Source organism: Prochlorococcus marinus str. MIT 0917 (genome assembly GCF_027359575.1).
GTDB classification, from domain to species: domain Bacteria; phylum Cyanobacteriota; class Cyanobacteriia; order PCC-6307; family Cyanobiaceae; genus Prochlorococcus_B; species Prochlorococcus_B marinus_D.
This window is the reverse complement of sequence record NZ_CP114784.1, coordinates 1-57,671: the sequence shown is the minus strand read 5'-3', so window position 1 is coordinate 57,671 and position 57,671 is coordinate 1. Positions and strand designations below refer to the sequence as shown.

Here is a 57,671-nt window from a genome sequence, read left to right as displayed (position 1 = left end):
AATGATCCTTTCCTGTGAAAGCAGTAAAAGCAGCTGGGATCATTAATAAATCTGCGCCTTTATTGACCAAATCACGATAAAGCTCAGGGAATCGAACGTCATAACATATAGATAATCCTATTTTGCAAAGGCCTGGCACATCAACAACTGGAGGTGATTCACTTCCAGAAACAATTGTTTCAGATTCTCTATAGGTATTACCCTCTGGAAGATCAACGTCAAAAAGATGAATTTTGTCATATCTTGCTAAAGATTGACCATCCTTACCAAACAACTCTGCTCTGTTTAAAGTTCTTACTCCATCGCCAGCAGGAACGGGGAAACCGCCTCCAAGCAAAACGACTTGATATCTCCTTGCCATTGTTACTAAAAAACTATTGCATTTCTCATAAATTGAAGATGCAATTTTTAATTTTTTCTGATCTTCACCCAAAAATGCAAAGTTTTCAGGAAGTCCAACAAGATCAGCCCCTCTTCTTGAGGCCAACTCAATTTGTTCTTCTGCAGCATTTAGATTTGCCTCTATATCTGAGGTACTGGTTAGCTGTAAGGCCGCAGCCAAAAAATCTGACACTGAGTTAAAAAAGAAAAATAATTTAAAAGTTAGTTAGAGCGAAGTACGCCCATCTCAATCTGTTTTGGAATAATAGAAAGGTTGTCCAAAGAAGCGCAACAAGCGAAATCATCATCATGATTACCTATTCCTGCAAGTCTTTGTCCATGACTTGCAATACGTAAACATCCTTCAACATCATGCTCCCAGTTTTTCCATAGTGCTATGGAGGCTATCAATTCATCATTTAATATCTGAACCGAGTCTAGTTGATCCATTAAAAGAGAGGCTAAAGCCCCAGCTGCTAAAGAATCTTCTAAAGAGTAGGAGCCTTCCCATCCACTACCAACAATCCAAACTTCATTTGGATTATCACTTTTTAATCTTTCAGCAATAGCTTTTCTATTTGGGAGTGCCATTGTGTACAAACTTTTAGATTCTCTAACTCGATGCAGTGACCTTGTTCCATTGGTAGTACTCATAAAAACTCTTTTCCCTTTTACTCTCTCAGTTGAGACTCCTAATGGAGAATTCCCCAAGTCAAATCCATCTAATTTTTTACCTCCTCTCTCTCCAACAAGTATTTTGTCTTTATCGTCAAAAGACTTTGATTGATTTTTCAGTTCATCAACATCTGCAAACACTTGTACTGAATCAGCTCCATTTTCAAGAGCCCAGGCAATAGTTGTTGTAGCCCTGAGAACATCAATTACTACTGATGATTCAGGAATAATTCCACTAGGAACATCTCCCGCAACATAAAAATAAGAAAGTTTCATTTCCACAAAGGCTGATAACTTGCGTCACAGTAACTAGATAAATAGAATAATCGTGCAGACCTTCATGAAATTATTTCGTCAAGAACCTCTTACACGGGACATTAGAGATTTTCTTACTCTTCTAGAAAAGAGAGATCAATTAAAAAGAATAAGTGTTCCAGTTGATAGTGACTTAGAAATTGCGGCAATTAGCGACCGAGTCCTTGGAATGGGAGGACCTGCCCTGCTTTTTGAAAATGTAAAAGGATCATCAATCCCTGTAGCAGTCAATTTACTTGGGACTATGGAACGGGTTGTTTGGAGTATGGGCTTAAAGAAGCAAGAAGAATTGGAAGATTTAGGAAAAAAGCTCGCCCTTCTTCAACAACCACGCCCTCCGAAAGGATTTAAAGAGACCAAAGCTTTTGCCTCAGTTGCATGGGATCTGCTTAAAGCACGTCCTGATATTGATCTATTACCTCCGTGCCATCAGAAAGTAATTGGTGAAAGAGATTTGGATCTAAATCATTTACCACTTTTACGTCCCTGGCCAGAGGATGCTGGAGGTGCAATCACATTAGGTCTAGTCATAACAAAAGATCCTGAAACAGGCGTGCCAAATGTGGGTGTTTATCGACTCCAAAGACAATCTGCCAAGAGTATGACAGTTCATTGGTTAAGTGTCAGAGGAGGAGCCAGGCATCTTCGCAAAGCAGCTGCCATGAATAAAAAATTAGAAGTTGCTGTTGCTATTGGAGTTCATCCACTTCTGGTCATGGCAGCTGCAACTCCTATTCCAGTACAGCTCAGTGAATGGCTTTTTGCAGGTTTATATGCAGGTGAAGGTGTTCGATTAACTAAATGCAAAACTATCGATCTTCAGGTACCTAGTCACAGTGAAATTGTTTTAGAAGGATCCATATCTCCTGGAGAAGAGATGACAGATGGTCCTTTTGGAGACCACATGGGGTTCTATGGGGGTGCTGAGTCCTCACCTTTAATTAGATTCCAGTGTATGACTCAAAGGGAAAAGCCAATATTTTTAACAACCTTCAGCGGTAGGCCTCCTAAAGAGGAGGCTATGCTCGCAATAGCATTAAATCGAATTTATACGCCAATACTTAAACAACAAATACCTGAAATTATTGATTTTTTCCTTCCGATGGAGGCTTTGAGTTACAAGTTAGCAGTTATATCTATTGATAAAGCATATCCAGGCCAAGCCAAAAGAGCTGCAATGGCTTTTTGGAGTGCTTTACCCCAATTCACCTATACAAAATTTATCGTCGTCGTCGACTCCACCATTAACGTGAGAGATCCTAGGCAAGTGGTTTGGGTCTTATCCAGTCAAGTTGACCCTCAAAGAGATTTATTTGTACTAGAGAATACTCCTTTTGACACGCTTGACTTCGCGAGTGAGCATATAGGACTAGGAGGGAGATTAGCCATTGATGCAACCACCAAAATTGGCCCAGAGAAAAATCATGACTGGGGAAAACCATTAACAAGGCCTAAAGAACTCGAAGACAAAGTCGATGAAAGATGGGCAGAACTAGGGTTATCAGATCTGGAAAAGAAGCAACCAAGTCCAGAATTATTTGGGTACGTTATCGATGAGCTAATGCGTCAAAAACAAATAAACAATTCATAAATAAGAAATAAAGGTAATCGATAAATAATATATAAATCAATATATTGTTTTTTCATTGAAAGTTCCCAATAAAGATCAGTCTTTAAGAGACCTTCAAAAAGGAGGTGAGCTTTGTGGGAAAGTGAAAGTACCTGGAGATAAATCTATATCACACCGAGCTCTACTGTTTGGGGCTATTGCTAAAGGAAAAACAATAATTGATGGCCTTTTACCTGCGGAAGACCCATTAAGTACAGCGGAATGCCTAAGGTCAATGGGCGTAAAAATTAGCCCCATCAAAAAAGGAAACATTGTTGAAGTTGATGGCGTTGGATTAAATGGTCTAAAAGAGCCTAAAAATATTTTGAATTGCGGAAATTCAGGCACAACCATGAGATTAATAATGGGGTTATTAGCTGGTCAAGAAGATCATCATTTCATCCTCACAGGAGATAAATCACTTCGAAATAGGCCAATGAAAAGAGTAGGACAGCCATTAAAAATAATGGGGGCTAAAGTTTCTGGCAGGTGTGGTGGAGACTTTGCTCCTCTCTCGATTATTGGGAATAAATTAAGAGGCGCCGTAATTGGTACACCTGTCGCAAGTGCTCAGATAAAATCTGCGATCTTACTTGCCGCACTTAATGCAGAAGGTTCAACAACTGTTATTGAACCCGCCAGATCAAGAGACCATAGCGAGAGAATGTTGAAAGCCTTCGGAGCCAATCTAGAAGTAGGTGGTGAAATGGGTAGACATATAACTGTTTTTCCGGGGAAAGATCTAAAAGGTCAATCAATTATTGTTCCGGGTGATATTAGTTCCGCTGCATTTTGGCTGGTTGCAGGTAGCATTATACCAGGATCAGAACTAACCATTGAGAATGTTGGTCTAAATCAAACAAGGACTGGCATACTTGACGTATTGGAAACAATGGAGGCAAATATCAATATAACAAACAAAAGAGATGTGGCCGGTGAGCCTGTTGGAGACATAGAAGTTTTTTACAAAGAAAACTTGAAACCATTCAAGCTTGATGAGGAGATAATGCCTCGCCTAGTAGACGAGATACCTATATTGTCTGTAGCAGCATGTTTTTGTAAAGGTATCAGTTATATAAAAGGAGCTAGTGAATTAAGAGTCAAAGAAACTGATCGTTTAGCGGTAATGGCCAGACAATTAAAAAAAATGGGAGCCAAAGTAGATGAACATCAAGATGGACTAACTATTTATGGAGGAAATAATTTAAAAGGATGCGAGCTTGATAGCGAAGATGATCACCGTATTGCCATGAGTTTAGCTATTGCCTCAATAATGGCTAACTCTGATTCAACATTACGACGTAGCGAAGCTGCAGCAGTCTCATATCCTGATTTTTGGATTGATTTGATAAGACTTCAACAAAAAAATTAGTTTTTCTTAGAATTGAATGATTTTAAAATACATACGACAAAAGATGGGAGTTTAAGTCTTTATAGCTTTAGCTATGAAGAAGGATTTCATGATAAGGACGGAGCACTTAGAGAATCAATTGCTAAATATCTCTTACCAGCTCAATTAGAACAATTTTCTACAACTGAAAAAATAGTTGTTTTAGATGTTTGCATGGGACTGGGGTATAACACAGGATGTATTCTAGAGAAGTTATTTCAAAGCAATATAAAAATTGAATGGCATGGGCTTGAGATTGACAAAAGGCCTCTAAATCTTGCTCTGAATGAAAAAATATTTCAGAAAATTTGGTCTCCAAAAGTATTACATTTTTTTAATTGCATAAATAAATTAGGGAAATGGACTGAAGGTTTTAACGAAGGAAATATTCATTGGGGAGATGCAAGACAAAAGATTCATGAAATACAAGATTCTCTAAGTTTTGATTTAATTCTTCTTGATCCTTTCTCTCCACAAAAGTGTCCCGAACTTTGGAGTGAAGAATTCATCTCTTTATTAACCAAAAGGCTATCGGTCGAAGGCCGCTTGATTACATATTCAACTGCTTCCTCCATTAGAGCAAGTTTAAAAAGAGCTGGTTTAAAAATCTATTCAGTAGTTCCCTCGACCAATAAACAAAACAAATGGAGTGCAGGGACAGTTGCTATGAAAAAGAAAATAGAACAACGGTATATTTCAGAAAATCTTCAGTTCAAAGACTTAAGCACCAAGGAAATAGAACACCTTGCCACGCGTTCATCAATTCCTTACAGAGATCCAACAGGGAAAGGAAACTCTAAAGAAATTATTTCAACAAGAAAAATAGAGCAATCTAAAAGTCAATTAACAAACACTTCATCATGGAGAAAGCGATGGAATAGTGCGCAATAGCGATAAAGCAATTAGATTTCTTCAAAAAAGTACTCTAATGCTTGCCATCGCAATTTTAGCGGCTGGAAAAGGTACGCGAATGAAAAGCAAGCTGCCAAAGGTTCTTCATCCTTTGGCAGGGAAATCACTTATTGATAGGGTTTTGTCTTGTACTCAGGCGCTCAAGCCAAACCGTAGATTAATAGTCGTAGGACATCAAGCTAAGTTAGTTGAGGACTCTCTGAAGAATCACAAAGACTTAGATTTTGTTCTTCAGCAACCTCAAAATGGGACAGGACATGCTATCCAGCAACTAAGTCCTAGATTAAAAGGATTTGATGGAGAACTTTTAGTATTAAATGGCGATGTACCACTCTTAAAAAAGGAAACTCTAAGATCACTTTTAAAATTTCACAAAGAATCCAATGCGAGTGTAACTTTTTTATCTGCAAGTTTAGACTCTCCAAAGGGATATGGGCGAGTATTCACAGATAAATCGGGACTAGTGAAAAATATCATAGAAGAAAGAGATTGCACTAATGAACAGCGCAAAAATAAATTAATAAATGCTGGTATATACTGTTTTAATTGGCAACAATTGTCAGATGTTCTAAACTTATTATCTAACCAAAATAGTCAAAATGAAATCTATCTAACAGATACTATAAGTTTACTCAAAAAAGCATTACATTACGAAGTGGGTAATCCATTCGAGATCAAGGGCATTAATGATAGATTTCAACTATCTGAATGCGAGCATTACATCCAAGAAAAGCTTAAATCCTTATGGATGAGAAAGGGAGTTTCATTTATTGATCCTATTAGTTGTTCGCTGAGTGAGGATTCGAACTTTGGTACAGACGTAATCATTGAGCCACAAACTCATCTTCGTGGTAAATGCAATATTGGCAATGGATGTCATTTAGGGCCAGGTAGTGTCATAACAAATTCAACACTTGCGGAAAATGTATTAGCCATTCATTCATTTATAAATGAAGCAACGGTTGGGAATAATACATCAATTGGTCCATTTGCTCACATAAGGCCGGAGTCAAACATAAGTGAAAATTCAAAAATAGGGAACTTTGTAGAAATAAAAAAAAGTTTTATTGGTGAAGGGACCAAAATCAATCATTTAAGCTATGTAGGTGATTCAGATTTAGGGAAAAATATTAATATTGGAGCAGGGACTATTACAGCTAATTTTGATGGCAAAAATAAACATAGAACAATTATTGATGATTATTCAAAAACCGGTGCAAATTCAGTCCTAGTTGCACCAATTAAGATTGGATCACATGTAACCATTGGTGCAGGTTCAACAATAAGTAAAGATATTCCTGATAAAAGTTTAGTTGTTGAACGATCAAAGGCAATTATTAGAACTAAGACTGATTAGCTACAAAAGCAAAGCTATTGTTTTATAAAGGGTAATACTTTTTCCAATTCCAACTTACGACTACCTTTAATTAAAATATTATCTCCTGGTGAAAGCCATGATAATAGTGTTATAGCAGCTTCTCTTGGTGTTCTAACTACATCATGATTCGGTAATACTTTGATTGTTTTTTTTATTATATTAGACTCCTCCCCACAAGAGACAAAAACAATTCCATTAAGACCTAATTCAACGGCTCTTTGAAGAACTTTCTGATGCAGTGAAATACTCTCAGAACCCAACTCAAGCATCGTACCTAAAACCGCAAAATGCCTGCCAGGCTTACTTACCAATAACTCTAAAGATGCAATAACAGATTCTGGTGATGCATTGTAAGTCTCATCTAAAACTAAATATTGTCCACAAGTAACTAATCTATTTCTTCCAATTGGCATATTTATTTTTAATTTATCAAGATTCTTTATTGATAGTCCTAATTCTTTTGCAACGGTTAATGCAATAAGAAAATTCATAGCATTATGTCTTCCTTCAAGAGGCAGTTTAAATTTACTTTCCTCAAAAGATATGAAATTATTTTGCATGTCAACTTGAGAAATATAATCTGGTTGAATATCTTGAAAAGCAAAATGCTCATTATTGGAACCTAAGCAATTCAGTGAAAAATCCTTTATTGCTACCCGAACAATACGTCCTGACCATTTTTCTAATAAAGCTTTTTCTAAGAGGATGTCACCAAAAGGAATAATCACAACCCCATCAGATCTTAGGTTTGAGGTGATTTCTGACTTAGCTTTTGCAATATTTTCTCTACTACCAAGAATACCAATATGAGCTTGACCCACATTTGTAATAACAGCAATATCAGGTTCAGCAACGCGAGAGAGACGTTCAATTTGACCGAAGCCACGCATACCCATTTCAATAACAAAAGCAGCATCTGTTTCCGAACCGCTAAGCAAGGTTTTAGGAACACCGACATCATTATTTTCATTGTCTTTGCTTGAAACAATTTCACCTAGAGGAGACAATATTGCCCGAATCAATTCTCTTGTGGTTGTTTTACCAACAGAACCAGTAACAGCAACTACAGGTAGATTTAAATTTCTCCGATGAAGCAATGCGATCTGTTGATAGGCGTACAAAGTATCTGGAACCACCCAGTGAAGCAGGTCAGTTGGGACCAAGCCATTAAATTGTTCAGAAACTATTGCTGCCTGTATACCAATATCAAAAGCCAAATCTAAGTAATCATGACCATCAAATTTATTTCCTACTAAAGGGACAAAGAAATCACCTTGTTCAATTGTCCTCGAATCAGTAGATATACGACCAACAGGTAAATTAAGGTCAATTTCCTTTTGATTCGCTGGCTTCCCCCATAGTTTAATTAAGTCCTTAAAATTAATATACATACAAATATAAGAACAGAAGCAAAGTAATCTAAATACTCAAAAACCTATAATTTTATTTTTTACCTTTCCTTGAAGGGTCTGCTTCTTGACCGTAAGAAAACTTTTCAACCTCTGCCGCATCAGGAGAAGGCTCCTTAATTCCACAAACATCTTTGTACATTAATTCATATTCGTTCGCAGATCTATCCCAACTATATTTATTTGACATCGCTCTTACTTGTAACTCCTTCCAACTTTTTTGATGTCTATATGCCTCCCAAGATCGAACTAAGGCTGTATAGAAGTCAATTGGTTCATACCGATCAAAGCAGAATCCAGAACCTGTTTCATTTATAGGATTATAAGGCTCTACTGTATCAACCAAACCTCCTACTTTTCTGACTATCGGAATAGCACCGTAACGCATAGCCAATAATTGACTGATTCCACATGGCTCAAAACGACTAGGCATTAGGAATGCATCAACGCCTCCATAAATGAGCCTAGACAATGCATCATCGTAAGTAAGAAAGACAGAGAAACGACCAGGATACTCAATAGCAAGTTGCCATAAGGATGACTCTAAATAGCGATCTCCAGTACCAAGAACAACGACTTGAGAGTCAGTATAAGAAAGAAGCCTATTAGCTACTTGCAGCAAAAGATCAATACCTTTTTGATCAACAAGCCTACCAACCATACCCATTAGATATTTATCTGGATTCACTTCAAGTCCCATTCTTTCTTGAAGGACTCTTTTATTAACTGCTCTTCCAGAAATATTATCTACACTAAATTTAGATGGCAATGAATTATCCGTTGCTGGATTCCACGCATCTAAATCAACTCCATTTAATATTCCACGTAATTTCCCTGAAATATAATTCAAAAGTCCTTCTAATTTTTCTCCATACTCAGATGTTCGAATTTCCCTTGAATAAGTAGGAGATACTGCATTCACTCTATCGGCATACAACATTGCTGATGCCATTGTGTGATCACCATGCATATACCATGGGCACCAAGTCATTTGATCAAGCTTCCATCTCCATGGGCCTTGATACTTGAGGTTATGAATAGTAAATACTGTACTGATTTCGGGGTCTTGATGCATCCAAACTGGGATCATTCCAGTATGCCAATCATGGCAATGGAGGACTTGTGGCTTCCATGAGTTCCATGCAAATTCAGAGACTGCGCTAGCAAAAAAAGTAAATCTCCAATCTTCATCTTCTCCTCCATAAATACGCTCAGGATCAAAACATGGATGTCCAACCAAATAAATTGGCAACCCATTAGAGGGATGCCTTGTTTCAAAAACAGCGAAGTCAACACCCATTGTGTTGGCTCGAAAAATCGGTTCAGGTGCAATATCCATCAAGGCCCATAATTTTCCATACCCTGGAATTATTAATCGAACGTCATGTCCAAGTTTTTTAAGCGCAGGAGGCAATGAACCAACAACATCACCCATACCTCCAACCTTTATCATTGGGGCACATTCAGCAGCAGCAAAAAGTATTCGCATTTAATTCATGAAAAAGAAAGCTTTATTTTTTTGGATAAACCAAATAAAATCATGGAAGCCATTTTGATTCGGAGAAATCAGGATCCCTTTTCTCCATGAAAGCATTTCTTCCCTCCTTTGACTCATCAGTCGTATAAAAAAGATGTGTTGCCTGGCCAGCAAGCTCTTGGATACCTGCTAATCCATCTGTATCAGCATTAAAAGAAAATTTCAAACACTTTATGGCGGTTGGACTGTTTTGAAGTATTTCCCTAGCCCATTTAACACCTTCTGACTCGAGCAAATTAATGGGTGAGATGGCATTTATTAGCCCCATATCCAATGCTTCCTTCGCTCCATATTTCCTGCATAGGAACCAAATTTCTCTAGCCTTTTTTTGACCTACAACCCTTGCTAAATAACTGGAACCAAACCCTGCATCAAAGCTCCCAACTTTAGGTCCTGTTTGACCGAACATTGCATTATCTGCCGCCAAACTCAGATCACAAATCAAATGTAAAACATGTCCTCCCCCTATAGCGAAACCAGGGACAAGCGCAATGACTACTTTAGGAAGGCTCCTAATTATACGTTGCAAATCAAGGACATTTAAACGCGGGATGCCATCATCTCCAAGGTATCCTCCACTTCCACGTATAGCCTGATCTCCGCCAGAACAAAAAGCGAACTTTCCATCTTTGGAAGGTCCTACCCCTGTAAATAAAACAACTCCAATTTTTGGATCTTCTCTTATTCTAATAAATGCATCACAAAGTTCTGAAATTGTTTGAGGTCGAAAAGCATTTCTTTTCTCAGGACGATTTATCGCAACACGAGCAATTCCTTCAGGACTTATATCAAGCAAGATATCTTTGTATTCACCAATAGAAACCCATGAGGTAATAATTTCCCCCGGGAGAACTCTTCTAGACATATTGTTAGGAGTAATAGGTTTTAAAGTCATTTTTTTAAATTAAATTTAGTCAAAAGTTGATAAATTCTCAGATAATGTTTTTTTCAGGTCATCAATTAAACTTACTCTCAATCTATGATCTTCAAGAGAGTTAGTACAAACTCTTATTAATACATTTGTTGACAAAGAGAAACTCCATTCAATTGCTTGTTCTAAATCATCCAAGCAAGAAACTTGCTTATATTTCAATCCATAGGCTTTAGCAAGTGTAAGATGACAAACTTGCTGAGGCATAAGAAAAATTTCTTCAAAATCTCCTTCTTCAATTCTATCTATATTTAATTGATTAAATATCCCTCCTCCACCATTATCAATCATGATTACAATTAGACTAGTATTCTTATCCTTTGAAAATAGCCAACCATTTGTATCATGAAGAAGTGCTAAATCACCAGTGACCAATATCATTCTACCCATAATCATTGATAATCCCATGCCCATTGAGAGTGTCCCATCAATTCCTGAAGCCCCTCTAAAGCCGAAACATCTTCTTAAGAAAGCCCCCTCTCCCGAATAACTCAACCAATCTCTTATGGGGCTACTTGAAGCAAGCATCACAGGGATAGAATCTGGTAACAAGCGAGGAAGCAATCTAGCTAAAGCAGGTTCAGTAATTAACCCATTTCTGAATAACCTTTTATCAAGCCAATCATGGATAAATAAATCATACTTTATAAGCTCTTTAGTCAACTTTTGACTAACAATTTTTTTATCTATTGCCGGCTTTACAGGAATACCCTCAAGCAATTTATCAACCCAACAAGAAAAACCTTCACTAAATTGTGTTGAGCCACCTATTGGATCAAGATTTCGACTATCTCCCTCAGTAATAAGTAATTGAACTTTTCCAGTTTTTTTAAGCCAAGTTTGTAATTCTCTACTTGGAGGTATTGGACCCAAACGTAAAACCTGAATCTCTTTGATTTTTTCAAATAAACCTATTGAGAAAAAAATATCCCAGTGATTTATTAAACCCTCTTGATCATTTTCAAGCCCAGAGAGTGGATCAGCAAGAATTGGCCATCCAGTTAATTTTTGCCATTTCTTTAATGCGCCCCTAAAAGAAACAAGTTGTTTTGATTTTCCTCTCCATGGCCCAACAATAATTATTCCTGAAGAAAATGGATCTAATTTTGGTATTTTTAAACATGGAAAATTTTTAACGACCTCAACCTTATTTAAAGTGATGTTTTCCTTTAAAAATCCTTCAATGCCCCATCCATCAAGAACTTTATTCTGGTCAATTTCGCAAGGATGCAAAGGCTCTTCATAAGCAAGGTTAATATGAACTGGTCCAGGAATATTAGAAGCCATTTCGAATGATTTCCTAACTAAGGATGTCAGCCTCTCTTTTGAAATCAAATGAATTCCTTCTTTTGGAGATTCATCAAAATGTCTACAAACAGACTTAAGAAAATCCTGCTGATTAACTGCTTGATTAGCTCCACATTCTTTTAATCGCAAAGGTCTATCTGCAGTTAAAAACAAGAGAGGATGGCATGACCTATCTGCTTCAACAGCAGCCGGCAAAAGATTTGCGACAGCACTTCCAGAAGTTGTAATGACACAACTTACTTGCCCACTAGCTGCACTTATTCCCAAAGCAAGGAATGCAGCCGACCTTTCGTCAATTGAGGTGATGAGATTTAATTCTTTTCTTCTAGAGAGACTTGCTGCTGCTAAAGCAAGAGGGCCTGATCTGCTACCTGGACAAAGAACAAAATATTTCACTCCCTTAGCTACTAGAGTTTTAAGAAGCTCTAAGCTGATAAAAAAATTGTAACGAGCTAGTGAAATTGCCAAAAGAAAAACTACTTCAATTTTTGTAAAAAACTTTCCAACAAGTAAATAAAACAAAGAAAATTCATGACATCTACTGGATCAAAAAAGAATCAAAACCAAAATAGCTGGAAAGGATTGTTGGTTTGGATATTAATTGCGCTTTTATTAAGATGGCAAGCAGTTGAGCCTAGATGGATTCCATCTGGATCAATGATTCCAACTTTGCAAATTCAAGACAGAATATTGATAGAAAAAATAACCCCAAGACTTAATAATAAACTAAATAAACATTTAAATTTAAATACGATTGTTATTTTCAAACCTCCAAAAATCCTTACAGAAGCAGGCTACAGTGATGGTTCAGCGCTAATAAAAAGAGTCGTTGGATTACCTGGAGACAAAATAGAAGTTACTAATGGGAAATTATATAGAAATGAAAAAGAAATAAAAGAACCTTGGATTAAAGAACCTATCCAATATGAAATGGACGCAATAAATGTACCTGACTATTCACTTTGGGTCTTAGGAGACAACCGAAATAACAGTTTAGACTCTCATATTTGGGGAGCTCTCCCAGAAAAAAATCTTATAGGTACTGCGCTTGCAAGGTACTGGCCATTAAAAAAAATAGGACCTATTCGGTTCCCATAACCTAAATTAAATTTTATTGGAGTACGTTTTGCGATATTGTGTAATTACATGGAAAAAACTGGATGTTTAATCCTGAATTTTTAGCTACAGACAATAATGAGGGCCACGAGGCAAATGCTCTAATTCAGTACTTACAAGATCAACCTGCTGATGTTTTGCAAAGAGTCGCAAAATCTGCCAGTCCCGAAATTCAAGAAATAATCCGACACAATGTTCAAGGTTTACTTGGAATGCTTCCTGGAGAGCAGTTTGAGGTAAAAGTAACTTCTAGCAAGGATAATTTGGCTAGTTTATTAGCCTCTGCGATGATGACAGGTTACTTTCTCAGACAAATGGAGCAAAGGAAACAATTAGAGGAAACCCTTTTGTCCGACGAGGAAATGTCAGTCGACCCAGATAAAATTTAATCACTTTAATCACTAAATTTTTTCAGAGGGTCTCTGGGTACTACGCCGATTTTTATTAATTTTTTATCTAACCAACTTAAGAATCCAAAATCACCTTTACTGGTAGCCCAATCTGACTTTTTGATCTTATTTTTTAACTCTTTTACAGCATTTTTTGAAAATCTAACTTTCCCACTGTAATGAGCAGATATTAACCAAGAAAGACCATGCAAAGATTCAACTTTATTAAACCAAGTTATTAAAGCTTTTTGTCCTCTAGGGAAAACCAGCCTTTCTATTACAGGAGCTATTTGTACTAATGGTGTATTTTTTCCAACAAGTTTTTTAGCAGACATCTCCCAGCCTTTCTGCCAAGAAAAAGGATATATGCCAAAATGTGCTCTTTTATTTCTTAAATTTGGTTTAAAAGCGTTTCCAAAAATTTCTTTTATTTTTGGTATCTCCAACTTTTCAGGTCTTAAGTACGAAGCAAAAAGAACCAAACGAAGCCATCCTTTTCTTCTTGCAATTGGCGTATCAATAAGCTCTTCATCCCCCTTCTCTCTTGAATGAAACAATAAAGGGGTAGGGTCTAAATCAAATAGCTCTGGAGGCGTATCTTCAATCCCTACAAGCGCATCAGTAACTAATAAAGATTTTGATGGTTTATGAAAACAAGATATTTCTTGGAAGCGTCCTAATCCAATATCAATTGGTCCCAATGAAATCCAGTCACAATAATCACTATGAGGGAATCCATCAGCCAATAAAATATTTGTTCTTTTAGAGGGAATTCCCAACCAATCAAAAGGCAGCTGAAATGGGAAACTCCATTGCCCTGGGCAAACCCATATTTTTGAATCAGGAAAGGCTCTAGCCAAAGCAGGAAGAGCAATTTTATGTTCCAAACCAGAGGCCGTTGGTAAAACAATTGTTTTTACGGGACCGATTTTTTTCACAATCACATCAATGTCTCTTAGCAATTCTTCGGTAGGAGGGAGAGGGTTAATTATCATTAATCCATTCTTTACTCTTACAACCAAAAGCCTCACTGGGACAGCTACATAATAAATACCCTGAAGTTGTTCAAAACTCCAAATCTGATCAGGAACTAGTTCCCTGAATATTGTTCTTTTTCTTCCATAAGGATAGAGCGGTAAAAGTGGCCACCAACTCCATTTTTGTTCAGTAGAAAGGTTGCTCATTGTTTGCTTAATTTAATTATTATTTATAAAAGTTTGGTTTTTAAATATTCCATATCTTGGAGCGAATAAAAATGCTATTAAAAATATTAATGTTTGAACTAAAACGATAGATCCACCTGTTTCAATATCGGACCAATAACTTATATAAACACCTAGAATACTTGAGAATGAGCTACTAATAACTGCTAATAAAGTCATTTGATCAAAACGATCAGTCAGCAAGTATGCTGTGGCACCAGGCGTAATAAGCATTGCCACTACTAGAATAATACCAACAGTTTGCAAACCAACTACTGCTGATAGAGATAATAAAGTTAATAATAAATAATGAAGTATACCTGTATTAATTCCTATAGATCTAGCATGCTTAGCATCAAAACAATAAAGCATTAAATCTTTTCTAAATATAAGCAATATAGATATAACAATAAACGAAATTATTAAAGTCTGGTTAACATCTGAACGAGAAATCCCTAGAGGACTTCCAAAAAGTATTTGCATTAGATCAATATTACTTTTAATTTTTGAAACCAATACAAGTCCTAATGCAAAAAAACCAGTAAAAACAAGTCCTATTACTGTATCTTCTTTAATTCTAGATTTCTGTTTAACAAATCCAATCAAAGCAACTGAACCAACTCCAAAAACAAAAGCACCTAAGGAAAAAGGGAGCCCTAATGCATAAGCAACAACAACCCCTGGCATAACCGCATGGGAAACCGCGTCACCCATCAAGGCCCAACCTTTTAAGGTCATATAACAAGATAAAAGGCCACAAACACCTCCCACTAAAGCGCTAACCATTAAAGCTCTTCTCATAAAGTCATGAGTTAATGGATCCAATAACCAATCAATTGGCGTAATGGAAATTAGAAATTCACTCATTTATAAAATCTTTACTTGAAGTCGGCCCTGATAAAGGATTTGGTGGAATACCTCCAAATGTTTTATTTAGATTTTCCGAAGTGAAAACTTCCGAGGTTTCACCATAAGCAAGAACAGTCTTATTGATTAGGACAACAAAATCACAAAAATCTCTCACATGATTCAAATCATGAGTAGATATCAAAATAGTATGACCTTCTTGTCGAAACTGAAGAAATAGCTCAGCCATAAGCTTTTCAGTAGGCACATCAACGCCCGAAAAAGGCTCGTCTAAAAGAAGTACGGATGCCCGCTGAGCAATTGCTCTTGCAAGAAAAGCTCTTTTGCGTTGCCCTCCTGATAAAGATCCTATTGGTCTTTCTCTGAGATCCAAAAGATCAACTCTTTCAAGAGCATGAACAACGGCTCTCCTATCAGATTCTCTTGGTATTCGGAAAATATTCATAGCGCCATATCTCCCCATCATCACAACATCCCAAACGCTCACGGGAAATGAATAATCTATACCTTCATTTTGTGGAACATATGCAACCGATTGCTCCTTCTGGGCATCATTAACCTTTATACCATTGATCCTAATTTTTCCCCTTGAAGGTCTAACAAAACCCATTAGAGCCTTGAAAAAAGTTGATTTTCCTGCACCATTCATACCCACAAGACCACATATTGATCCCGCTTTTAAATTCAAACTTGCGTCATAGAGAGCAACTGTACCGTTGTAGTCAACACAAACTTGCTCTGCCTCAATACGCATAAAATCTTTCTCATGGCTTTTAAAAATTGGGTTCATTATTTTTTAACTTCTGAAATAGATAGGCCCTTTGTAATTAATCGAACATTGTGCCTTAGTAAATCTATATAGGTAGGAGCAGGACCATTTAGATCTGAGAGTGAATCAACGTAGAAGGTCCCACCAAAAACAGCTCCGCTTGATTTCGCGACTTCCATTTGTGCTTCTGCACTGACAGTACTTTCGCAAAAAATTGTTGGGACTTCATTTTCTTTGATTTTTTTTATTAGATTCACCATTCTCCTAGGGGTTACTTGACTTTCAGCATTAACTGGCCACAAATATGCCTCTTTCATTCCGTAATCACGGGCCAGATAAGTAAAGGCTCCTTCACATGTCACCAAAAATCTTCTTTCTTTAGGAATAGAGGATAAAGAATCTCTTAGCTCTTTATCAAGCGTTTCAAGTTTAGCTTTATAGGTTGAAGCGTTAGATGAGTATTCAAGAGCTCCATTAGGATCGATTTTAATAAAAGCATCAACTATTTTATCTACATATTTCATAGCTCTTTTGGGTGACATCCAGGCATGAGGATTTGGCTTCCCTGAATAAGCATCTCCCTCTATCAATAATGGCTTCATCCCCTCGGTTAATTTCACATTGGGAATATCACCCGTGCTAATCATAAATTTCGAAAACCATGCTTCAAGGCCTAAACCATTTTCAATAATCAGTTTTGCTCCTTTAGTTTTTACAATATCACTAGGTGTAAATTGATAACTATGGATTTCTGCTCCTGGTTTCGTTATTGATTTAACTAGAAGTCTATCCCCAGCAACATTTCTAGCAAGATCGGCCAAAATTGTAAAAGTAGTCAAAACGAAAGGCTTATCATTACTTGGTCTATAGGTATTTTTATTTACACATCCTGTCAGTAATAAAATATTTAAAGCAAGGAAAATAGATAAACTAAGTATCTTGTTTTTCTTATAAATATAATCAGAAATAACCTTTTTATTAAACATATATTTGAATTTAGAAAATATTTATATTTTATCTAAATATAAGTCAAAGAGATACCAGAATAAAAGTTATAAACTTAAACCGATTTAACTTTGTAATTAATAGATTGAGACTGAATCCATTCTTTTGATTGCTTTAAAAAAGCCACCCAATCAACTCTTTCTAGCTCAGCAGCTTTTGATACTAGTTGAGGAGCTTGTTGCTTAATAAGTTCTAAATCAGGTTGAGTTACTCCATTATTGAGAGCCATCCAATCAGCCATCGATCTCCCAACCACTCTTGTTAAATAAGCAGCACTCAAGGCCTGAATTGTTCCAGCAGCAACCCAAGAGGAGCCATCAAGCTTTGCCAAGCTCAACAAGGACTGTCCACTCCATTCGACCACTCCTTGAGCAATTGCAGCCATTGCTAGTTGTCGTGAGACTGCCTCAAGTAATTCTGGCTTCATTTTGGAAGACCATATTTTCGACATTTCTTTGATCATCAAGCCATTAACCACTGCAACTGCAAGCAAATCAGTTGAGGCTACAGGGGAGGCGAAAACGATACCAGCAACTATCCACTGAGATCTTGTTTGAATAACCTTGAATTTTTCTCTTCTTAATTTTTCTAAATCTTTTTGCCAAGAAGTATGCAATCGAGACAAAAGTCTTTGCTTAGTAATGTCTGTATTCTTCTTTGGATTTTCAAGAAGTTTCTTAATTGGAGAAAGAACCGTTCCCATTTCTGTTTGAGATCCATCCCATTTCAATACTCTGTTAGTCCATCTATCTGGCAATTGAGCCTCTAATGCATTTCGCTCATCAGACCAATCTGTAGATTCTTTACTTGCAACCATTAGCCAGGCTGGTTGATCTGTAGGGATATTTTTAATCCACAAAAGATCAGCTGCGCTCATTGGAAGTGCTAAAGAATAAACAATAAAATCTTGCTCTTGGATTAAATCTGGCAAAATCCAATTTCGATCTCTTACAGGAAGAGCTGGTGGAAAAGAAACTTTTATTTGATTATTTATTCGTAAAACTTTTTCCAATTGCTCTTTTTCAGGTAATTTTACGCCTTTTGTTTTCAAGAAACCAATGCTTTGATCTTCGCTTCTATCAATAATTTTTTGCAAGGAATTAATTCTTTCTTTTTTCCTTTCACTTTGCTCTCCATCCTCAAGTAAGTACTCAAAATTCTCTAAAACGTCATGACATCTTCTTACCCATCCTTGAACAGTAGAGGGAGCATCAAATGAAACCTTTCCTGGTTTTAAAAAATAAAAAATACAACCAAGTCCTAATAGCAATCCAAGTCCACCCCCAGGTATATGGGCCACATCACTTAAAACCCATTGACCTGTAATAGTTAGCCCAATAAAAAGACTAATTTTCGGAATCGAAAAAGAAGGCAAGGAGAGAGGAGATTTTGTTAATGAATGATTTTCCACGATTTCAATAAATACAGTTTCTTCTTAGCTAACTTTCATTTTAAAGCAAATTTTCCCTTAATAACCGCAAAGAAAGAAGGTTTTACGTTTTTAAGAAGAAAAATTTATGCCTAAAGAAATCAAATCATTCCGCTGGGATCAATATCATTAGATGTGAAAGTGCTAATCAAGATATTCAAATATGTCGCAAAAGTACCGGCTATGCGTCACACTTGCCCCTATTGGCAAATATGTTCATGGGTGACTCTTACACCAATAATCAGTCAGGTGGTGGCGATTTCCAAAACCAAAGACAAAATGGTCGTAATAATTTCAGAGGTGGCCGAGGTCCTAACAATAGAGAGGGAGGCTTTCGTATTCGCTTAAGTGATAATGAAATGCGAGCAGCCAGATCATTACAAGAAGCCTTTAATCTTCGTTCTACTGTTGCTGTTTTAGGTTTCGCAGTAAGAACTCTTGCCCAAATGCTTGAAGATGGAAGTCTTGAAAATTTAGTCAACGAATATAGGTCTCAAGCGCCCGCCAATGACCAAAGAAGAGGCAGGGGTAACAGGGGAAACTATAACGGTGAAAATAATAACCCCGCCAACACAAAGCCAAACCCTTTTGCAAGACCAGAAAAGCCAGTTAAAGAACAAGAGGTGGCTGATACTGATCAGGCAAACAATGTTGCTCAAGATCCTGTAGAAAAAGATAATGATCAAGAAACAGACGCAAGTTCAAATGAAGATGATTCCACAAATACAAGCGAGCAAGGATAAGTGAATCAGAAGCGAGTCTTATCTGGTGTTCAACCCACAGGAGATGTTCATATTGGTAATTGGCTTGGAGCAATAAGAAATTGGGTTGAATTACAAGAAAATTATGAAACATTTGTCTGCGTTGTTGATCTTCATGCGATAACTACTCCGCACGACCCAAAATCTCTTCATCAAAATTCTTTATCTACAGCGGCTTTGTATATCGCTTGTGGGATGAATCCTGATAAATGCTCAATATTCATTCAAAGTCATATAAGCGCACATAGCGAGCTTTGCTGGATATTAAATTGCTTAACTCCTTTAAACTGGATGGAGAGAATGATTCAGTTCAAGGAAAAGTCAATTAAACAAGGCGACAATGTATCTATTGGATTATTAGATTATCCAGTCCTTATGGCAGCGGATATTCTTCTCTATGACGCTGATTTGGTTCCTGTTGGAGAAGATCAAAAGCAGCATCTAGAGCTTGCGAGAGATATTGCTTCTCAACGAATTAATTCAAAATTCGGATCAAAAGAGAATCCAATACTTAAAGTTCCAAATCCCTTAATTTTGAAAGAGTGTTCCAAAGTCATGAGTCTGACAGACGGAACAAAGAAAATGAGTAAAAGCGACCCAAATGAAAATAGTAGGATTACTTTATTAGACAATCCAGATGTAATTACTAAAAAAATAAAACGTGCAAAAACCGACTCAGAATTAGGGTTAGAATTCGGAAATCCTTCAAGACCTGAAGCTGATAATCTTTTAACAATTTATTCTATAATTTCCGGCCTAGGCAGAGAAAAAGCATCTGAGTATTGCGCCGAAATGGGCTGGGGTAAATTCAAACCAGAATTTACAGAGGCAATGATTAACGTTCTTAAACCTATTCAAGAAAAATATAAAGAACTAATGAATGATCCAGAAGAGTTAAAAAGAATACTAAATAGAGGCAAACTTACTGCCGAGGAGGTTTCTAAGTTAACCTTAAAGAGAGTTAAAGATGCTCTTGGATTTTATTCAACTCTATAGACGATTATGCCAATAATTACTTTACCTGATGGTAGTGAAAAGAACTATGAATCATCTGTAACGATTGAAAAAATAGCTGCAGATATTGGTCCTGGTTTAGCAAAAGCTGCACTAGCGGGAAGGGTCAACGGTAATCTTTTGGATACATGTATTCCAATAACAAATGATGCCGAGATACAAATAATCACATCAAAGGATAATGAAGGTTTAGAAATTATTAGACATTCATTCGCTCACCTTCTCGGTCACGCAGTAAAGCAGCTATATCCTGAGGCCAAAATGGCAATAGGGCCAGTAATTGAAGATGGTTTTTATTATGATATTTCATACAAAGATACATTTACTCCAGTAGATTTGGAGAAGATTGAAAAAAGAATAAAAGAACTTATAAATAAAGATTATGATGTAGATGTAGAAGTCGTTTCTCCTGAAAAAGCAACACAAGTTTTCTCAGAAAGAGGTGAAATATTCAAGCTAGATATAATTAAAAATATACCGAAAGACGAAATTATAAAACTATATAAACATGAAGAGTATATTGATATGTGCAGAGGACCTCATGTCCCAAACACAAGGCATCTAAGAGCTTTTAAATTAATGAAAGTTTCTGGTGCATATTGGCGAGGAGATTCTAACAATGAAATGCTTCAAAGAATATATGGAACAGCTTGGAAGAATTCTAAAGATTTAAAAGAATACATTAATAGAATTGAAGAAGCAGAAAAAAGAGATCATAGGAAGTTAGGTAAAAAACTATCACTTTTCCACTTTCAAGAAGAAGCACCTGGAATGATTTTCTGGCATCCAAATGGTTGGACTATTTATAGAGTTTTGCAAGATTTTATTCGGGAATCGATTTCAAAATATGATTATCAAGAATTAAAATCACCTCAGATCGTTTGTAGAAGTTTATGGGAAAAATCTGGACATTGGGATAAATTTAAGGAGGACATGTTTACCACTACATCTGAGAATAAAGAATATGCTATAAAACCAATGAATTGTCCATGTCATGTACAAGTATTTAATCAAGGTTTAAAAAGCTATCGTGATCTTCCAATAAGACTTTCAGAGTTTGGATCTTGTCATAGGAATGAACCATCTGGAGCTCTACATGGATTAATGAGAGTAAGAAACTTTGTACAAGATGATGGACATATTTTCTGCACTAATGAACAAATACAAGAAGAAGTTCAAAGCTTTATTGATCTTGTTTTTGAAGTCTATAAAGCCTTTGGTTTTAATTCAATTCTGATTAAACTCTCAACAAGACCAGAGAAAAGAGTTGGAAGTGATGAGGTATGGGACAAATCAGAAAAAGCTCTTTCAGATGCTCTTGATTCAAAAGGATTAGATTGGTCTTTACTACCTGGAGAAGGGGCTTTTTATGGTCCAAAAATTGAATTCTCCCTCAAAGATTGTCTTAACAGAGTCTGGCAATGTGGAACAATTCAAGTAGATTTCTCAATGCCTGAAAGGCTAAATTCAAGCTACATAGATGTTGACGGGAAGAAACAACCCCCTGTCATGTTGCATAGAGCAATTCTAGGTTCATTTGAGAGATTTATTGGTATTTTAATTGAGAACTATTCTGGGAACTTGCCAATATGGTTATGCCCACTTCAAATCGTAGTAATGGGGATAACTGACAGAAATAATGATGCATGCTTGGATACTAAATCTAAATTAATAAAATATGGTTTTAGAGCTTCTGTTGATACAAGGAATGAAAAAGTGGGCTTTAAGATAAGAGAGCACACAATGCAAAGAATACCTTTCTTGATAATTATTGGAGATAAAGAAGAAGAGAATAATGAAATCTCGGTGAGAACACGTGAGGGAAAAGATCTCGGCAAAATGACTTTGGATAAGTTCAAACTTATAATGGATAAATCAATCAGCCAAAAGAGTTTAGTGGAGAGTAAATCATAATTAAATAAATTTCATAAAAAATGAATTTACTTGCTGGAGACCTTGGAGGTACAAAAACAATATTAGCTATTTATTCAAACGATATCTATCCAAAAAAATTATTTGAAAAGTACTATATTTCTTCAGACTGGAAATCTTTTTATTCAATATTTGAAGATTTTATTAAACATTTACCAGATCATATATCACTCCCTGAATATGTTTGTATTGGAGTAGCAGGTCCAATAAGAGGCCAGAAAGTTAAGATTACAAATCTAGGCTGGGAAATAGAAGCAGAAGAATTATCTCAGCTTTCAAAAATAAATAATATTGAATTAATAAATGATTTCTCAGTTTTAATATATGGGATTCCATTTTTCAAAAATGACCAATATGAAGTAATCCAAGGAACATTAAATTCTGAGACCAAAACCAACCAAGAATTAGTTGCAATTATCGGAGCTGGTACTGGCTTAGGAATGTCCAGAGGATTAATTACACCTAAAAGCATTTTTATATTTCCAAGTGAAGGAGGTCATCGGGAATTTTCCCCAAGAACAGAAAACGAATGGGAATTAGTCAAATGGCTAAAAAAGAAGCTAAATATTCAAAGAGTATCGATTGAAAGAATAGTCAGTGGGAAAGGCCTTGGAATGATTGCGAGATGGAAATTGGATGATCCATCAAATGAAAACCACCCACTTCAGGAAACTTTAAAAAAAATGGATAGTGACAAATCAGCTTTCACAGATTTGCCCGAACTTGTCTGGGAAAAAGCAAATAACGGAGACAAATTAATGTCTGAAGCTTTGAGAATGTGGCTAAATGCTTATGGATCTGCAGTTGGAGACCTTGCTTTACAAGAACTTTGCACTTCAGGGTTATGGATTTCAGGTGGAACAGCCGCAAAAAACCTCGATGGAATAAACTCTTCTAACTTCCTAAATGCATTTAGTAATAAGGGTCGCTTTCAATCTTATTTAAAGGAAATCCCATTGATTGTTCTTAAAGATCCAGAAGCGACATTATTCAGTTCAGCTTGCAGAGCACGCTTAAGTGCCGAATCAAATGGGAGACTTAGCTAAAGGATAAAAACATGGGGCCGCCAAAAATAGGACAAACTGTCGTAGTAGAAGTTCCTTCTACTACAGCCAATATTGGTCCAGGGTTTGATTGCCTTGGTGCAGCATTAGATCTTTCCAATCAGTTCACTATTAAAAGGATTGAGGGTAATGCCGAAAGGTTTGAATTAATAATGGAAAGTACTGAAGGTAATCATTTAAGAGGCGGCCCTGAGAATCTTTTTTATCGAGCCGCGCAAAGAGTTTGGAGAACTGCAGGTGTTGAGCCTGTCGCTCTTGAAGCAAGAGTAAAATTAGCTGTGCCTCCTGCAAGAGGGCTTGGAAGCAGTGCTACAGCAATTGTGGCAGGATTAGTTGGAGCAAATGCACTTGCTGGATATCCTTTGCCTAAGGAAAAATTATTGGAGCTGGCAATAGATATAGAAGGTCATCCAGACAATGTTGTTCCGTCTTTAATAGGAGGTCTTTGCGTAACAGCTAAAACTGCAAATGACAGATGGCGCGTAGTCCGCTGTGATTGGGATCAATCAATAAAAGCAGTAGTTGCAATCCCATCTATTCGCCTTAGCACCAGCGAAGCAAGACGTGTAATGCCAGAAAACATTCCAGTAAATGATGCAGTAATCAATCTAGGTGCCCTTACTCTTCTGCTTCAAGGACTAAGGACTGGGAATGAGGCTCTAATTGCAGATGGTATGCATGACAAGCTTCATGAACCCTATAGATGGGGATTAATCAAAGGTGGGTTAGAGGTGAGAGAAGCGGCAAAGGCTGCCGGAGCTTTAGGATGTGCGATTAGTGGAGCAGGTCCAAGTATTCTTGCCTTGTGCAAAGCGACTAAAGGCCGAGAAGTCAGTGTCGCAATGGTCAAAGCCTGGGAAGCTGCTGGTGTAGCAAGTAGTGCTCCTTTAATGAGCCTCCAACTCAGAGGAAGCGAATGTATTTCAAACACCTTTGGGTAGTTCTACTCATGAAAACGAACAAAAACTGATAGCTTATGGCTGACTTGCCCCAAATCATGGATGCCAATCTGCCTATGAGTATTGATTCTCAGACAGTATTTCCTTGGCTTTCACTCATTGTGCTCCTACCTATAGTTGGAGCATTGATAATGCCTTTCCTCCCAACGCAAGAAAGTAAAAACTCTAATCTGCCAAGAAATATAGCCCTAGTTGTTTTATTAGCCGATTTTCTAATAATTGTATTAGCTTTTGCCAATTTGTTTGATCCAAGTAGCGAAAGTCTGCAGTTAGTTGAAAGACTTCAGTGGCTTCCTTCCATAGGACTCGAATGGTCATTAGGTGTAGATGGGATATCTGCTCCGCTAGTAGTTCTAAGCGGGCTAATAACTTTTTTGTCTGCAGCTGCAAGTTGGAAAGTAAAACAAAAAACAAGACTTTACTTTGCTTTATTATTGATTCAAGCTTCAGCCCAAGCTTTAGTTTTCCTATCCCAAGATTTCTTACTATTCTTTTTAGCTTGGGAACTTGAACTTGTTCCAGTCTATCTATTGATTGCTATTTGGGGAGGAAAAAGAAAACTATATGCAGCAACAAAATTCATCCTTTATACAGCTCTAGCTTCCCTTTTAATATTAATTAGTGGGCTTGCTTTAGCTCTTTCTGGTGATCAATTTACCTTTAATTTAAGTGAAATCGCAGCCAAATCTTTTACTGGTAATTTTGGGATATTTTGTTATTTAGGTTTTTTAATTGGTTTTGGAGTAAAGCTTCCTATCTTTCCACTTCATACCTGGCTTCCAGATGCTCATGGGGAGGCAAATGCACCGGTTTCAATGTTATTAGCGGGTATTTTATTAAAAATGGGAGGTTACGCTCTCATAAGATTTAACGTCCAAATTTTACCCGATACTCATTTAATACTCGCCCCAGCTTTAATCATCATAGGGATAGTAAATATTATTTATGGCGCTCTAAATGCTTTTGCTCAAGACAATGTAAAAAGGCGCATAGCCTGCAGTTCTGTAAGTCACATGGGTTTTGTTCTTGTTGGAATTGGTGCAGTTAATGCACTTGGAATCAGTGGAGCGATGCTCCAAATGATTAGCCATGGACTTATTGCTGCCGCAATGTTTTTTGTTACTGGAAGTTTTTATGAAAGAACCAATACTCTTTCAATACCGAATATGGGCGGTCTTGCAAAGGCTTTGCCCATTACTTTTGCATTCTTCTTGGCCAGTTCTTTAGCATCACTTGCCTTACCAGGGATGAGTGGGTTTATAAGTGAAATCACAGTTTTTCTAGGCATAACTAGTCAAGAAGGATTCACTTCGTTATTTAGAGCAATAACAATCCTTTTAGCAGCTATTGGACTGGTCTTAACTCCTATCTACCTACTTTCAATGTGTAGAAGAGTATTCTTTGGTCCTAGGATACCTGCTTTATCGATAGTAAAAGAAATGGATGCGAGAGAGCTTTCAATAGGTTTAAGCCTCTTAGTTCCTACATTAGTAATAGGTTTTTGGCCAAGAATAGCCATTGATTTATATGAGGTATCAACAAATGCTCTCGCACAATCATTAATTACCAATAACCTTGTACCAATCAGTTAGTTTTTGAATCTAAAAAATGACTTCAATCAAGCCAACAGCACTATTAAAAGGTGAAGGTCTACCTGATTACGATAAAATCACCCCTAACGAGATTACTGAAAACATACCCAAACTGATAAAAGAACTAAATGAAGAATTAAATAAACTAGAGGAACAACTCCAAAAACAATTACTAACCAAAAGCTCTCTAAGTTGGGAAGATGTAATGCCTCAGCTTTATGATATTGGTGAAAAGCTCAGGTGGAGCTGGGGAGTTGTAAGCCATCTGAATGCTGTATGTAATTCCACTGAATTACGTGAGGTTCATTCAAATCAGCAACCTGTAATCGTTAGATTTAGTAATCAGCTTGCTCAAAACGAAGTCATTTTTAAGGCACTCTCAAATTTGAAAGAGAATGGAAACATAAAGGATGAAACACAAATCAGAATAATTGAGACAGAACTAATAACGATGAAAAATAAAGGAATTGGTCTAGAAGCCAATGAAAAAGCACTATTTAATTCTCGCAGTGAGCGATTAGCTAAATTATCAACTACTTTTAGTAATAATGTATTAGATGCGACTAAGAATTGGAGTCTTTTATTAAAAAACAAGTCAGAAGTCGAGGGTCTTCCTGAAAGAACACTTGAGACATTGGCTCTAGCGGCAAAGGAGTCTGGCGACAAAGATCAAGAAGGCAATGATCCATCGGCATCAAATGGGCCATGGAGAGTTGGCTTAGATATGCCTAGGTACATTCCTTTTCAAACTTTTGCAAAAGATAGACGTCTCAGAGAGAAAGTTTATAGAGCCTTTGTAAGCAGAGCTAGCGATGGAAAGATTAGTAACAAAAAAATAATTGAAGAAATTTTAGATCTCAGAAACAAACAGGCAAAACTATTGGGATATAAAAACTGGTGTGAAATTAGTTTAGCCACAAAGATGGCGGATAATGAAAATGCTGTTGAGATGTTACTCGAAGAATTACGATTGGCGGCAATGCCTCATGCTGAGAAAGAAGTTATACATCTTCGTGAGTGTGCTATAAGAAATGGAGAAAACGAAGATTTTGAGCTATCTCCATGGGATGTAAGTTTTTGGGCTGAAATTCTACGCAAAGAGAAATACGATCTTGACCAAGAGAAACTCAGGCCATGGTTTCCTTTAGATCAAGTTCTTAATGGTCTATTCAATTTGTGCAAAAGACTTTTTGAAATTGACATTGAAGAAGCAAGTAATACAGCTCCTTTATGGCATAAAGATGTCCGTTTCTTCAATGTCAAAAATTTAGATGGCCAGAAAATTGCTTCTTTCTATCTAGATGCCTTCAGTCGTCCTGCGACAAAAAGAGGAGGTGCCTGGATGGATGAATGTTTGTGCCGAAATCAAAAGACGAAAGATGATATTGTTCTCCCAGTAGCCTATTTAGTCTGCAATCAAACAACTCCTATTGCGGACAAACCCAGTCTGATGAGTTTCGAAGAAGTAGAAACTCTCTTCCATGAATTTGGTCATGGACTACAACATATGTTGACAATTGTAAATTACCCTCAAGCAGCCGGTATTAATAACGTTGAATGGGATGCTGTCGAATTAGCAAGCCAATTTATGGAAAATTGGTGCTTAGAGGATCAAACAATTTCTGATATAGCAATACATTGGAAAACGAAAGAGCCATTACCAGAATCGGAAATAAATAAATTGAGGCTAAGCAGAACATTTAATTCTGGGCTTGCGACTTTAAGGCAAATACATTTTGCTCTTACTGATCTAAAACTCCATAGTCAATGGAATAAAGATTTAAAAATTTCCCCAGATGAGTTACGACGAGAAATCGCAAAAAACACGACAGTGATGGATCCTATTCCAGAAGATCAATTTCTCTGTGCCTTCAGTCATATTTTTGCTGGTGGCTATGCAGCGGGATACTACTCTTATAAATGGGCTGAGGTACTCAGTGCTGATGCCTTTGCCGCATTTGAAGAAGCAGGTCTTGCCAATCAGGATGAAGTTCGAAAGATTGGTAAAAAATATCGCGATTCAATTCTTAGTCTTGGCGGTAGTCGTTCACCCAATAAGGTTTTCAAACAATTTAGAGGAAGACATCCCTCTACTGATGCCCTTATAAGACATAGTGGACTTAATTAGCTACAGTTAAAAATCTTCTTGGCCAAAATATCTAGAGACCTAGAATTTGTTATCAATTCTTTATGTGTCAACACAGGTAAGTGATAAGAATCACCAACAGAAAGTTTTGCTTGCCAGCCTGGGAATGACATCAAATCCCATTTTGTGAAAAAGCTAGTACATTGAACCTTTTTTAAAGAAGTCAAGTCATTATTTAATTGAGATAATAAACTACTTCCTCTTTTCATCTCAGCGATACCTGGCATCAAAAATGAAGGGATCATTTGAGCTGTGTAAGTACCAAAATGAGGCGTACCAATACTAAAAAAACGTTTAGTTCTTAAAAAGCCATCATAATTTTGCAACCAAAACCTGCTAATTAACCCACCCATTGAAAAACCAACAATATCAATTTCGATTTCAGGACCCACCAATTCTTCAATCTTAGAATCAAGATCTCGAGCTAAACGCTTAAGAGAGGTTTTCCCATATTTGTGTGGCAAATGTGGTCTATACAATTCATAATCATCTTCGTTTATTTTTTTAATTAATTTTTCAAATAATTTAGGATTGTTCCACAAACCATGAACAAGAAAAATTGGTCTTTTATTTATATTCAATTAATTAATAGGAAATAAGAAATTCCTTTTTTTTTCGATTAGAACACTTCCAGAAAATCCATCTATTGGTGGCGAGCATTTTGTCAGCAGAATATGAATTGGAACTGGACCATATAGAGACTCAAGAAGATTCAAAATTTGATCGCTAAAATATTCAATCGTTAAGCATTTGATTTCATATGAAAGTTTTTTAACTGCTTTAATTGCTTCGCTATAGTCTATCGATTTATTTAATTGATCAAGCTTGGAAGACTCATCCAAATCCAACCAAAAACTGATATCAAGAAGAAAGCTTTGACCATGTATTCGCTCACTTTCTAAAACACCTACATGTGCCCATAAATTTATATCTTTTATATGAATTGGGCTTAAATTATTAAATTGACTCATAATGGTAGATCAACATGAGAAAAACTTCTATCTCCAGAAGCGAAATCCCTAACAAGATCACCATCACCTCTGAGATAATAGCGATAGGTAACTAAGCCTTCCAATCCAACTGGTCCTCTTGGAGGAAGAGTCTGAGTGCTTATACCAACTTCAGCTCCAAACCCATATCGGAAACCATCAGCAAAACGAGTAGAGCAATTATGGTAAACACCTGCACTATCAATCGAACTTAAAAACTTTTCAGCAACCACCTTGTCATCAGTAACTATCGCCTCCGTATGACGAGAGCTGTATTTACGAATATGTTCAATAGCTTCGCCTACATTACGAACAATTTTTATTGAAAGAATTAAATCAAGATATTCCGTAGACCAATCTGCCTCATCAGCCTTGTTTTTTACCCCTAAAGCTTGACTCTTTGCATCTCCCTTAAGAGTAACTCCTGCACTAGAAAAAATTGGCAACCCTTTTTTCAAAAACATCTCGGCAACATCTTGGTGAAGTAATAATGTCTCAATGGCATTACAAGCGGCAGGATATTGAATCTTGCTATCTAAAGCTATGCTAATAGCTTTATCAATATCTACAGAGTCATCTACATATAAATGACAAATTCCATCAGCATGCCCTAAGACAGGGATACGTGTATTTTCTTGAATAAATTGGACTAACTCATTACTACCTCTAGGTATTATCAAATTCACAAACCGATCTAAACGAAGTAAGCCTAAGCTTTCTTGACGTGTAGTGAGCAAAGACAACGCACCTGAACCCACGCTTGATTGGCTTAACCCCTTATCAAGCGAATCCATTATTGCTTGGTTTGTGGCTTTTGCTTCACTTCCTCCTTTTAATAAAGCTCCATTACCAGAACGAACAGCAAGAGATGCTATTTGTATTAATGCATCTGGTCTTGATTCAAATATCACTCCTAAGACTCCTAATGGAACCGTCACCCTCTCAAGAATAAGGTTTTCATCCAATTCCCTATGAAGTTGTCTATTACCTATTGGATCTGCAAGATTTGAAACTTTTAGAACCCCGTCAATGCACCCTTTGAGTTTACTTTTAGTTAACTGAAGTCTTGATAAAAGTGATTTATTCAACCCTTCTTTTTCTGATCTTTCAAGATCTTGAATATTTGCTTTCAATATCTTATCGGCATTATCATTCAAAGCATTTGCCATTTTAGTCAAAGCCTCACACCTTTGTTCATTAGTGGATTGACCAAGTAAGATAGAAGATTCTTTTGCGCTCGCTGCTACTTTTATTAGCTGAGGCGTAGGATCAGGAACTGAAAAGTTTGTACTCATTTGCTTAGATCAACTATTTAATTAAAGATAATTTTTCACTATCTTTAAAATATTCCTTTAATGGCGAATCAAGCAATAAAAAAAGATAAAAATCTATCTAACTGAGAATTTTTTAATTAAGTCATTTTTATCCAATTATTCATTTAATTAATATCTAAAATAGAGTTGGAGCTGACTTTGCCAATTCCCATTCTTATCAAATGAGCCTAGTAAACCTACGTTGGGATTCATTTGAAAAGTAATATTCCCTTTCGGTGGAATATCTTGTCTGTTAGGAGCAGCCTGAACTGAGAAATTAATTTTATCGTTCAGGTCAACACCTATTTCTGTCACCCATGCCTGTTGACCTGGAAAATTCGTATCTTCCTGATCAGTACTTGAAGAACTGCTATCACTACTATCATCCTCTGAATCTGCTCCATTTATATATGCAGGATACAAAGAAATTTGAAGTCTATCACTTAAAAAACCATTGATATTGCCTTGAAGATACGAAGCAAAAGATCTATTCAAAAAGCTAGCAAGCACATCACCATTACCTCCACTACTTATTAGATTTGCAAGAGAATTACCTCCTATAAGTCCTAGCAACTCGCTTCTTCCCAAAGATGGAGTACTTCTCAATTGAAAATTTTCACTAATACGATCTGCAGGCCCAGAGGCCGTCACTTCGACATTTACGAAACGAGATCCTCCAATACCAAATGATGCCATACCATTAGAGGAAAAATTGCTAACGTCTCTAACATTATCTGGAACACGACTTTTCAAAGTCACGTCAACATATGGAACCAAGCCCATAGACGGAACGAATACGGCTACATTAGGTTCACTTTGATCTAGATTAAAAGTAGTCGTAAAGAGATTAACGTAGCCACTAACAAGTTTAATAACTCCACTAACATCAAGTGTCTCGTCAAAAGCACCATTTAAGAGAAGGAATCCATTTGTTTCGAAGCTTGCCAAAGGTTGAGCAACCAATCGTAATGAAGGACCCAATACGAGCTTTAAATTATCAAAGAGTATTGTTTCAAACCCACTAGGCAAACCTGCACTGACCATTCGACTTGCAGGTGCATCTTCATCTTGAATAAACAAAACCAGGGGTTCCCTACGGTTCCAGTTTTGTTCTGGTAATCTATGAATTATTTTGACCTTAGAATGGTCCGATTTTTTAGATGTAGTCTGATCTGAATTATTAGCTCTTTTAGCAAAAATCGAACCTTCTGAAATAAAGACTTCACCTGCTAATTGAGGTTTCAAAATAGATCCCTTAACGACAATGTTAGATGAGGCGCTGACGTCAGTGAATGCTGTTTTAATACGTGTTTTTTCTATAGAAAGAGCCAATGGCTCACTTTCACTTAATTGTGAATCAAATAAAGATATTCCACCTTGACTTTTAATGATACCTGCTGCTCCTATATTCGCTTTGAGATTACGGACTTCAAGTCGATTGAAATCAAAAACTATTGTGCTATTCAAATTATTAATTTCTTTATCTTGAAAAAGTAGCTCACTGTTTTTTAAAACAAAAAAACCATTCGCAAGCGGTTTTGCAGGAGTTCCCCTAATCAACAAACTTAGATCAGCTGTCCCAGAGGTCCAAGATACATTCCCTTTCGTTAGCCCAGTCAAAAACGCCAACCCATCTCCATGACTTTCAACCTTTATATCAATAGGGTAGGAACTAATTAATGGGTAGGTTCCACCTAAATTAACAGAATTTGCCGAAGTTTTATCCCTTAGAGCGATATCAAACTCTAGATAATTATCTTTAAGTAAAATATTTCCATTATCTAAAATAATATTTCTGTTATAAATCACTGTATCTTTAATAATTAAATCCGCTGTAACTCTTGGGGTAAAATTACCTAAACTATAATTGCCCTTTAAACCAAAATACCCATTAATTGCCGAAGGTATTGGCGCAAATAAAGATAATAATGAAAAATTCAGATTAAGCAAAGAGAAATCTCCAAAACCTGAAGCTAGATTTCCATTAAAAGTTGCGTTAAAAGGTTTTATTTCATTAGAATTAATACTCTTCAATTTGTTTGTCCAAACCTTACCAAAGGCTTTAGCTTCTAAATTTAAATTAGATAGGTTTCGGCCACTTAATTTAATATCAGCATTAATATTGCCATTAAGATCATAAGGATTAATAATGTTCTGGTTATTTATTTTAGAGATCTCTTCTCTATATGAATCTTGGGACCTTTTTAAAAATTTGAACTTACTATCTATAGAACTATTTGGATAACCAATTATAAATTTTTCTAAATCTTCAGCCTTACCAATTGCATCTGAATACTTCAATCCTAATTTAGGAAACTCTAAAGCTGTAGCAGCAATCCAACTAGAACTTACCTCCTTGACTTGTGCTAACAATGAAAATTCGGACCCATTATTAATATCAAATTTAATCTTTCCATTTTCAGATGGTATTAATACACCTTTTAAATTAGTTTCTGAATTCTTAATTTGACCTTTAATGCTTGCCTTTTTTAATTTAAAACCTAATAATCTAAAATAATCTAAATTCAAATCACCATTAAGAAATAATGGATCAAGAGAAAATATTCCATTACCTGACACTTCCCCAAAGATTCGTTTAAAACTTTTCTCAGGTGGGAAAGCCACCTCTACTCTATCTAATCTGAATTTATAGGCATCCCATTCAAAAACATTTGATTTAGGATTTAGACTTATTTTACCTCCTAATCTATTGAGATTTAAATCATTAAAATTACCATCCTTTTTAAAGTTAATTTGAAGATCTCCAGGAATAGAAGCACCTTCTGATTCCATGTTCAAACTACCCCATTTTTTTTCACTTGGAATTCGAATAAAAGAACCTGTCCATTTTTCCCTTAATCGAATACCATTAACTTGTGGATTTTCTAAAGAAAGGTTAATAGTAGAGTTCAGAGAAGATAAGGGACCCTGAAAATCACCTTTTGTATTTATTTTTCCCGATAATGATGTATTTAGTATTGGATTTAAAGCACCTAAAGGAAAAGATTCTAAATTAAAATTAGCATTTATTTCTCCAGGAATAAATTGTCTATCAACGAACGAAATCGGTAATTTTGATTTCAAAGTAAGTGGTTTATGATCGAAATCTTTAATTTTAATAGAAGTTACAGAATTTATATAAGTTTTATCTTTTTTATAAAATGGTATTTCAGATGAATTAGATATATCCCAATATCCATAATTCCATTTAGATTCAATTAACTTAAACTTCTTATTATCACATTGTATTTTTGAATTATTTGTAGACAAGGTATCTCTTAAAGGTCCTCCTCTTAAAGTTAAATTATTAAACAATAAATCACCCTTACAACTTATTAAGCCTTTCTTTACTCCCAACTTTATACTTCCATTTATATTTCCTCTAGAAATAATATTAGAATTACTTCCTAAAACTCCCTCAAAGATTCCAAGACTAAGTTTATTGATTTTTACTTTAGTTTGAAATTCTATGCCATCCCAATACCCCTTTCCTGCGAGAAAGAGGCTTCCTTGTTTTTTGGAGTCTAGATTAATCGCACCATAAATCTTTTTCTTACCAAGATTGAGAGATAGATTACCTTTAGCTAATAATGTCGTATCCCCAGGATTAAATACAATTTTAGTTGGTTCTTTTAAATTAAATCTTAGCTGAAGGTTAATTTTTTTAGGATTATCATTCTGGGGAACAACCCAAAACGAACCAGTATCATTTTTACTTAATATAATTTCCGTTCCTTTTGGATTAAATATTGCAACTGGTTGCCAATTCAATAAACTCGCAAAAGGAGCAAATTTAATTGTTAAATTTGCAATGCTAACTGAGGAAGAATCTTTAATAACTGGAAGTATCCTTGTTAGCCCCAACTCAATTCCCCATGGCCTAAGCCCCCTGTATGAACCTATTTTTAAAGGATGACCTAATGAATTAGATAATGTTTTTTCTATTTGTGGAGAAAAGCGGCTTATAGTCCTATCTACTAGTAGATCTGCACCACTCCAAATCAAAACGCCACCCAACGCCGCAAAGGTTCCAGCAAGTCCCCATCGCTTTAATCTTTTAGAACTCCACTCATCTCCCATGAAACATTATTCTCAAACTTAGGGGAGCCAACAAACTATAAAGAATGAATTCAGGAGAAACCAGCCTATGTCTATGAGTGAACTTATCCAAGATATTACGAAATGGCTCGCCTGGGGAGGCTCAGGACTTGGTGTCTTGACTGTTTTGGGTTATCTATTTAACTGGGGAATTAAATTCCGACTAACTGGGACAACAATTTTCACACTTTTACTATCTGCCAGTTGTTGGGCGTTTGAGCAAAGTTATACTCCTCCTTTTAATGTCGAAGGTTACAAATATGCTCCTATTGTTTATGACAATGGATTTGATTTAGTTGTTGCTCAAGCATCAAATGATTTCCCAAAAGAAGCTATCAAACCAACATTGTTACAAATAGCTGGTAATTTGAAAGGAGGAGGAAGAAATGGCGCTCAGGTCAAAGTCAGGCTCAGAAAAATAGAATCAGCTGGTGATGGAATAAGTAAACCAATTATTCTAGGTGAATTAATAAATGATTTAAAAGAATCTAAGATAATAGAATTACCAGACAGAAATTACTCTGCAAGTGAATCTTTCTCGAATAATGCTCATATTGAAGAAATTACCTCATTAGAGACTGATGAATAATAAATCATTGTTGAAAGATCTTCCTAAAACCTTTTATCAAGAAGAAAAAATACTCTTATCAAATAATATAAAAACATGGGATTCTTTATTATCTATTAGTGATGAACAAATAAATCATCTAATAGATGGAAGTCTGGGTAGTGTTCGAAATGTAAAAAGACTTAAATGCATAGCGTATTTTATATGTACTTTAGATATTCAACTTAACGAAGCAGCCTTGTTGATGCACTCAGGATTAATTTCTAACAAGGCCATTTCACGACTTTCTCCTCAAGAGCTAGTTCAAAAGACTGGTCGCTTTGAGAGAATTCTTCGAACAGGAAGAATTCCAATAATAGATCTAAAAAAAGCTCACTTTTTAATAGAGAAAGCAAAAAAAACATTATTTAATTTACCCAAGAACAATTAGAGAATAGAATATAAATAATTCAAAATAAACTAGGTAAACTAAGGAAATGAATGGTTTACTAATCACTTTAATATTTACATCATTTGGAATCAGTCAAGGTGTAATGGCTCAATCGAGACTTCTTGAGAGTGTAAAAAGGAATTCTGATGAAGCAAAGTCTATTTGTGAAAGTTTCAGAGATCTAAATAAAAAAAACATTTCAGCTGGTTCACAAAAATCTATTCAGAAAATCTCAACTCAAAAGAATATCAGTGAAGTTGATGCTGAGATCCTTTCCATGTATGTAAGGGGTCTTTATTGCCCAGAAACTTTTTAAAACAAATAATGCACTCAATAAGATACAGAGACGAAGACTTACAACTTAGAGACGGAACATTATTAAAATCTCGAATTTGGTCTCCTCATGGTAATGGGCCATGGCCTGTCTTACTTATGCGCCAGCCATATGGACGAGAAATTGCATCCACAATTACATATGCTCATCCATCTTGGTGGGCTAGTAAGGGCTATCTAGTTGTCATACAAGATGTACGAGGTCAAGGTGGGTCTGAAGGAGTATTTTCGGGATTCAGTCAAGAAGCTTCAGACACTAGTCAAACTCATAATTGGGTGCGTTCCTTGCCCGAATGCAACGGCCTGCTAGGCACATACGGTTTTTCATATCAAGGGTTAACACAACTCATTGCGGAGGAAGGCACTCCTCCGCCTGATTGCATTATCCCTGCAATGACTGGACTTTCAGAGAATGAACATTGGAGTTGTGAAGGAGGAGCGTTTTGGTGGCACTTGGGAATTGGATGGGGTTTGCAATTAGCCGCCCAAAAAGCACAAAGAGAGAGTAATTGGGCAGCTTGGCACGAAATCCGTGAAAATCTTGAATCGAAAAAATATTTATGCAACGGTCATGATTTACTCAAAAAGCATGACCCAGAAGGGATGGCATATAAATGGCTCAATCTTTCGACAAGCAAAACTCCTCTATGGAAAACCCATGAACCATTAGATAGCTGGTTAAAAAAACCTTTGCTTCTGATTGGGGGCTGGTGGGATCCTCATTTGAAAGGGGTTTTAGATATTTTTGAGAAATCTAAGAAAGCAGGAGGGAATCCTAAATTACTAATTGGTCCAGCTACTCATCTTCAATGGTGGGATGGTGCACAACGCACCCAGTTAGATTTTTTTGATTCTCATTTAAAAGAAAAAACCAAAGAGATTCATTTCCCTCAAATCAATATTTGGAATCTAACCACTAAAAATTGGGAGATTTCGCTTCAACATAAAACTCCTACATGGAATCTTAGTAGCGAAGGTTTAGCTTCAGTAAGTCATCTAGAAGGATGCCTAGTACCTAATTCTGATTTAAAAGCAGATAGTGAAGTGAATTTAGTTCATGACCCATGGAGACCCATACCATCAATCGGAGGACATCTCAGTGATACAGCTGGTGAAGCGAACAGATTTAAGCTTGATATTCGACCTGATGTCGCAGTATTTACATCTAACCCTATTTTGAAAGATCTTAGGCTGGAGGGTATTCCAACTCTTTTTTTAGAAACCAAGTGTGACAGGGAAAGTTTTGATCTTTTCGTTGCATTATCAATAATCCCTAGTGGGGTCAAGAACACTGCGACTCAACTTTCGACTGGTGTACTCAGAATTGCTAATTGTGATAGAGGTAAAAAAAGCGCCAGAAAAATCAGACTTCAACCAATTCTCGCCACATTTAAGGCAGGGGATCGTTTAAGAATTTCAATCTCAGGATCTGGATGGCCAGCAATTGGAATAAATCCTGGTCAAAAACAATATTTGTGCCAAGGTCCCAGCCCTCACTGCTTAGTGACTACAATTTCTTTATTGCTTTCAAATTCAAAACTTAAATTTGAGTCACTTATTTCCATTTAGGGGTTCAATATTTACTTACATAGGATTAAGCTAACCTGCTATTTCAGCAATAAGTCATGCCCGTCTCTATCCTTCTAGATTCTTTGAGAGATGACGGACAAAGACTTTCTGAATGCCGACATGAAAGTCCCTTTTCTATTCTTGGTCCTCAACCGTTTAAAGATAAATGGATAACTCGAATATGGATGCCTGAAGCAAGTGCAGTTGAACTAATAACACAAGGAACAAAAATTCAGCTTCAAAATCCAAACCATGAATGGATATTTGAAGGGGTTTTAGATAAAGATCCTGGCACTGATTATCAAATAAAAGTAAATAGAGGAGGAATTGAACATGTGCAACATGATCCCTGGAGCTTTCGAAAAGAGTGGATGGGTGAAATTGATAGACATCTTTTCGCGGAGGGAAATCACCATCACATATGGCGGAAAATGGGTGCTCACATTACTGAAATAGATAAAAAGCAAGGAGTTATGTTTTGCTTATGGGCGCCTCATGCAAAAAGCGTTTCCGTTATTGGTGATCTCAATTCATGGGATGGCCGACATCACCCTATGCAAAAACGTCTAGGAGGAATTTGGGAACTATTCATTCCTGGTCTAAATGAGGGAGATTTATACAAATATGAAATCAGGACTGAGAAAGGACATTGTTACGAAAAAGCCGACCCTTATGGTTTTCAACATGAAGTCAGACCTGCAAAAAGCTCAGTCATATCAAAAATCGATTCATTTCAATGGAGCGATCAGTCTTGGATATCAAAGCGTGACAATAGGGATCCTTTAGATCAACCGATATCGGTTTATGAAATGCATTTAGGAAGCTGGATGCATGCTTCCTCAGACGAACCATTTATTAACTCAAACGGAGAGAATAGAGCTCCCGTTCCAGCAGCAGATATGAAGCCTGGCTCAAGATTGCTTACTTACAAAGAGCTGGCAAATAAAGTCATTCCCTATGTCAAAGAGAGAGGCTTCACTCATATCGAGCTTATGCCGATTTCAGAGCACCCTTTTGATGGCTCATGGGGGTATCAAGTTACTGGTTGGTATGCGCCTACAAGTAGATATGGATCACCAGATGAGTTTCGTGCCTTCGTTGATTCATGCCATAAAGAGGGAATAGGAATCATTCTAGATTGGGTTCCAGGCCACTTCCCTAAAGATCAGCATGGACTTGCTTATTTTGATGGCAGCCATCTATACGAGCATTCAGATCCCAAAATTGGAGAGCACAAAGAATGGGGCACATTAATTTTCAATTACAGTCGAAATGAAGTTCGTAATTTTCTAGTTGCAAATCTAATTTTCTGGTTTGATCAATTTCATATAGATGGAATACGTGTTGATGCAGTTGCCTCAATGCTTTACAAAGACTATCTTCGTCCTGAGGGTGAATGGATACCTAATGCAGACGGAGGAAATGAAAATTTTGAAGCAGTTAGATTCCTACAACAGGCTAATCACGTTCTTTTTCAACATTTTCCAGGTTCACTTTCTATTGCGGAAGAATCAACCACATGGACTGGTGTAACCAAACCAACTGACATGGATGGACTCGGTTTCAACCTAAAATGGAACATGGGTTGGATGCACGATATGCTCGATTATTTTGAAATTGACCCATGGTTTAGACAATTCAATCAAAACAATATTACTTTCTCCATTTGTTATAACTTTACCGAAAACTTCATGCTTGCTTTAAGCCACGATGAAGTTGTTCACGGGAAAAGTCATCTCTTACACAAAATGCCAGGAGATGACTGGCAGAAGTATGCTAACACTCGAGCATTGCTTGCATATATGTGGACACATCCAGGTAAAAAAACAATATTTATGGGGATGGAGTTTGGGCAGCGCCAAGAATGGAATGTTTGGGATGATTTACAATGGGATCTTCTAAATTTTGAACCTCACAAAGGAATTCAGAAATTAGTAGATGATTTGAATACTTTATATAAAAAAGAACCTGCTTTATGGAGAAATGATTTTGACGAATACGGTTTCCAGTGGATTGATTGCGATGATAATAAAAATTCCGTAATTAGTTTTATGAGAAGAGAAAAAACTGATGGCGAATGGTTAGTAATAGTGGCAAACTTTACCCCTCAAAACCATGATAATTACAGAATAGGTGTGCCTATTGATGGATTCTATGAAGAAATTTTCAACACAGATGCGAGTCAATATGGAGGCTCAAATATAGGAAATATGGGAGGAAAATCAACAGATTCATACAACATACATGGCTATGAAAATTCTATAGATCTTTGCCTTCCTCCTCTTAGCGTTCTGGTTCTAAAGCATAAATCCAAGAAAAATTAACCTTCCTCGAATAGAAATGTTTCAACCTTGCCTCATAAACTAATTTCAACTGTCGGCTGGATGTAAAAATTCAAAAGGTATGACGAACTTTTGCAGAGAACGTATTTCATGATTTTCAAGTTACTGCTTCATGTAAGTTTTTCGATTAAACGGACAAAATAATGACCGAAACTACTCCTTTACTACTTCGTGCAGCTCGCGGAGAAAATGTTGAAAGGCCTCCGGTTTGGATGATGCGACAAGCGGGGAGATACATGAAGGTATATCGCGACCTACGTGACAATCATCCAAGTTTCAGGGAAAGATCCGAAAACCCCGATCTTTCTTATGAAATTTCAATGCAACCTTTTAAAGCTTTTCAACCAGATGGAGTAATACTTTTTTCAGATATCTTGACTCCTCTTCCTGGAATGGGAATCAACTTTGACATCGTTGAAAGTAAAGGACCCTTGATAAATGACCCAATAAGAAGCCTCAAGCAGGTAAAAAACTTAAAGCCTCTTCAACCAGAAGAGAGCATGTCTTTTGTTGGTGAAGTCCTTGGAAGGCTAAGAGAAAGCGTTGGGAACAAGGCTGCAGTTCTTGGGTTTGTAGGTGCTCCATGGACTCTTGCTGCATATGTTGTAGAAGGGAAAAGCAGCAAAAATTATGCAGTTATAAAGGCGATGGCATTCCAAGAGCCAGAACTACTGCATCAACTTTTAAATCACTTTGCAGAATCAATTGCGAACTATTTGTCCTATCAAATTGAATCTGGGGCCCAAGTAGTTCAAATGTTTGATTCATGGGCAGGACAATTAAGTCCACAAGACTATGACGAGTTTGCTGCACCTTATCAACAAAAAGTAGTCAATTTAGTAAAAGATAAACATCCAGATACACCCATGATTTTATATATCTCTGGCAGTGCCGGAGTTCTTGAAAGGATGGGACAAACCGGAGTAGATATAGTCTCTTTAGATTGGACTGTTGATATGGCGGATGGACTAAAAAGGCTGCCTCAAACAGTAGGAGTACAAGGAAATGTTGATCCAGGACTTTTGTTTGGTACTCCTAATGCGATCAGATCAAGAATTGTTGATGTCGTCAAAAAAGCCAAAGGTAGAAAACATATTCTTAACCTTGGTCATGGAATACTTCCTGGGACCCCAGAGGAAAATGCAAGAGTATTTTTCGAGGCTGGCAAAAACGTCAATGAACTTATAAAAGTTTCATCTTGAAAAACGAAATAATTCTGATTACTGGTGCAAGTGGATGTGTTGGACAATACATAACAAATTGGCTAATCGAAAATTCAAGTTCAGAATTATTTTTATGGGTTAGAGATCCAAAAAAAATAACTTCAATAAATTTAGAAAATCCAAGGATTAAAATTTTAGTCGGAGATTTGAGACAATCAAATAAGTTCAAGAAAGAAATTTCAGAAGTCAACAGAGTTATTCATACTGCAACTGCTTGGGGTGATCCTAAAAGAGCGAAAGAAGTAAATATTGATGCCGTAAAAAATTTGCTCAATTTACTAAATCCTTCCAATATCAAGCAAATAATTTATTTCTCAACTGCAAGTGTTCTTGATAGAAACTTAAATTTGTTACCGGAAGCTTTTACCTATGGAACAGAGTATATACAAACGAAAGCACAATGCCTCCGAGAGCTTGAATCACATGAGCTTGCAACTAAGATCATAACTGTATTTCCAACACTGGTTTTTGGTGGTCGTTTAGACGGAAAAAGTAATTTTCCAACTAGTTATCTGACCAAAGGCCTTAGAGATGCATTGAAATGGATCTGGCTGGCAAGATGGATAAAATTATTTTCAAGGTTTCATTTTATTCACGCGGCAGATATTGCTTTCATTTGCGGGCATTTAGCCACCTCTAATTTCAAACCTGCGCAAGCTATTACTGGCACTAAAATAAAAAAATTGGTTTTAGGGCAACCCTATATAAGTATTGATGTAGTAATTCAGACGCTTCTAAAATGGAAAGGAATGAGTAAAGTCCCTCAAATCCCTCTTTGGACTTGGCTTGTTGAGCTCCTCATTATATTACTTCCCATTCAAATTACAAACTGGGATAGATTTAGTCTTAGACAAAAACACTTTATACATGAGCCCGTAACCTCTCCTGAAACCTTTGGGGGTATCAGCTATGCCAAAACTCTAAGTCAAGTTTTACATAATTCTGGTCTAACTAAACACTAAAATGTCAAACAGAAGCTAACGTAGTAAAATTATAAAAAGAGAAGAATTAATTTCATGATTCGTTCTATTTCAACAGCGTTATTTGCTTTTTTTGCATTTCTAGTAATTGGCGTATCCAATGTGAATGCTTCAACTGTTGAAGTTAAGCTTGGCACCGATGCAGGAATGCTTGCTTTTGAACCAAGCACCCTAAACATAAGCGCTGGCGACACCGTAAAGTTTGTAAACAACAAACTTGCTCCTCATAATGCCGTTTTTGACGGAAATGATGATCTAAGTCATCCAGATTTAGCTTTTGCTCCAGGAGAGTCTTGGGAGAGAACTTTTAGCACAGCTGGAACATACGACTTTTACTGCGAGCCTCATAGGGGTGCAGGAATGGTTGGAAAAATCGTAGTAAACTAAATCTCCAAAAGAATTTATTAAAGATGGGGCCTCCCCCATCTTTTTTTTTGAAAAAATATATTTAGAAATTCAATAAAAAGAACGAAGCATAATTTTTTTTAGATGAGAAACTATTGCGAATTAAAACATCAAATGGTTTATTTTAGTTTAGAAAAAATGTTAATTCGCCATCAAATGGGAGAGTTTTAATTTCATTAAAAAGGCTAATCAATATGAATCATATGCCTAAATTAGCTAAAATTAAGATTTTAAGAATTCAACTAATTAGTTCCAAAAGCTTAAAGTGATCTCACAAATTTATTTTGACAAATCAAAATAGGACGGTTTTCTTATATTTATACAATCAATAGACTTGATATAGTATCTAACTGAAAAAATTAAGTTAAAGGATGAAGGTAAATCCTGATGATTTTACTAACAGTGCTTGGCAAGGGATCATTGATGCAAAAGATTTAGCATTAACTGAAAAACATCAGACTTTAGAAACAGAACATCTTCTTTGGTCTCTTCTAAAGAAAAATGAAATCGCAATAAAAACAATAGAAAGGTCGGGCGGGATAATAAGAAAGCTAATTACAGAAATAGAAGAATTTATAAAGAACCAACCAAAAATGCTTAAAGCTCAAGAATCAATTTTCTTTGGCAAAAATATATCTTTTTCAATTTCAAGAGCAAAAAACATTAAACAATCATTCGAAGATGATTTTATTTCAAGCGAACATTTAGTGATTTCCCTATTTGATGACGAGAGAGTTTGTCATAGGTTATTTGAGCAAAATCAAATCAACAAAAACAGCCTTATTAAGGCTATAAATTCAATTAGAGGGGACAAAAAAGTGACCCAGAAAAATGCCGAAAATAGCTACGAAGCTCTTCAGAAGTACGGCCTAGACCTAACTTCTGCAGCCAGAGATGGAAAATTAGATCCTGTAATTGGAAGAGATGAGGAAATCCGAAGAACGATTCAAATCCTTAGCCGTAGAACTAAAAATAATCCCGTATTGATTGGGGAAGCTGGAGTGGGTAAAACAGCAATCATTGAAGGTTTAGCACAAAGAATTATCAATGGAGATGTTCCTAAAGCCCTTGAAGACCGTCAATTAATTTCCTTAGACATGGGAGCTCTAATAGCAGGTGCAAAATTCCGTGGTGAATTTGAAGAGAGACTTAAGTCAGTTCTTAAAAACGTCACAGATTCAGAAGGAAAAATAATTTTGTTCATCGATGAAATTCATACTGTCGTCGGAGCAGGAGCGAGTGGTGGAGCAATGGACGCAAGTAATCTCCTAAAACCAATGCTTGCTAGAGGTGAACTGAGATGTATTGGAGCAACAACCATCAATGAACATAGAGAACATTTTGAGAAAGACCCTGCGCTGGAAAGAAGATTTCAGCAAATACTTGTAAAACAACCCTCAGTCCAAGATACGATTTCGATCTTACGAGGACTAAAAGAAAGATATGAAGTCCATCATGGTGTTCGTATCTCTGATAACGCTCTCATAGCTGCGGCGATTTTGAGTGATAGGTATATACCCGAGAGGTTTTTACCTGATAAAGCTATCGATCTAATAGATGAATCAGCCTCACGTTTAAAGATGGAAATAACATCAAAACCAGAAGAAATTGATGAGATTGATAGAAAAATCATCCAACTTGAGATGGAGAAATTATCTTTGCAAGGTGAGTCAGATTCTTCTAGTAAAGAGAGACTCGAATTAATTACTACGGAACTAGCATTATTAACAAAAAATCAAATTGAAGTTAACAAGAAATGGGAACAAGAGAAAGAGTCAATCGAAGAAATTTCAACACTTAAAGAAGAAATAGAGAAAGTACAATTAGAAATAGAAAAAGCAAAGAGGAATTATGACCTCAACAGGGCGGCTGAACTTGAATACGGCACCCTTGTGAATTATCAACAAAATTTAAAATCTAAAGAACTTAATTTAAAAAATTCATCTCACAATGCTGAGAAATCACTTTTGAGAGAGGAGGTTGTCGCTGATGATGTAGCTGAAATTATTGCAAAGTGGACATCTATCCCAGTTAAAAGACTTGCGCAAACTGAAATTGAAAAATTACTCAATCTTGAATCTGAGCTGCATAAAAAAGTTATTGGTCAAAATAAAGCCGTCCAATCCATATCATCTGCCATACAAAGATCAAGGACAGGACTTAGTGATCCAAATAAACCAATAGCAAGTTTTCTATTTTTAGGACCGACAGGCGTCGGTAAAACTGAATTATCTAAGGCTTTGGCTTCTCAACTTTTTGATAGTGAAAATGCTCTAATTAGAATAGACATGTCTGAATATATGGAAAAACACTCTATAAGTCGTTTAATTGGTGCTCCTCCTGGTTACGTTGGTTACGAAGCAGGTGGACAATTAACAGAAGCAATCAGAAGAAAACCTTATTGCGTTTTGCTTTTCGATGAAATTGAGAAAGCACATAAAGATGTTTTCAATGTATTGCTACAGATACTTGATGAGGGCCGAGTAACGGATGGGCAAGGAAGAACAACTAATTTCAAAAACACTATTATTATTCTCACTAGTAATTTAGGCAGCGAATTAATCTCTGATAAGGATATAACTAATAATTCGTCGACAAATATAGATGAACTTATTAATCAAGAACTGAAATCAAACTTCAGGCCTGAATTTCTAAATAGACTTGATGAAATAATTAATTTTGAACCACTTAAAAAAGAAACTCTACTTAAAGTAGTCGATTTGCAATTAAATCGTTTAAGAGAAAGGCTAGAAGCAAAAGGAATCGAGCTTGATATTGATGATGATGTCCTATCTTTGATTACTGAAATTGGATACAACCCAAGCTATGGTGCTAGGCCCTTAAAAAGAGTTATTCAAAAAGAATTAGAAAGTGAAATAGCAAAATATATTCTTAAAGGCAAATATAAAGAAGGAAGCACTATAAAGATAGAGAATAAAGAATCAAAATTAATTTTCAACTAAAAACTTAAAATATTAATTTCATTTCAACAAGAACTCTTACTTTATTAAGGTTTAAACCACTTTGGGAAGAGGGTATAACTAGCGGAATTAACTTCATTTTCGTGAGCTATTGCTTTCCAACAACAAGATCTACCTTTCTCTCTTGAAAATAATAAATCATTAGCCCATCCCCAAACTAATTCAGCAGTTGATTCCATACCAACATTCTTCATAACTCTAAGATCTAGTACTTCTCTAGAGTGAAGGTTCTTCCATGTTTCAAGAAGAGGATCATCAAAATTGACTAAAAAAGTATGATCAAAATGATCTTTCAACTGCTCTTCTAAAGGTCTCAGACTTGAGAAATCTACAACGAAGCCATTTTCATCAAGTTCATTTGAAGCAAAACAAAAGGTAAAGCTTCGACTGTATCCATGAACATAACGACAGTGTCCTTTATGTTTCCATTGACGGTGAGAGCATGGATAGTCTTTAAAATGCTTTGAGCAATTAAATGGAATATCTTTAATCGTCATAAAAAGATGAATAAAAAACCAATAGAGGATTAAATTTAAATAATTAGAGTTAAAAAGCCTAATTGGCTTAATTTAAAATGCTTTTTATAGATAATCTTCACTTTGATAAAAATGGCTTGATTCCAGCCATAGCGCAAGATTGGATCGATGGCTCAATTTTAATGATGGCATGGATGAACAAAGAATCCATTACGAAAACATTAGAATCTGGTGAGGTTCACTATTGGAGTCGTTCAAGGAAAGAGCTTTGGCACAAAGGAAAAACGAGCGGTCATTTTCAAAAATTGAAAGGGATTAGGACTGATTGCGATTCAGATACGATACTTTTATCAATTGAGCAAATTGGTTCAATCGCATGCCATACAGGGAAAAGAAGTTGTTTCTTTAAAGATTTAGAAACAAATGAAGACGTTCTTTACCCTCCTTCTGATGCTTGTAGTGAATTATTCAAAGTCATAGAGAGTCGTAAGAGTAATCCTGAGGAGGGAAGCTATACAAATAGTCTTCTGAAGGAAGGCGATAATAAAATCCTAAAAAAGATAGGTGAAGAGACAGCCGAATTCATCATGGCTTGTAAAGATAAAAATCCTATTTCAGTTGCTAATGAGGCTGCAGATCTACTTTTCCATATGCAAGTTTCTTTAGCCCATCAAAACGTTTCATGGGAAGAAGTTCTGAAAGTTTTAGTTAAAAGAAGAGGTGCTCCAAGAAGAAATCAGTAGAAAAAGAACCAACTCTTATATTATTTTTTTTACTTTTAAATAAGTTTCTTTGGTAGAAAGACAATGGATTGTATTCATAAAAAAGTCTTGAAAGAGAAAAAAAAACAATCAACATTTTTCTTATATCTTTGGTAAATTATCCTTTACATAAAATCCGGTGTAGCGTTTAAAAATAATTATTCGAGACTAAAAAATCTTTAAAGAGTTTTATAGATCAAAAAACTACTTTAAGAAACTCATTGATACTAGTATGTTTTGAGATATATTAATTAAAAAAAATAATTTATTTAAACGCTTTTTAAAGGATCCAAGTGAAAAATATCAAAAAATTCTTTTAGCTTAATTGACCTACTGAAGGCGTTAAGAATATATAAAGGACAACTAATAAATTCCGAACACTTTATTACGCCTATTGAAAGTAAACCATTTCTCTCTAGGTTATAAATACAAGGAGGAATAAATCGTGAGTTCATTAAGCGACTTTCTTGGAGAAATAGGAAGACACCAATTGCTCACACCAGAGCAAGAGCTCACAATGGGTAGAGAAGTGCAAGCAATGGTTGCACTTAATGAACGCTGCCAACAAGCTGGAGGCAATGGGCCAGAGTGCGAATACTCAAGCGCAGAAAAGAAAAAACTTAAAGCAGGTGAGCGTGCTAAGAATCAAATGATCACAGCAAATTTGAGGCTTGTTGTGAACTTGGCCAAACGCTATCAAGGTAAAGGTCTTGACCTTCTTGATTTGATTCAAGAAGGTACCTTAGGCTTAACAAGAGCTGTAGAGAAATATGATCCCAAAAGAGGTCATAGGTTTTCAACTTACGCATACTGGTGGATTAGGCAAGGATTAAATAGAGCGCTGTCAACACAAAGTAGAACCATAAGAATCCCTGTAAACATAAATGAAAAACTAACAAAACTTCGTGCTGCCAAGTCTCGACTAATGCAAGAACTTGGAGTTCATCCCTCAACTAGCCAAATAGCAATACAAATGAAAATTCCTTTAGAGGAAGTAGAAGAATTGCTTGCATGCGAATTGAGAAGCATCACAGTAAGTTTGCAAGGTGCAGTCAAATCAAAAGCAGATCCATCAGAGCTTGTCGATATTCTTCCGAGTGAGGAAGTTCCTCCTATGGAACTAGCAGAATTAGCGGAAAGAAGTGCTTCTGCTTGGTCATTATTGGACAAATCAAATCTCACACCTAAGGAGAGAACGATACTAAGTCTTCGATTTGGCCTAGATGGATCTAATGAATGGAGGACGTTAGCAGAAGTAGCACGACAAATGAATTGCAGCAGGGAATATTGCAGACAAGTTGTACAACGTGCATTAAGGAAATTGAGAAAGACAGGGATTCAAAGTGGTCTTTTAGAGACAAGTATTTAATTGTGGTTAGTTCAAGAAACTCAAATAAAGAAGTATTTGAAGCAGAAGTAATTGAAAGTTCTGTTATCGACGAGGGCTTACTTAAAAAGATCTTATTAAGAGCAGGCAGAGTTATTGCACAGCCAGCATTAGAGGGATTTGAACTCATCATTGACAACTCAACTCCTCCCCAAGTGAGAATATCGATAATGGGAGCACTTACTTATTTAATTGTTCCTGTTGATTTAATTCCCGACTTCATTCCTGCCTCAGGTTTTAGCGATGATCTTGTGGCTCTAACCGCTGTAATAAGCCTTTGGCAACATCACATCACTCCAGAGATAAAGTTCAGAGCAAAGTCTAAGTTAGATAAATGGTTTCCACTATGAGCAAAGAGCGCTGGTCAAAAGATATGGAAGAAGATCTTATTCTTCTTATCAAAGATTGGTTGAAGCAGACTGGTAGAACACAATCAGAACTTTGCAAAACTCTTAATCTCCCTTCAGCAAGAATGCCAACTTTAATTGAATCTTTAAAAAAAGATTATAACTCTGGTGGAATCCCAAAAATTGCTAATCGACTTTGTGAAGTTGAAGAGTTATGGACAAACGGTGGAGAAGGGAAAACAAAGAAAAACATTGAATTAAATTCTTCTGGACAACTTGATCTTCTTGACGAGATTTGTGAGGATCTTTCAAAAATTAATTTCAAAAAATAAGATTTACAAGACTATGAAAAAAAACTTGTATTTTTTTTTCATAAAATTAATAGGTTTTTTTCTAATCAGTTTTTGTTGCACATTTTTTTATTTAAGTTTGCCGAAAGAGCTCAATGCTATTGAGGCAGATTTAGGGGAAAATCTTTTTAAACATAACTGTGCTGGATGTCACATTAATGGCGGGAACATAATCAGAAGATCAAAGAATTTGAAGATTTCATCATTAAAGCGTAATGGAATTGACAATCCAGAAGCTATAGCGAAGATAGCTAGACAAGGGACAGGAATAATGGGTGGATACGAAGACAAGCTAGGAGACAATGGTGATCAAATTGTAGCCAACTGGGTCTGGGAACAAGCTCAAAAGGCTTGGGTCCAAGAGTAAATTTCGAAATCAGTCCATATTCCCTCTCTCCAGTAAACGTCCTCTTTGATAAGACTTCTTAGATGCTCAATATCATCAGATTTAAAGATCCCAAAAACATATCTATTACATTTTGTCGGTCCTAATGTTATTAAAATACCTTCTTTCTTAAATAATGAGAGTCTGTGTAAATGCTCTTCCCTAAAAGGTGTTCTCTTTTTTAGAGCATCTTCACAGTAAGACCCCCAAAGTACAAATTGATCCATAGTTTTCAAGTTAAGTAATGACAATATCTCTCAAGATAAAACATAGAAAAGAATTCAATATTCAGATTGATCTGTTTCTATTTAAAAAAATATTAGTTAGTCGCAGCTCTTAGTTCCTTACAAAAAGAACCGGCTTCTTCGACTTTCATTCCGATAGAAGCATTAGCAATTCTTTTGACTAAGGCACTACCAACAATTGCACCATCAGCTCCCCATTCTCTAACTTGTTGAATATGTTTTACCTCCGAGATTCCAAAGCCTACAGCAATTGGACTAGATGAAGAGTGTTTTAGTTGTTTAACAAGAGTCTCAACATTATCTTCTAGTGAAGACCTTTCACCTGTTACCCCAGTAACACTAACAAGATAAGTAAATCCATTAGAAGTCGCTGCAATTTTTTTCATACGGTCCTTGGGTGTTGTGGGGGCAACAAGTAAAACCAAATCAATTTCTTCAGATTCAGCTATCTTAGAGAGCTTTTCTGCTTCTTCCAAAGGGAGATCGGGAACGACAAGTCCTGAAACACCTACTTTTGAAGCTTGTAAGCAAAATTCTTCCAGACCTTTATTAATAAGTGGATTTGAGTAAGTAAATAAAATTATTGGTATTGTCAATTGATCTCTCAATTCAGACAACATTTTAAAAACCCTGTCAGGAGAAGTTCCCGCAGAGAGAGCTCGAGAAGCTGCTAATTGAATAATCGGTCCATCTGCCAAAGGATCACTGTATGGAATGCCTAGCTCAATCATGTCAGCACCATTTGCCTGAAGTTCTAACAAAATCTTTGCTGTAGTTTCCAAATCAGGGTCACCTGCCATAAGGAAAGGCATTAATGCAATTCTTTTCTCCTTTTTTATTTTGGAAAAAGACCTACTAATATTTGTACTTTTCAATGTTCTAAGCCTTAGGTATCTCTCTTTTTTATCATTTTTGTATCCCTAAGAGTAAAAAATTATTGAGATTTAGTAATTAAAACTTAAGTTTGTTCAATACTTTCTTCCTGAACAGTTTTTAGTAATTCAATTTTTTCTTCTTCTGTCATGGACTCAAACTTTTCTCTAATTTTTTCATCAGTCAATTTTTCATAAGCCTCTCTGTATCTTTTACGTTGCTCCATAAAAGTCATATTCCCAGAAAAAACCCTGAATAGATAAGAAGCGGTCCATGCAAAAATAATTAAAATTAATATTGACTGTGCTGCAATACCAGCTGATATTGATTCAAATCCAAGTAACTGAAAGACTTCATATCCCAAGCCGCCTAAAACAAAAACAAGCAAACCTATTTGAAAAACCTGTGCTCTTGTCAAAGTTCAAGACTCCGCTTTTCCATTCATTCTTAAATTAAGAAACGGTGCAAACAAAACCATTCCAGGAAAGAAAAGAAACACAAGTCCATATATAAAAAGTCGTTCTAACTTTCCCATAACATTCCAACGATTATTCATCCAATAAAAAAGAAATAAAGGAACTACCAATAAATACACCCCTCCCAATACCGCATAAGCAGATAATGTAATTATCGGATTAACAGCTCCCATTAAGCCAAAAGGGACTAAACACACAATCGAGATAGAAAAGATCATGGGAGTGGGGGGACTTGAACCCCCACGGCCAAAAAGCGGCCAACAGATTTTAAGTCTGGTGCGTCTACCAATTCCGCCACACTCCCCAGTAATAGCAAGGGTTATCACAATGCTAGAGATTAAACTCTAAGCCATTCACATATTAGCGTAAACGTATGTGCTTAAATCAGTACTCTTAAGAATATCTAGAGTTAAATAATTATGGGAAGACTCATTCACCAATCTCACTAAACATGCTCAATTGCCCAGCGAAGAGTTTCTCCTGAATGAAATGGTTTTACAAAATCATTGGGATCACCATCTAATCCAACGTCAATCATTTGAGGTACGGAAATATTTTTTTTAACTAATGTTATTCTCTCTGTGTTTAAAGGTAATCCATAAAAAGTTGCTCCATTGATACTTGAAAAAGCTTCAAACCTATCTAGGGCATTTTCTTCTTCGAAAACTTTCAAATAGCTTTCCAAAGCAAAAGGGGCATTAAAGATTCCCGCACATCCACATGAGCTTTCCTTAAATCTACGGGTATGAGGTGCTGAATCAGTTCCTAGGAAAAAGCAAGGTTTACCGCTGGTAGCCGCTTGTCTTAAAGCAATACGATGAATTTCACGTTTAGCTGTGGGTAAGCAATAAAAATCACTCCTTAACCCACCATTGAACATTGCGTTTCGATTGATATGTAGATGATGAGGTGTGATTGTAGCGGCTATATCAAACTCACTGTTTTCTACAAAATCAACTGCATCAATGGTCGTGATGTGTTCTAAAACCACTTTAAGTGATGAAAATCTTCGTAATAATGGTTTAAGGTGACGGTCAATAAAAACAGCTTCTCTATCAAATACATCAACATTGAAATCGGTCACTTCTCCATGAATCAATAATGGCATACCAATTCTTTCCATCGTCTCAAATAAATTGTCGACTTTATTTATATCTGTAACCCCATACGAGGAATTAGTTGTCACGTTAGCTGGATAGAGCTTTGCTCCATGGAAGACACCTTCTCTAAAGCCTCTCTCTAAGACCTCCGCAGGCATATCATCTGTAAGATACGCTGTCATTAATGGGGTAAAAGAAACACCTACAGGGATAGACTGGATAATTCTTTTTTTATACTCTTGTGCTTGGCTTAAAGTAGTTATTGGCGGATCAAGATTAGGCATGATGATTGCACGACAAAACACATTTGCTGTATGACTTAAAACACCTTTAAGTATCTTTCCATCTCTCAAATGCAGATGCCAATCATCCGGCTTTAATAATGAGATTTGATTAACAGAAGCAATCACAGGATTAAAGCTTTTTCAATGTATATCTTATGCAAACTTGATCTATAAGTCTTCAAGTATCAATAAAGGGCTAAGATATTAGGATAATACCAAAAGAAAATAATATAAATTAATTCACTAATTTAGTTTCTCAATAAATTAATCGATTATGCCATCAATATTATTGTCATTTTTAGAGCTTATTACTGGGATACTTTTACTTTTTAGCGGAGGAGAGTTCTTTATTCAAGGATCTGTCGCTTTAGCCTTAATCCTTGGGATCCCTCAACTAGTAATTGGCTTAACAATAGTATCTCTCGGGACAAGTGCACCTGAACTATTTGTGAGTGTTAACTCCTCCCTCACTGGATCAGATAGTCTGGCTTTGAGCAACATTGTTGGCAGCAATATTTTCAATGTGATGGTAGTTCTAGGAGGAAGTGCACTTTTACGACCTTTAAGAGTTGAAAGTCGTCTTGTAAGGAGAGACATTCCTCTTCTTTTAGCAGTCTCAACTGCTGTTTGGGGGATGGCCGCTTCAGAGCTGATAACTTGGCAATTTGGATTAGCTTTGATAGTTGCGCTGATAATAAATACCACTTGGGAAATTCGCACAGCAAGAGAGGAGCCTCAAAAAACCCAAGAAGCAGAGCCAAAAATCAATATAGAAAAAGACTCAACAAGTTTATTAAATGCAGGCGTAAAATTATTAGGTGGTATTTTCTTGCTAACTCTTGGATCACGGCTGTTAATAGAAGGCGCATCTACAATTGCAGGATTACTAGGTGTAAGCGAGGCCATAATTGGGTTAACGATAGTTTCGCTGGGCACCTCTTTACCTGAGTTGATTACGTCATTAGTGGCCGCTATTCGTGGTCAAACTGATCTAGCAATAGGCAACGTAATTGGAAGTTGTTTATTAAATCAATTACTAGTTTTAGGTAGCTGTTCTGTATTATCTGGAGGCAGTGGTTTAGTGGTTGAGAATTTACTTATAACTAAGGATCTTCCTATCATGGTAATTACTACATTTGCGTGCATGCCAATTTTTTGGACAAAAGGAATAATAAGTAGAGGAGAAGGTGGCGTTTTATTAGGATTATATATACTTTACATTGCAGACAAAATAATACCTCTCACCCTACCAACTTTACATTCAGCATTCAAAGAATTAGTTTTTATAGCCATATCATTATCAATAATAATAATTATATATAAGACAATTGCTTACTGGTTAAGGCTAAGAAAAAGTTCTAATAACTAATACCTTTACATAAATCATCTCATTGTCACGAATTCCTCGGCTATTGTAGGATGCAATGCCATTGTATTATCAAAATCAGATTTTTTAGCTCCTAGCATTAGTGAGATTGATGCCATCTGAATAATCTCGGATGCATTTTCACCAATCATATGACATCCCAAAACTTTATTATTATTCTTATCAACTATTAGCTTTAAAATACATTTAGGGCCAGTCTTTGGCAATGATTTGGATAAGGGTCTAAATATTGATCTATATACTTCAATTTTATCTTTTCCCAACGACTGGATTGCCTTCTCTTCAGTTATGCCCACAGAAGCTATTTCAGGCTGACTAAATACAGCATAAGGAACAAAATCATAGTTAACCTTTTGAGCTGATTTACCATAATTTCTATCAGCAAACTTTCTACCCTCATCAATTGCGACAGGTGTCAAGTTGATCCTGTCAGTTACATCTCCAATAGCAAAGATATTAGAAATATTTGTTTTACTTTCACTATCAACTTTAATTTTATTTTCAAGAGTTTCTATACCCGCTTGTTCTAACTTCAACCCCTCTAAAAATGGCTTTCTACCAGTAGCGAAAAGCAATCCATTCGAATCAAGCTCTTTACCTGTATTTGTTTTTATAATTAAAGCTCCAGGAGTTCCTTTTAGTGAAGAAATATTCTCACCAAAGTTTATGTTAACTCCTTTATTTTTCATTGCCTCGGTTAGTGCTGAAGAAAGTTCAAAGTCAAATCCTCTTAAAATCCGATCACCTCGAACTAATTGAGCAACCTCAACACCTAAACCGTGCAATATGCATGCAAATTCGCAAGCAATATAGCCTGCACCAACAATTGTAATTTTTTTCGGAAAGCTTTTAAGAAGAAACATATCATCACTTGTCCAACCTAAAAATGCACCCTCAATATTTGGTCTTTGAGGTCTGCCTCCCACTGCAATCAAAATTCTTTCTCCATAAAGTTCATTTAAAGTCTCTCCATTTATTCGATTTTTAATTGCGATACAATTTGAATTTTTAAACTCACCCCAACCTTTAAAAAGCTCAACATTAGCCTTATTTAGAAAATTCTCGTGTAATTCATTCAGCCTCTGCACTTCCTTTCGAACATTAGCTAATAAAGTCTCTGACTTGATCTTTAAATTATCAAAATCAAAACCATAAGATGGTGCAGACAAAAAACTCTCGAATAGAGAAGAGCCACAAACTAATAATTTTTTAGGGACACAACCTCTTATTACACACGTTCCTCCGACAAGATCGCCCTCGACGATTGCTACAGATGCTCCATAACTGGCTGCTTTCTTTGCAGCAGCTAATCCACCGGATCCTGCACCAATGACAATTAAATCAAAAGACCTTTTCAATTTTGCAACCTAGTATTATTTCTCTATTCTCGTTGAAATAAATGAAACCAACCAGAAATGCAATGAGTTGGGAAGAATTAGCAATATATGCAGCTGATCCCATTGATCAAATCAATGGGTTAAACAATCCATATTCCTCACTTCGTCTTTTTAATAAAGATGAGTCCGAGGCAATTGTTACTCTTTACAGAGACAATCATGCTTGGTGTCCTTATTGCCAAAAAGTTTGGATTTGGTTAGAGCTTAAAAAAATTCCTTACCGGATTAAAAAAGTAACCATGCGTTGCTACGGAGAAAAGGAAAGATGGTATTTAACAAAAGTTCCCTCAGGAATGCTCCCTGCAATAGAAATTGAAAATCATGTAATCACAGAAAGTGATGAGATCCTATTTGTGTTAGAAGAAATTTATGGGCCTCTAGGTCAATCGCTTAACGAGAAGAAAGTCTTAGAGCATCGGAGACTTGAAAGAGAATTATTCTCATCTTGGTGTAATTGGTTGTGTCGCAACTCTCTTTTCCAGGTCCAAGAAGAACAAAAGAAAGAGTATTTCAAAAATGTTGCAAAGAAATTTGAAAAAGAACTACAAAAGAATGCTTCAGGATGGCTCACACCCATCTCAACAGAAAGTGGCGAAAAGCCTGGATCAGCAGATGTCATTTTTATTCCATATGTTGAAAGAATGAATGCATCTTTGGCTTACTACAAAGGATACGCATTAAGAGAAGAGCACCCTTTTATCAATAAATGGCTTAAAAATCTTGAAAAACTTCAGGAATACAGAGGAACCCAAGGAGATTTTCATACTCATGCTCATGATTTACCTCCTCAAATGGGAGGTTGCTTTACTTATTCAAATACAAATCAACAATTATTTGCAAAAAACATTGACATGGGTTATGGATTAGGACAATTAGAACTAAAAAATTTTAAAGTTGATCAAGAATCTGAACAACAATTTGAGGCATTGGCTTTACAAAGAGTGATTAGACATAAAGAAAGAATCATTGCTGTTAGTCCAATGAAAAATAAATTATTTGATCAGCCATTGAGAGCAGCCTTAACGTCTATGATTTCAAAAAAAGATTGCCCTCCAGAGAGGGATAGTGCCTCTGCCTTACGCTACCTCAGAGATAGAATCTCAGTCCCCAGAGACATGCCTTTACTATCAGGAAGATTGTTTAGACAAGCTCTTGAACGCACAGCGAATATTGATGGTAGTGATATAGGTCCTGAAATACCTACAAGAAATAGGCTAGATCAAAATCCTATACACTTTAATTGAGACTCTAAAATTTCTCCAAATACCACATATTAAATTCAACGACGTTTTCGTGAATCAATCTGAAGAAGATCCTTAACCTTTTGAACTTGACTGGCCAATTGTGGCTCACTCGAAAGTTTCTTTTCTACTTGTTCAATGGCATACATAACTGTTGTATGATCTTTTCCGCCAAAAGACTCTCCGATACGAGGAAGACTTAAATCTGTACCGTGGCGCATTAAATACATGCCAACCTGTCTTGCCTGACTGACAGGTCTTCGTCTACTTGGACTACGCATTTCCTCCTCTGTGACTCCAAACACCTCAGCGACTTTTTCCAAGACTTGCTTAGGTTTAACTTCAACTCCTTGTCCAGTAGGATCAAGCATAGGTGCTACAGATTCAACTGTCATTGGCAAACCAGTTATAGAGGCAAAAGCCACAGCTCGAGTGAATGCCCCTTCCAACTCTCTAATATTCGAGGTGAATCTTCCAGCTATAAACTGAATCAAATCTCTTGGCAAACGCATTCTTTCATGCTCAGCTTTTTTTTGTAATATTGCCATTCTTGTCTCCAAATCGGGTGCTTGGATATCTGCAATTAGTCCCATTGAAAATCTTGAAATCAATCGTTCTTGTAAACGAGGTATTTGACTTGGAGGCCTATCACTTGTAAGAACAATTTGCCTGCCTGCCTCGTGCAAAGCATTAAATGTATGAAAGAATTCTTCCTGAGTATATTCTTTACCTTCTATAAATTGAATATCGTCAACCAATATCAAATCAGCTTCTCTATATCTATTTCTGAAAGCTTGCATTCCATCTTTTCTGATCGCAACTATTAAATCATTGGTAAAAGTCTCAGTAGAAACGTATGCAACCTTTGCTCCCGGATCGATTTCCAACCTGTAATGACCAATAGATTGCATTAGATGGGTTTTACCTAGGCCAACCCCCCCACAAATAAATAATGGATTAAATTCTCGACCAGGAGCCTCAGCTACTGCCATTGCTGCAGCATGAGCCATCCGACTATTTGGACCAACAACAAATCTATTAAAAACATATCGAAGATTCAAACCCGGTAATTTTTTTTTTATTGGGGCTTGATTAGATTTAACGTCTGAATTCTCATGAGTATCAATAGTATTATTTTCTACATTTGAAAAAGTCTTTTTTTTATTGCTTTTATTTGATGAAAATTCTTCCTTGACTTTTATGTAAACTTTAACTTCATAACCATATATATCAGAGGCAATCTCTTCAATTGTATGAGAGTAATTTTTTCTTAGCCAATCACTTGAAAAGCTGTTTGGAGCAAGCAAAGTCAAGCAGTTATCTTTGAAATCAAAGAATTCAGCCGGACGTATCCATGTTTCATATGAAGGCTTACTTAAATTCTTTTGCAGTAATTGCTGCACCTTCGTCCATAGCTCATTCCGAGTTGGCACATGCATTACCTAATGGAATATGATTTTAGCTAAAAACTTTAACCAGTCATTCTTAAATTTGGGAACCCAGTTGTAAAATTGAATTGTATTATTCAAAAAAGTAGCTATAGCAATGGATTAGAGATATAAATACAAGTATATATTTGTTCTTTTCAGAATAAATATTAATCAGTCGCAATGAATAGTAACTTAAGCTTGAAAAAATATC

52 protein-coding genes and 1 tRNA gene (1 of these 53 running past the window's edge) are annotated in these 57,671 nt (G+C 36.2%); 29 read left to right on the top strand and 24 right to left on the bottom strand.

Annotated elements, in window-relative coordinates; all coding sequences use genetic code 11:
- A protein-coding gene (locus O5637_RS00265; protein ID WP_269605094.1) for a carbon-nitrogen hydrolase family protein crosses the window boundary here: on the bottom strand, nt 1-574 show its 5' portion. It extends 251 nt beyond the left edge of the window; the window shows 574 of its 825 coding nt (coding positions 1-574); the start codon lies at nt 572-574; its stop codon lies off the left edge, out of view.
- A gap of 29 nt (nt 575-603) precedes the next feature.
- Nucleotides 604-1,332, bottom strand: a complete 729-nt coding sequence (locus O5637_RS00260; protein ID WP_269605092.1) for a 2-phosphosulfolactate phosphatase family protein — start codon at nt 1,330-1,332, stop codon at nt 604-606.
- Between the two features lie 64 nt (nt 1,333-1,396).
- On the opposite strand from O5637_RS00260, the gene O5637_RS00255 reads away from it, so the two are divergent.
- The 4 genes from O5637_RS00255 to glmU are packed head-to-tail and all read left to right on the top strand — an operon-like array spanning nt 1,397 to nt 6,639.
- Nucleotides 1,397-2,962 carry a UbiD family decarboxylase gene (locus O5637_RS00255; RefSeq protein ID WP_269605091.1) on the top strand — a complete coding sequence of 522 codons (1,566 nt, stop codon included), beginning with the start codon at nt 1,397-1,399 and terminating at the stop codon, nt 2,960-2,962.
- Between the two features lie 55 nt (nt 2,963-3,017).
- Complete coding sequence (gene aroA / locus O5637_RS00250; RefSeq protein ID WP_269605090.1) at nt 3,018-4,352, top strand: 3-phosphoshikimate 1-carboxyvinyltransferase; 1,335 nt, start codon at nt 3,018-3,020, stop codon at nt 4,350-4,352.
- A gap of 12 nt (nt 4,353-4,364) precedes the next feature.
- Nucleotides 4,365-5,261, top strand: coding sequence for an MnmC family methyltransferase (locus O5637_RS00245; RefSeq protein WP_269605088.1), 897 nt, complete (start codon nt 4,365-4,367; stop codon nt 5,259-5,261).
- A gap of 37 nt (nt 5,262-5,298) precedes the next feature.
- The gene (glmU, locus tag O5637_RS00240) at nt 5,299-6,639 is read left to right on the top strand and encodes a bifunctional UDP-N-acetylglucosamine diphosphorylase/glucosamine-1-phosphate N-acetyltransferase GlmU (protein WP_269606985.1); all 1,341 of its coding nucleotides are present in this window, start codon (nt 5,299-5,301) and stop codon (nt 6,637-6,639) included.
- A 14-nt stretch (nt 6,640-6,653) separates the two neighbouring features.
- Here the strand turns inward: glmU and O5637_RS00235 are convergent, their stop codons facing one another.
- Genes O5637_RS00235 through menD form a run of 4 tightly spaced genes read right to left on the bottom strand, consistent with a single transcriptional unit; the run spans nt 6,654 to nt 12,313 of the window.
- Complete coding sequence (locus O5637_RS00235; protein WP_269605086.1) at nt 6,654-8,051, bottom strand: UDP-N-acetylmuramoyl-tripeptide--D-alanyl-D-alanine ligase; 1,398 nt, start codon at nt 8,049-8,051, stop codon at nt 6,654-6,656.
- 52 nt (nt 8,052-8,103) lie between these two features.
- The gene (gene glgA, locus O5637_RS00230; RefSeq protein WP_269605084.1) at nt 8,104-9,558 is read right to left on the bottom strand and encodes a glycogen synthase GlgA; all 1,455 of its coding nucleotides are present in this window, start codon (nt 9,556-9,558) and stop codon (nt 8,104-8,106) included.
- Between the two features lie 49 nt (nt 9,559-9,607).
- A complete protein-coding gene (gene menB / locus O5637_RS00225) occupies nt 9,608-10,501 on the bottom strand; it encodes a 1,4-dihydroxy-2-naphthoyl-CoA synthase (RefSeq protein ID WP_269605082.1) in 894 nt (297 codons plus the stop codon).
- A 15-nt stretch (nt 10,502-10,516) separates the two neighbouring features.
- Nucleotides 10,517-12,313, bottom strand: a complete 1,797-nt coding sequence (gene menD, locus O5637_RS00220) for a 2-succinyl-5-enolpyruvyl-6-hydroxy-3-cyclohexene-1-carboxylic-acid synthase (RefSeq protein WP_269605080.1) — start codon at nt 12,311-12,313, stop codon at nt 10,517-10,519.
- A 63-nt stretch (nt 12,314-12,376) separates the two neighbouring features.
- Here menD and lepB point away from each other — a divergent pair, with 63 nt between their 5' ends.
- Together lepB and O5637_RS00210 are read left to right on the top strand one after the other, a co-directional pair.
- Complete coding sequence (gene lepB, locus O5637_RS00215) at nt 12,377-12,943, top strand: signal peptidase I (RefSeq protein ID WP_269605078.1); 567 nt, start codon at nt 12,377-12,379, stop codon at nt 12,941-12,943.
- 62 nt (nt 12,944-13,005) lie between these two features.
- Nucleotides 13,006-13,350, top strand: coding sequence for a DUF760 domain-containing protein (locus O5637_RS00210; RefSeq protein WP_011293575.1), 345 nt, complete (start codon nt 13,006-13,008; stop codon nt 13,348-13,350).
- Between the two features lie 5 nt (nt 13,351-13,355).
- Here the strand turns inward: O5637_RS00210 and O5637_RS00205 are convergent, their stop codons facing one another.
- The 5 genes from O5637_RS00205 to O5637_RS00185 form a co-directional block, all read right to left on the bottom strand.
- Nucleotides 13,356-14,534 carry a DUF4336 domain-containing protein gene (locus tag O5637_RS00205; protein ID WP_269605075.1) on the bottom strand — a complete coding sequence of 393 codons (1,179 nt, stop codon included), beginning with the start codon at nt 14,532-14,534 and terminating at the stop codon, nt 13,356-13,358.
- 12 nt (nt 14,535-14,546) lie between these two features.
- Complete coding sequence (locus tag O5637_RS00200; protein ID WP_269605073.1) at nt 14,547-15,419, bottom strand: metal ABC transporter permease; 873 nt, start codon at nt 15,417-15,419, stop codon at nt 14,547-14,549.
- Nucleotides 15,412-16,209 carry a metal ABC transporter ATP-binding protein gene (locus O5637_RS00195; RefSeq protein WP_269605071.1) on the bottom strand — a complete coding sequence of 266 codons (798 nt, stop codon included), beginning with the start codon at nt 16,207-16,209 and terminating at the stop codon, nt 15,412-15,414. The genes O5637_RS00200 and O5637_RS00195 overlap by 8 nt, the downstream gene beginning before the upstream one ends.
- Entirely contained in the window at nt 16,209-17,174 is a 966-nt protein-coding gene (locus O5637_RS00190) for a metal ABC transporter substrate-binding protein (protein ID WP_269605070.1), read from the bottom strand. The genes O5637_RS00195 and O5637_RS00190 overlap by 1 nt, the downstream gene beginning before the upstream one ends.
- A gap of 74 nt (nt 17,175-17,248) precedes the next feature.
- Nucleotides 17,249-18,604, bottom strand: a complete 1,356-nt coding sequence (locus O5637_RS00185) for a YcjF family protein (protein WP_269605068.1) — start codon at nt 18,602-18,604, stop codon at nt 17,249-17,251.
- Between the two features lie 230 nt (nt 18,605-18,834).
- Here O5637_RS00185 and O5637_RS00180 point away from each other — a divergent pair, with 230 nt between their 5' ends.
- From O5637_RS00180 to O5637_RS00150, 7 genes are read left to right on the top strand one after another with little or no spacing between them, the layout of a single operon-like run.
- Nucleotides 18,835-19,365 (top strand): hypothetical protein, encoded by a 531-nt coding sequence (locus O5637_RS00180; protein WP_269606984.1) that lies wholly within the window; start codon nt 18,835-18,837, stop codon nt 19,363-19,365.
- Nucleotides 19,366-20,379 carry a tryptophan--tRNA ligase gene (gene trpS / locus O5637_RS00175; protein ID WP_269605066.1) on the top strand — a complete coding sequence of 338 codons (1,014 nt, stop codon included), beginning with the start codon at nt 19,366-19,368 and terminating at the stop codon, nt 20,377-20,379.
- Between the two features lie 6 nt (nt 20,380-20,385).
- Nucleotides 20,386-22,311 (top strand): threonine--tRNA ligase, encoded by a 1,926-nt coding sequence (gene thrS / locus O5637_RS00170; protein WP_269605065.1) that lies wholly within the window; start codon nt 20,386-20,388, stop codon nt 22,309-22,311.
- Nucleotides 22,312-22,331: 20 nt separating this feature from the next.
- Nucleotides 22,332-23,375, top strand: a complete 1,044-nt coding sequence (locus O5637_RS00165; protein ID WP_269605063.1) for a glucokinase — start codon at nt 22,332-22,334, stop codon at nt 23,373-23,375.
- An 11-nt stretch (nt 23,376-23,386) separates the two neighbouring features.
- Complete coding sequence (gene thrB / locus O5637_RS00160; RefSeq protein ID WP_269605061.1) at nt 23,387-24,334, top strand: homoserine kinase; 948 nt, start codon at nt 23,387-23,389, stop codon at nt 24,332-24,334.
- A gap of 56 nt (nt 24,335-24,390) precedes the next feature.
- A complete protein-coding gene (locus tag O5637_RS00155; protein WP_420063736.1) occupies nt 24,391-25,944 on the top strand; it encodes an NAD(P)H-quinone oxidoreductase subunit 4 in 1,554 nt (517 codons plus the stop codon).
- A gap of 16 nt (nt 25,945-25,960) precedes the next feature.
- Entirely contained in the window at nt 25,961-28,072 is a 2,112-nt protein-coding gene (locus tag O5637_RS00150) for a M3 family metallopeptidase (protein WP_269605059.1), read from the top strand.
- On the opposite strand, the gene O5637_RS00145 is transcribed toward O5637_RS00150, so the two are convergent.
- The 4 genes from O5637_RS00145 to O5637_RS00130 form a co-directional block, all read right to left on the bottom strand.
- Nucleotides 28,069-28,671 (bottom strand): esterase/lipase family protein, encoded by a 603-nt coding sequence (locus tag O5637_RS00145; protein ID WP_269605057.1) that lies wholly within the window; start codon nt 28,669-28,671, stop codon nt 28,069-28,071. The two genes, O5637_RS00150 and O5637_RS00145, sit on opposite strands and share 4 nt — an antisense overlap.
- Entirely contained in the window at nt 28,672-29,061 is a 390-nt protein-coding gene (locus tag O5637_RS00140; RefSeq protein ID WP_269605056.1) for a dihydroneopterin aldolase, read from the bottom strand.
- Nucleotides 29,058-30,374, bottom strand: coding sequence for a glutamate-5-semialdehyde dehydrogenase (locus tag O5637_RS00135; protein WP_269605054.1), 1,317 nt, complete (start codon nt 30,372-30,374; stop codon nt 29,058-29,060). Before O5637_RS00135 ends, O5637_RS00140 begins: the two co-directional genes overlap by 4 nt.
- A 147-nt stretch (nt 30,375-30,521) precedes the next feature.
- Nucleotides 30,522-34,472, bottom strand: a complete 3,951-nt coding sequence (locus tag O5637_RS00130) for a translocation/assembly module TamB (RefSeq protein WP_269605052.1) — start codon at nt 34,470-34,472, stop codon at nt 30,522-30,524.
- A 73-nt stretch (nt 34,473-34,545) separates the two neighbouring features.
- Here O5637_RS00130 and O5637_RS00125 point away from each other — a divergent pair, with 73 nt between their 5' ends.
- The 9 genes from O5637_RS00125 (at nt 34,546) to clpB (ending at nt 45,303) form a co-directional block, all read left to right on the top strand.
- Entirely contained in the window at nt 34,546-35,079 is a 534-nt protein-coding gene (locus O5637_RS00125; RefSeq protein ID WP_332299750.1) for a Ycf51 family protein, read from the top strand.
- A complete protein-coding gene (locus O5637_RS00120) occupies nt 35,072-35,488 on the top strand; it encodes a DUF4332 domain-containing protein (RefSeq protein ID WP_269605048.1) in 417 nt (138 codons plus the stop codon). The genes O5637_RS00125 and O5637_RS00120 overlap by 8 nt, the downstream gene beginning before the upstream one ends.
- Nucleotides 35,489-35,534: 46 nt before the next feature.
- Nucleotides 35,535-35,804: a hypothetical protein gene (locus O5637_RS00115; RefSeq protein WP_269605046.1), complete on the top strand. Its 270-nt coding sequence runs from the start codon at nt 35,535-35,537 to the stop codon at nt 35,802-35,804.
- A gap of 8 nt (nt 35,805-35,812) precedes the next feature.
- Nucleotides 35,813-37,390, top strand: coding sequence for a CocE/NonD family hydrolase (locus tag O5637_RS00110; RefSeq protein ID WP_269605044.1), 1,578 nt, complete (start codon nt 35,813-35,815; stop codon nt 37,388-37,390).
- 56 nt (nt 37,391-37,446) lie between these two features.
- On the top strand, nt 37,447-39,714 hold the full coding sequence (glgB, locus tag O5637_RS00105) for a 1,4-alpha-glucan branching protein GlgB (RefSeq protein ID WP_269605042.1): 2,268 nt from the start codon (nt 37,447-37,449) through the stop codon (nt 39,712-39,714).
- Nucleotides 39,715-39,875: 161 nt separating this feature from the next.
- On the top strand, nt 39,876-40,934 hold the full coding sequence (gene hemE / locus O5637_RS00100) for a uroporphyrinogen decarboxylase (protein ID WP_269605040.1): 1,059 nt from the start codon (nt 39,876-39,878) through the stop codon (nt 40,932-40,934).
- Nucleotides 40,931-41,917, top strand: coding sequence for an NAD-dependent epimerase/dehydratase family protein (locus tag O5637_RS00095; RefSeq protein WP_269605038.1), 987 nt, complete (start codon nt 40,931-40,933; stop codon nt 41,915-41,917). Before hemE ends, O5637_RS00095 begins: the two co-directional genes overlap by 4 nt.
- Nucleotides 41,918-41,971: 54 nt before the next feature.
- Nucleotides 41,972-42,322 (top strand): plastocyanin, encoded by a 351-nt coding sequence (gene petE / locus O5637_RS00090; protein ID WP_269605036.1) that lies wholly within the window; start codon nt 41,972-41,974, stop codon nt 42,320-42,322.
- A 389-nt stretch (nt 42,323-42,711) separates the two neighbouring features.
- Nucleotides 42,712-45,303, top strand: coding sequence for an ATP-dependent chaperone ClpB (clpB, locus tag O5637_RS00085; RefSeq protein WP_269605034.1), 2,592 nt, complete (start codon nt 42,712-42,714; stop codon nt 45,301-45,303).
- A 44-nt stretch (nt 45,304-45,347) separates the two neighbouring features.
- On the opposite strand, the gene O5637_RS00080 is transcribed toward clpB, so the two are convergent.
- Nucleotides 45,348-45,818 (bottom strand): 6-carboxytetrahydropterin synthase, encoded by a 471-nt coding sequence (locus O5637_RS00080; protein WP_269605032.1) that lies wholly within the window; start codon nt 45,816-45,818, stop codon nt 45,348-45,350.
- Nucleotides 45,819-45,895: 77 nt separating this feature from the next.
- Between O5637_RS00080 and hisIE the strand changes: the two genes are divergently transcribed.
- From hisIE to O5637_RS00055, 5 genes are all read left to right on the top strand, one after another.
- Nucleotides 45,896-46,540 (top strand): bifunctional phosphoribosyl-AMP cyclohydrolase/phosphoribosyl-ATP diphosphatase HisIE, encoded by a 645-nt coding sequence (hisIE, locus tag O5637_RS00075; protein WP_269605030.1) that lies wholly within the window; start codon nt 45,896-45,898, stop codon nt 46,538-46,540.
- Nucleotides 46,541-47,003: 463 nt separating this feature from the next.
- Complete coding sequence (locus O5637_RS00070; protein ID WP_269605028.1) at nt 47,004-47,927, top strand: sigma-70 family RNA polymerase sigma factor; 924 nt, start codon at nt 47,004-47,006, stop codon at nt 47,925-47,927.
- 2 nt (nt 47,928-47,929) lie between these two features.
- Entirely contained in the window at nt 47,930-48,295 is a 366-nt protein-coding gene (locus O5637_RS00065) for a YkvA family protein (protein WP_269605027.1), read from the top strand.
- Nucleotides 48,292-48,624, top strand: coding sequence for a hypothetical protein (locus tag O5637_RS00060; RefSeq protein WP_269605025.1), 333 nt, complete (start codon nt 48,292-48,294; stop codon nt 48,622-48,624). The genes O5637_RS00065 and O5637_RS00060 overlap by 4 nt, the downstream gene beginning before the upstream one ends.
- A 13-nt stretch (nt 48,625-48,637) precedes the next feature.
- Nucleotides 48,638-49,009: a c-type cytochrome gene (locus tag O5637_RS00055; RefSeq protein WP_269605023.1), complete on the top strand. Its 372-nt coding sequence runs from the start codon at nt 48,638-48,640 to the stop codon at nt 49,007-49,009.
- On the opposite strand, the gene O5637_RS00050 is transcribed toward O5637_RS00055, so the two are convergent.
- The 6 genes from O5637_RS00050 to pyrC form a co-directional block, all read right to left on the bottom strand.
- Nucleotides 48,985-49,254, bottom strand: coding sequence for a YciI family protein (locus O5637_RS00050; protein WP_269605022.1), 270 nt, complete (start codon nt 49,252-49,254; stop codon nt 48,985-48,987). The two genes, O5637_RS00055 and O5637_RS00050, sit on opposite strands and share 25 nt — an antisense overlap.
- 92 nt (nt 49,255-49,346) lie before the next feature.
- Nucleotides 49,347-50,147: a tryptophan synthase subunit alpha gene (gene trpA / locus O5637_RS00045; protein ID WP_269605020.1), complete on the bottom strand. Its 801-nt coding sequence runs from the start codon at nt 50,145-50,147 to the stop codon at nt 49,347-49,349.
- Nucleotides 50,148-50,230: 83 nt separating this feature from the next.
- Nucleotides 50,231-50,563 carry a DUF3007 family protein gene (locus O5637_RS00040; protein WP_269605018.1) on the bottom strand — a complete coding sequence of 111 codons (333 nt, stop codon included), beginning with the start codon at nt 50,561-50,563 and terminating at the stop codon, nt 50,231-50,233.
- Between the two features lie 3 nt (nt 50,564-50,566).
- Entirely contained in the window at nt 50,567-50,839 is a 273-nt protein-coding gene (ndhL, locus tag O5637_RS00035; protein ID WP_269605016.1) for an NAD(P)H-quinone oxidoreductase subunit L, read from the bottom strand.
- Nucleotides 50,839-50,925: transfer RNA gene (locus O5637_RS00030), tRNA-Leu, on the bottom strand. The genes ndhL and O5637_RS00030 overlap by 1 nt, the downstream gene beginning before the upstream one ends.
- A gap of 141 nt (nt 50,926-51,066) precedes the next feature.
- The gene (gene pyrC / locus O5637_RS00025; protein ID WP_269605014.1) at nt 51,067-52,131 is read right to left on the bottom strand and encodes a dihydroorotase; all 1,065 of its coding nucleotides are present in this window, start codon (nt 52,129-52,131) and stop codon (nt 51,067-51,069) included.
- Nucleotides 52,132-52,279: 148 nt separating this feature from the next.
- Between pyrC and O5637_RS00020 the strand changes: the two genes are divergently transcribed.
- Nucleotides 52,280-53,374: a calcium/sodium antiporter gene (locus O5637_RS00020; protein ID WP_269605012.1), complete on the top strand. Its 1,095-nt coding sequence runs from the start codon at nt 52,280-52,282 to the stop codon at nt 53,372-53,374.
- Between the two features lie 14 nt (nt 53,375-53,388).
- Here the strand turns inward: O5637_RS00020 and gorA are convergent, their stop codons facing one another.
- A complete protein-coding gene (gene gorA, locus O5637_RS00015; protein WP_269605010.1) occupies nt 53,389-54,750 on the bottom strand; it encodes a glutathione-disulfide reductase in 1,362 nt (453 codons plus the stop codon).
- A 41-nt stretch (nt 54,751-54,791) separates the two neighbouring features.
- Here gorA and O5637_RS00010 point away from each other — a divergent pair, with 41 nt between their 5' ends.
- A complete protein-coding gene (locus O5637_RS00010; RefSeq protein ID WP_269605008.1) occupies nt 54,792-56,033 on the top strand; it encodes a glutathione S-transferase family protein in 1,242 nt (413 codons plus the stop codon).
- A gap of 35 nt (nt 56,034-56,068) precedes the next feature.
- Here O5637_RS00010 and dnaA read toward each other — a convergent pair whose 3' ends face one another.
- Nucleotides 56,069-57,469: a chromosomal replication initiator protein DnaA gene (gene dnaA / locus O5637_RS00005; RefSeq protein ID WP_269605006.1), complete on the bottom strand. Its 1,401-nt coding sequence runs from the start codon at nt 57,467-57,469 to the stop codon at nt 56,069-56,071.
- Between the last annotated feature and the right edge of the window lie 202 nt (nt 57,470-57,671).

Coding starts and splice junctions, on each gene's coding strand:
- glgA (WP_269605084.1), bottom strand. CDS start 9,558: ATGCGAATACTTTTTGCTGCTGCTGAATGTGCCCCAATGATAAAGGTT.
- O5637_RS00120 (WP_269605048.1), top strand. CDS start 35,072: ATGAATAATAAATCATTGTTGAAAGATCTTCCTAAAACCTTTTATCAA.
- thrS (WP_269605065.1), top strand. CDS start 20,386: ATGCCAATAATTACTTTACCTGATGGTAGTGAAAAGAACTATGAATCA.
- O5637_RS00060 (WP_269605025.1), top strand. CDS start 48,292: ATGAGCAAAGAGCGCTGGTCAAAAGATATGGAAGAAGATCTTATTCTT.
- O5637_RS00235 (WP_269605086.1), bottom strand. CDS start 8,051: ATGTATATTAATTTTAAGGACTTAATTAAACTATGGGGGAAGCCAGCG.
- O5637_RS00180 (WP_269606984.1), top strand. CDS start 18,835: ATGTTCATGGGTGACTCTTACACCAATAATCAGTCAGGTGGTGGCGAT.
- hisIE (WP_269605030.1), top strand. CDS start 45,896: ATGCTTTTTATAGATAATCTTCACTTTGATAAAAATGGCTTGATTCCA.
- ndhL (WP_269605016.1), bottom strand. CDS start 50,839: ATGATCTTTTCTATCTCGATTGTGTGTTTAGTCCCTTTTGGCTTAATG.
- O5637_RS00150 (WP_269605059.1), top strand. CDS start 25,961: ATGACTTCAATCAAGCCAACAGCACTATTAAAAGGTGAAGGTCTACCT.
- O5637_RS00055 (WP_269605023.1), top strand. CDS start 48,638: ATGAAAAAAAACTTGTATTTTTTTTTCATAAAATTAATAGGTTTTTTT.
- O5637_RS00020 (WP_269605012.1), top strand. CDS start 52,280: ATGCCATCAATATTATTGTCATTTTTAGAGCTTATTACTGGGATACTT.
- O5637_RS00050 (WP_269605022.1), bottom strand. CDS start 49,254: ATGGATCAATTTGTACTTTGGGGGTCTTACTGTGAAGATGCTCTAAAA.
- O5637_RS00080 (WP_269605032.1), bottom strand. CDS start 45,818: ATGACGATTAAAGATATTCCATTTAATTGCTCAAAGCATTTTAAAGAC.
- glgB (WP_269605042.1), top strand. CDS start 37,447: ATGCCCGTCTCTATCCTTCTAGATTCTTTGAGAGATGACGGACAAAGA.
- clpB (WP_269605034.1), top strand. CDS start 42,712: ATGAAGGTAAATCCTGATGATTTTACTAACAGTGCTTGGCAAGGGATC.
- O5637_RS00125 (WP_332299750.1), top strand. CDS start 34,546: ATGAGTGAACTTATCCAAGATATTACGAAATGGCTCGCCTGGGGAGGC.
- O5637_RS00135 (WP_269605054.1), bottom strand. CDS start 30,374: ATGAGTACAAACTTTTCAGTTCCTGATCCTACGCCTCAGCTAATAAAA.
- O5637_RS00200 (WP_269605073.1), bottom strand. CDS start 15,419: ATGAGTGAATTTCTAATTTCCATTACGCCAATTGATTGGTTATTGGAT.
- O5637_RS00155 (WP_420063736.1), top strand. CDS start 24,391: ATGGATGCCAATCTGCCTATGAGTATTGATTCTCAGACAGTATTTCCT.
- O5637_RS00010 (WP_269605008.1), top strand. CDS start 54,792: ATGAAACCAACCAGAAATGCAATGAGTTGGGAAGAATTAGCAATATAT.
- petE (WP_269605036.1), top strand. CDS start 41,972: ATGATTCGTTCTATTTCAACAGCGTTATTTGCTTTTTTTGCATTTCTA.
- O5637_RS00165 (WP_269605063.1), top strand. CDS start 22,332: ATGAATTTACTTGCTGGAGACCTTGGAGGTACAAAAACAATATTAGCT.
- dnaA (WP_269605006.1), bottom strand. CDS start 57,469: ATGCATGTGCCAACTCGGAATGAGCTATGGACGAAGGTGCAGCAATTA.
- menB (WP_269605082.1), bottom strand. CDS start 10,501: ATGACTTTAAAACCTATTACTCCTAACAATATGTCTAGAAGAGTTCTC.
- O5637_RS00210 (WP_011293575.1), top strand. CDS start 13,006: ATGTTTAATCCTGAATTTTTAGCTACAGACAATAATGAGGGCCACGAG.
- O5637_RS00110 (WP_269605044.1), top strand. CDS start 35,813: ATGCACTCAATAAGATACAGAGACGAAGACTTACAACTTAGAGACGGA.
- O5637_RS00205 (WP_269605075.1), bottom strand. CDS start 14,534: ATGAGCAACCTTTCTACTGAACAAAAATGGAGTTGGTGGCCACTTTTA.
- O5637_RS00130 (WP_269605052.1), bottom strand. CDS start 34,472: ATGGGAGATGAGTGGAGTTCTAAAAGATTAAAGCGATGGGGACTTGCT.
- glmU (WP_269606985.1), top strand. CDS start 5,299: ATGCTTGCCATCGCAATTTTAGCGGCTGGAAAAGGTACGCGAATGAAA.
- lepB (WP_269605078.1), top strand. CDS start 12,377: ATGACATCTACTGGATCAAAAAAGAATCAAAACCAAAATAGCTGGAAA.
- O5637_RS00255 (WP_269605091.1), top strand. CDS start 1,397: ATGAAATTATTTCGTCAAGAACCTCTTACACGGGACATTAGAGATTTT.
- O5637_RS00260 (WP_269605092.1), bottom strand. CDS start 1,332: ATGAAACTTTCTTATTTTTATGTTGCGGGAGATGTTCCTAGTGGAATT.
- hemE (WP_269605040.1), top strand. CDS start 39,876: ATGACCGAAACTACTCCTTTACTACTTCGTGCAGCTCGCGGAGAAAAT.
- O5637_RS00195 (WP_269605071.1), bottom strand. CDS start 16,209: ATGAACCCAATTTTTAAAAGCCATGAGAAAGATTTTATGCGTATTGAG.
- O5637_RS00190 (WP_269605070.1), bottom strand. CDS start 17,174: ATGTTTAATAAAAAGGTTATTTCTGATTATATTTATAAGAAAAACAAG.
- O5637_RS00140 (WP_269605056.1), bottom strand. CDS start 29,061: ATGAGTCAATTTAATAATTTAAGCCCAATTCATATAAAAGATATAAAT.
- O5637_RS00115 (WP_269605046.1), top strand. CDS start 35,535: ATGAATGGTTTACTAATCACTTTAATATTTACATCATTTGGAATCAGT.
- thrB (WP_269605061.1), top strand. CDS start 23,387: ATGGGGCCGCCAAAAATAGGACAAACTGTCGTAGTAGAAGTTCCTTCT.